Annotated in this window: 61 protein-coding genes (1 of these 61 running past the window's edge); 34 read left to right on the forward strand and 27 right to left on the reverse strand. The window is 73.6% G+C overall.

The window, feature by feature from the left end:
* Positions 1-175: 175 nt before the first annotated feature.
* The 6 genes from AB7F12_RS17115 to AB7F12_RS17140 form a co-directional block, all read right to left on the reverse strand.
* Positions 176-622: an OsmC family protein gene (locus AB7F12_RS17115; RefSeq protein WP_428501677.1), complete on the reverse strand. Its 447-nt coding sequence runs from the start codon at positions 620-622 to the stop codon at positions 176-178.
* A 74-nt stretch (positions 623-696) separates the two neighbouring features.
* Positions 697-1,326, reverse strand: coding sequence for a uracil-DNA glycosylase family protein (locus AB7F12_RS17120; RefSeq protein WP_428501676.1), 630 nt, complete (start codon positions 1,324-1,326; stop codon positions 697-699).
* A 10-nt stretch (positions 1,327-1,336) separates the two neighbouring features.
* A complete protein-coding gene (gene msrA / locus AB7F12_RS17125) occupies positions 1,337-1,876 on the reverse strand; it encodes a peptide-methionine (S)-S-oxide reductase MsrA (protein ID WP_428501675.1) in 540 nt (179 codons plus the stop codon).
* Between the two features lie 64 nt (positions 1,877-1,940).
* Complete coding sequence (locus AB7F12_RS17130) at positions 1,941-2,384, reverse strand: DUF5709 domain-containing protein (RefSeq protein ID WP_428501674.1); 444 nt, start codon at positions 2,382-2,384, stop codon at positions 1,941-1,943.
* A gap of 57 nt (positions 2,385-2,441) precedes the next feature.
* Positions 2,442-3,164 carry an FAD-binding oxidoreductase gene (locus AB7F12_RS17135; RefSeq protein WP_428501673.1) on the reverse strand — a complete coding sequence of 241 codons (723 nt, stop codon included), beginning with the start codon at positions 3,162-3,164 and terminating at the stop codon, positions 2,442-2,444.
* Positions 3,164-3,772: a sulfite oxidase-like oxidoreductase gene (locus AB7F12_RS17140; protein ID WP_428501672.1), complete on the reverse strand. Its 609-nt coding sequence runs from the start codon at positions 3,770-3,772 to the stop codon at positions 3,164-3,166. Before AB7F12_RS17140 ends, AB7F12_RS17135 begins: the two co-directional genes overlap by 1 nt.
* Before the next feature lie 332 nt (positions 3,773-4,104).
* Between AB7F12_RS17140 and AB7F12_RS17145 the strand changes: the two genes are divergently transcribed.
* The 6 genes from AB7F12_RS17145 (at position 4,105) to ligD (ending at position 10,800) form a co-directional block, all read left to right on the forward strand.
* Positions 4,105-5,022: an NADP-dependent oxidoreductase gene (locus tag AB7F12_RS17145; protein WP_428501671.1), complete on the forward strand. Its 918-nt coding sequence runs from the start codon at positions 4,105-4,107 to the stop codon at positions 5,020-5,022.
* A 73-nt stretch (positions 5,023-5,095) separates the two neighbouring features.
* Positions 5,096-6,040: an NADP-dependent oxidoreductase gene (locus AB7F12_RS17150; protein ID WP_428501670.1), complete on the forward strand. Its 945-nt coding sequence runs from the start codon at positions 5,096-5,098 to the stop codon at positions 6,038-6,040.
* Between the two features lie 144 nt (positions 6,041-6,184).
* Positions 6,185-7,870, forward strand: coding sequence for a SulP family inorganic anion transporter (locus AB7F12_RS17155; protein ID WP_428501669.1), 1,686 nt, complete (start codon positions 6,185-6,187; stop codon positions 7,868-7,870).
* Between the two features lie 132 nt (positions 7,871-8,002).
* Positions 8,003-8,188: a hypothetical protein gene (locus AB7F12_RS17160; protein WP_428501668.1), complete on the forward strand. Its 186-nt coding sequence runs from the start codon at positions 8,003-8,005 to the stop codon at positions 8,186-8,188.
* Between the two features lie 91 nt (positions 8,189-8,279).
* Entirely contained in the window at positions 8,280-8,663 is a 384-nt protein-coding gene (locus tag AB7F12_RS17165) for an ATP-binding protein (RefSeq protein ID WP_428501667.1), read from the forward strand.
* A 79-nt stretch (positions 8,664-8,742) separates the two neighbouring features.
* Complete coding sequence (gene ligD, locus AB7F12_RS17170) at positions 8,743-10,800, forward strand: DNA ligase D (protein WP_428501666.1); 2,058 nt, start codon at positions 8,743-8,745, stop codon at positions 10,798-10,800.
* On the opposite strand, the gene AB7F12_RS17175 is transcribed toward ligD, so the two are convergent.
* Positions 10,797-11,279: a nuclear transport factor 2 family protein gene (locus AB7F12_RS17175; protein WP_428501665.1), complete on the reverse strand. Its 483-nt coding sequence runs from the start codon at positions 11,277-11,279 to the stop codon at positions 10,797-10,799. The genes ligD and AB7F12_RS17175 overlap by 4 nt on opposite strands.
* 198 nt (positions 11,280-11,477) lie before the next feature.
* Here AB7F12_RS17175 and AB7F12_RS17180 point away from each other — a divergent pair, with 198 nt between their 5' ends.
* Both AB7F12_RS17180 and mgrA read left to right on the forward strand, forming a co-directional pair.
* Positions 11,478-11,759: a hypothetical protein gene (locus tag AB7F12_RS17180; RefSeq protein WP_428501664.1), complete on the forward strand. Its 282-nt coding sequence runs from the start codon at positions 11,478-11,480 to the stop codon at positions 11,757-11,759.
* An 82-nt stretch (positions 11,760-11,841) separates the two neighbouring features.
* Positions 11,842-12,885: an L-glyceraldehyde 3-phosphate reductase gene (mgrA, locus tag AB7F12_RS17185; RefSeq protein ID WP_428501663.1), complete on the forward strand. Its 1,044-nt coding sequence runs from the start codon at positions 11,842-11,844 to the stop codon at positions 12,883-12,885.
* A gap of 145 nt (positions 12,886-13,030) precedes the next feature.
* On the opposite strand, the gene AB7F12_RS17190 is transcribed toward mgrA, so the two are convergent.
* A complete protein-coding gene (locus AB7F12_RS17190; protein ID WP_428501662.1) occupies positions 13,031-13,426 on the reverse strand; it encodes a TOBE domain-containing protein in 396 nt (131 codons plus the stop codon).
* 39 nt (positions 13,427-13,465) lie between these two features.
* On the opposite strand from AB7F12_RS17190, the gene AB7F12_RS17195 reads away from it, so the two are divergent.
* Both AB7F12_RS17195 and AB7F12_RS17200 read left to right on the forward strand, forming a co-directional pair.
* Positions 13,466-14,236, forward strand: coding sequence for an enoyl-CoA hydratase/isomerase family protein (locus AB7F12_RS17195; protein ID WP_428501661.1), 771 nt, complete (start codon positions 13,466-13,468; stop codon positions 14,234-14,236).
* A 63-nt stretch (positions 14,237-14,299) separates the two neighbouring features.
* Entirely contained in the window at positions 14,300-14,818 is a 519-nt protein-coding gene (locus AB7F12_RS17200; protein ID WP_428501660.1) for a DoxX family protein, read from the forward strand.
* Between the two features lie 42 nt (positions 14,819-14,860).
* On the opposite strand, the gene AB7F12_RS17205 is transcribed toward AB7F12_RS17200, so the two are convergent.
* Positions 14,861-15,598, reverse strand: a complete 738-nt coding sequence (locus AB7F12_RS17205) for an SDR family oxidoreductase (protein WP_428501659.1) — start codon at positions 15,596-15,598, stop codon at positions 14,861-14,863.
* A gap of 90 nt (positions 15,599-15,688) precedes the next feature.
* On the opposite strand from AB7F12_RS17205, the gene AB7F12_RS17210 reads away from it, so the two are divergent.
* The 5 genes from AB7F12_RS17210 to AB7F12_RS17230 all read left to right on the forward strand — a co-directional run bounded on the left by AB7F12_RS17210 (position 15,689) and on the right by AB7F12_RS17230 (position 19,249).
* Positions 15,689-16,162: an RrF2 family transcriptional regulator gene (locus AB7F12_RS17210; protein WP_428501678.1), complete on the forward strand. Its 474-nt coding sequence runs from the start codon at positions 15,689-15,691 to the stop codon at positions 16,160-16,162.
* A 307-nt stretch (positions 16,163-16,469) separates the two neighbouring features.
* Positions 16,470-17,474 carry a thiamine pyrophosphate-dependent dehydrogenase E1 component subunit alpha gene (locus AB7F12_RS17215; protein WP_428501658.1) on the forward strand — a complete coding sequence of 335 codons (1,005 nt, stop codon included), beginning with the start codon at positions 16,470-16,472 and terminating at the stop codon, positions 17,472-17,474.
* A gap of 11 nt (positions 17,475-17,485) precedes the next feature.
* Positions 17,486-18,466 carry an alpha-ketoacid dehydrogenase subunit beta gene (locus tag AB7F12_RS17220; protein WP_428516658.1) on the forward strand — a complete coding sequence of 327 codons (981 nt, stop codon included), beginning with the start codon at positions 17,486-17,488 and terminating at the stop codon, positions 18,464-18,466.
* Entirely contained in the window at positions 18,463-18,705 is a 243-nt protein-coding gene (locus AB7F12_RS17225; protein WP_428502629.1) for a lipoyl domain-containing protein, read from the forward strand. The genes AB7F12_RS17220 and AB7F12_RS17225 overlap by 4 nt, the downstream gene beginning before the upstream one ends.
* Positions 18,706-18,715: 10 nt before the next feature.
* Complete coding sequence (locus tag AB7F12_RS17230) at positions 18,716-19,249, forward strand: VOC family protein (protein WP_428502630.1); 534 nt, start codon at positions 18,716-18,718, stop codon at positions 19,247-19,249.
* A 3-nt stretch (positions 19,250-19,252) separates the two neighbouring features.
* Here AB7F12_RS17230 and AB7F12_RS17235 read toward each other — a convergent pair whose 3' ends face one another.
* Positions 19,253-19,432: a hypothetical protein gene (locus AB7F12_RS17235; RefSeq protein ID WP_428502631.1), complete on the reverse strand. Its 180-nt coding sequence runs from the start codon at positions 19,430-19,432 to the stop codon at positions 19,253-19,255.
* Positions 19,433-19,647: 215 nt separating this feature from the next.
* Here AB7F12_RS17235 and AB7F12_RS17240 point away from each other — a divergent pair, with 215 nt between their 5' ends.
* From AB7F12_RS17240 to AB7F12_RS17295, 12 genes are all read left to right on the forward strand, one after another.
* Entirely contained in the window at positions 19,648-19,920 is a 273-nt protein-coding gene (locus AB7F12_RS17240) for a hypothetical protein (RefSeq protein ID WP_428502632.1), read from the forward strand.
* A gap of 99 nt (positions 19,921-20,019) precedes the next feature.
* The gene (locus tag AB7F12_RS17245) at positions 20,020-20,841 is read left to right on the forward strand and encodes a class I SAM-dependent methyltransferase (protein ID WP_428502633.1); all 822 of its coding nucleotides are present in this window, start codon (positions 20,020-20,022) and stop codon (positions 20,839-20,841) included.
* A 171-nt stretch (positions 20,842-21,012) separates the two neighbouring features.
* Positions 21,013-21,813, forward strand: coding sequence for a citryl-CoA lyase (locus AB7F12_RS17250; protein WP_428502634.1), 801 nt, complete (start codon positions 21,013-21,015; stop codon positions 21,811-21,813).
* Between the two features lie 45 nt (positions 21,814-21,858).
* Positions 21,859-22,725: a dioxygenase gene (locus AB7F12_RS17255; RefSeq protein WP_428502635.1), complete on the forward strand. Its 867-nt coding sequence runs from the start codon at positions 21,859-21,861 to the stop codon at positions 22,723-22,725.
* A gap of 81 nt (positions 22,726-22,806) precedes the next feature.
* Positions 22,807-24,000 carry an alpha/beta hydrolase gene (locus tag AB7F12_RS17260; protein ID WP_428502636.1) on the forward strand — a complete coding sequence of 398 codons (1,194 nt, stop codon included), beginning with the start codon at positions 22,807-22,809 and terminating at the stop codon, positions 23,998-24,000.
* 64 nt (positions 24,001-24,064) lie between these two features.
* Positions 24,065-26,005, forward strand: a complete 1,941-nt coding sequence (locus AB7F12_RS17265) for an ABC1 kinase family protein (protein ID WP_428502560.1) — start codon at positions 24,065-24,067, stop codon at positions 26,003-26,005.
* A gap of 470 nt (positions 26,006-26,475) precedes the next feature.
* Positions 26,476-27,357 carry an NAD(P)-dependent oxidoreductase gene (locus AB7F12_RS17270; protein ID WP_428502561.1) on the forward strand — a complete coding sequence of 294 codons (882 nt, stop codon included), beginning with the start codon at positions 26,476-26,478 and terminating at the stop codon, positions 27,355-27,357.
* Between the two features lie 152 nt (positions 27,358-27,509).
* Entirely contained in the window at positions 27,510-27,644 is a 135-nt protein-coding gene (locus tag AB7F12_RS17275; RefSeq protein WP_428502562.1) for a hypothetical protein, read from the forward strand.
* A 40-nt stretch (positions 27,645-27,684) separates the two neighbouring features.
* Complete coding sequence (locus AB7F12_RS17280) at positions 27,685-28,332, forward strand: HemK2/MTQ2 family protein methyltransferase (RefSeq protein ID WP_428502563.1); 648 nt, start codon at positions 27,685-27,687, stop codon at positions 28,330-28,332.
* Positions 28,325-28,528 (forward strand): CDGSH iron-sulfur domain-containing protein, encoded by a 204-nt coding sequence (locus AB7F12_RS17285; RefSeq protein WP_428502564.1) that lies wholly within the window; start codon positions 28,325-28,327, stop codon positions 28,526-28,528. The genes AB7F12_RS17280 and AB7F12_RS17285 overlap by 8 nt, the downstream gene beginning before the upstream one ends.
* Positions 28,525-29,514 carry an iron-containing redox enzyme family protein gene (locus AB7F12_RS17290; RefSeq protein WP_428502566.1) on the forward strand — a complete coding sequence of 330 codons (990 nt, stop codon included), beginning with the start codon at positions 28,525-28,527 and terminating at the stop codon, positions 29,512-29,514. The genes AB7F12_RS17285 and AB7F12_RS17290 overlap by 4 nt, the downstream gene beginning before the upstream one ends.
* Before the next feature lie 60 nt (positions 29,515-29,574).
* Positions 29,575-30,306 carry a sulfite exporter TauE/SafE family protein gene (locus tag AB7F12_RS17295; protein ID WP_428502567.1) on the forward strand — a complete coding sequence of 244 codons (732 nt, stop codon included), beginning with the start codon at positions 29,575-29,577 and terminating at the stop codon, positions 30,304-30,306.
* A 58-nt stretch (positions 30,307-30,364) separates the two neighbouring features.
* Here the strand turns inward: AB7F12_RS17295 and AB7F12_RS17300 are convergent, their stop codons facing one another.
* From AB7F12_RS17300 to AB7F12_RS17370, 15 genes are all read right to left on the reverse strand, one after another.
* A complete protein-coding gene (locus tag AB7F12_RS17300) occupies positions 30,365-31,588 on the reverse strand; it encodes an NAD(P)/FAD-dependent oxidoreductase (RefSeq protein WP_428516656.1) in 1,224 nt (407 codons plus the stop codon).
* A 55-nt stretch (positions 31,589-31,643) separates the two neighbouring features.
* The gene (locus AB7F12_RS17305; protein ID WP_428499480.1) at positions 31,644-32,132 is read right to left on the reverse strand and encodes an RrF2 family transcriptional regulator; all 489 of its coding nucleotides are present in this window, start codon (positions 32,130-32,132) and stop codon (positions 31,644-31,646) included.
* 62 nt (positions 32,133-32,194) lie between these two features.
* Complete coding sequence (locus AB7F12_RS17310) at positions 32,195-33,166, reverse strand: nucleoside hydrolase (RefSeq protein ID WP_428499481.1); 972 nt, start codon at positions 33,164-33,166, stop codon at positions 32,195-32,197.
* Positions 33,163-33,753 carry a TIGR00730 family Rossman fold protein gene (locus tag AB7F12_RS17315; RefSeq protein ID WP_428499482.1) on the reverse strand — a complete coding sequence of 197 codons (591 nt, stop codon included), beginning with the start codon at positions 33,751-33,753 and terminating at the stop codon, positions 33,163-33,165. The genes AB7F12_RS17310 and AB7F12_RS17315 overlap by 4 nt, the downstream gene beginning before the upstream one ends.
* Before the next feature lie 25 nt (positions 33,754-33,778).
* Positions 33,779-34,948, reverse strand: coding sequence for an acyl-CoA dehydrogenase family protein (locus AB7F12_RS17320; RefSeq protein ID WP_428516654.1), 1,170 nt, complete (start codon positions 34,946-34,948; stop codon positions 33,779-33,781).
* A 25-nt stretch (positions 34,949-34,973) separates the two neighbouring features.
* Entirely contained in the window at positions 34,974-36,440 is a 1,467-nt protein-coding gene (locus AB7F12_RS17325) for an aldehyde dehydrogenase family protein (RefSeq protein WP_428516652.1), read from the reverse strand.
* Entirely contained in the window at positions 36,437-37,477 is a 1,041-nt protein-coding gene (gene fgd / locus AB7F12_RS17330) for a glucose-6-phosphate dehydrogenase (coenzyme-F420) (protein WP_428499485.1), read from the reverse strand. The genes AB7F12_RS17325 and fgd overlap by 4 nt, the downstream gene beginning before the upstream one ends.
* 27 nt (positions 37,478-37,504) lie before the next feature.
* Positions 37,505-38,521, reverse strand: a complete 1,017-nt coding sequence (locus AB7F12_RS17335) for a ribose-phosphate diphosphokinase (RefSeq protein WP_428499486.1) — start codon at positions 38,519-38,521, stop codon at positions 37,505-37,507.
* Entirely contained in the window at positions 38,518-39,156 is a 639-nt protein-coding gene (locus tag AB7F12_RS17340; RefSeq protein WP_428499487.1) for an HAD family hydrolase, read from the reverse strand. The genes AB7F12_RS17335 and AB7F12_RS17340 overlap by 4 nt, the downstream gene beginning before the upstream one ends.
* Positions 39,157-39,277: 121 nt before the next feature.
* Complete coding sequence (locus tag AB7F12_RS17345) at positions 39,278-40,738, reverse strand: nicotinate phosphoribosyltransferase (protein WP_428499488.1); 1,461 nt, start codon at positions 40,736-40,738, stop codon at positions 39,278-39,280.
* 445 nt (positions 40,739-41,183) lie between these two features.
* On the reverse strand, positions 41,184-42,146 hold the full coding sequence (locus AB7F12_RS17350; RefSeq protein WP_428499489.1) for a PfkB family carbohydrate kinase: 963 nt from the start codon (positions 42,144-42,146) through the stop codon (positions 41,184-41,186).
* Positions 42,146-43,171, reverse strand: a complete 1,026-nt coding sequence (locus AB7F12_RS17355) for a LacI family DNA-binding transcriptional regulator (protein WP_428499490.1) — start codon at positions 43,169-43,171, stop codon at positions 42,146-42,148. Before AB7F12_RS17355 ends, AB7F12_RS17350 begins: the two co-directional genes overlap by 1 nt.
* Positions 43,172-43,182: 11 nt before the next feature.
* Positions 43,183-43,938, reverse strand: a complete 756-nt coding sequence (locus AB7F12_RS17360; RefSeq protein WP_428499491.1) for a glutamine amidotransferase — start codon at positions 43,936-43,938, stop codon at positions 43,183-43,185.
* Positions 43,935-44,450 carry a pyridoxamine 5'-phosphate oxidase family protein gene (locus AB7F12_RS17365; protein WP_428499492.1) on the reverse strand — a complete coding sequence of 172 codons (516 nt, stop codon included), beginning with the start codon at positions 44,448-44,450 and terminating at the stop codon, positions 43,935-43,937. Before AB7F12_RS17365 ends, AB7F12_RS17360 begins: the two co-directional genes overlap by 4 nt.
* A 2-nt stretch (positions 44,451-44,452) precedes the next feature.
* A complete protein-coding gene (locus tag AB7F12_RS17370) occupies positions 44,453-44,920 on the reverse strand; it encodes a hypothetical protein (RefSeq protein WP_428499493.1) in 468 nt (155 codons plus the stop codon).
* A gap of 307 nt (positions 44,921-45,227) precedes the next feature.
* On the opposite strand from AB7F12_RS17370, the gene AB7F12_RS17375 reads away from it, so the two are divergent.
* The gene (locus tag AB7F12_RS17375) at positions 45,228-46,388 is read left to right on the forward strand and encodes a CaiB/BaiF CoA transferase family protein (RefSeq protein WP_428499494.1); all 1,161 of its coding nucleotides are present in this window, start codon (positions 45,228-45,230) and stop codon (positions 46,386-46,388) included.
* A 100-nt stretch (positions 46,389-46,488) separates the two neighbouring features.
* Here the strand turns inward: AB7F12_RS17375 and AB7F12_RS17380 are convergent, their stop codons facing one another.
* Entirely contained in the window at positions 46,489-47,916 is a 1,428-nt protein-coding gene (locus tag AB7F12_RS17380) for an aldehyde dehydrogenase family protein (RefSeq protein WP_428499495.1), read from the reverse strand.
* A gap of 161 nt (positions 47,917-48,077) precedes the next feature.
* On the opposite strand from AB7F12_RS17380, the gene AB7F12_RS17385 reads away from it, so the two are divergent.
* Positions 48,078-48,740, forward strand: a complete 663-nt coding sequence (locus AB7F12_RS17385; protein WP_428499496.1) for a pyridoxamine 5'-phosphate oxidase family protein — start codon at positions 48,078-48,080, stop codon at positions 48,738-48,740.
* Between the two features lie 389 nt (positions 48,741-49,129).
* Positions 49,130-49,537, forward strand: a complete 408-nt coding sequence (locus AB7F12_RS17390) for a pyridoxamine 5'-phosphate oxidase family protein (RefSeq protein ID WP_428499497.1) — start codon at positions 49,130-49,132, stop codon at positions 49,535-49,537.
* A gap of 350 nt (positions 49,538-49,887) precedes the next feature.
* On the opposite strand, the gene AB7F12_RS17395 is transcribed toward AB7F12_RS17390, so the two are convergent.
* On the reverse strand, positions 49,888-50,862 hold the full coding sequence (locus AB7F12_RS17395; RefSeq protein ID WP_428499498.1) for an Acg family FMN-binding oxidoreductase: 975 nt from the start codon (positions 50,860-50,862) through the stop codon (positions 49,888-49,890).
* 209 nt (positions 50,863-51,071) lie between these two features.
* Here AB7F12_RS17395 and AB7F12_RS17400 point away from each other — a divergent pair, with 209 nt between their 5' ends.
* From AB7F12_RS17400 to AB7F12_RS17415, 4 genes are all read left to right on the forward strand, one after another.
* Positions 51,072-52,565: a helix-turn-helix domain-containing protein gene (locus tag AB7F12_RS17400; protein ID WP_428499499.1), complete on the forward strand. Its 1,494-nt coding sequence runs from the start codon at positions 51,072-51,074 to the stop codon at positions 52,563-52,565.
* A gap of 75 nt (positions 52,566-52,640) precedes the next feature.
* A complete protein-coding gene (locus tag AB7F12_RS17405) occupies positions 52,641-53,078 on the forward strand; it encodes a hypothetical protein (protein ID WP_428499500.1) in 438 nt (145 codons plus the stop codon).
* Positions 53,075-54,655, forward strand: a complete 1,581-nt coding sequence (locus tag AB7F12_RS17410; protein WP_428499501.1) for a GMC family oxidoreductase — start codon at positions 53,075-53,077, stop codon at positions 54,653-54,655. The genes AB7F12_RS17405 and AB7F12_RS17410 overlap by 4 nt, the downstream gene beginning before the upstream one ends.
* 86 nt (positions 54,656-54,741) lie before the next feature.
* Positions 54,742-54,902: the 5' portion of an FAD-binding and (Fe-S)-binding domain-containing protein gene (locus tag AB7F12_RS17415; protein WP_428499502.1), read on the forward strand. The gene runs 2,668 nt beyond the window's last position; only the first 161 of its 2,829 coding nucleotides appear in the window; it begins with the start codon at positions 54,742-54,744; its stop codon lies beyond the right edge, outside the window.

The following is a 54,902-nucleotide window of genomic DNA, read 5'->3' on the forward strand; positions in this document are numbered from 1 at the left end:
AGCGGTCGTTGGCGCCCGCCGGCCACGGTGACAACACCCCCCAGATCATCGACAACAGGGGCAACGAGTCATGCCGTGGCCGGTGGCCTGCAAGCCCTCACCGGGCTTGATCAAGAAGGTAACGGGGCCGAGGGGCCGGTCCGGCCGCCGCCGACGCGGACCGCGGCGCGTCCGCTCAGGCGGTCGCCGTGTCGCCCGGCCCGTTCGCGATGTCGGTCCGCACACTCCACGCGAACTGGAGCAGCAGTGTGACCGGTGAGTTCTCGACGATGTTGACCATCGACCGGAAGTCCTCCTCGGGGACCTCCTCCGACAACCGGATGGTGCGCCGGAGATGGCGTGCGGCCCCGACCGTCGTCGGCTCGTGATAGGCGACGTGCACGGTGATGTCGCCGGCGTAGTCGTACTTGCGGTCCGCGTAGCTGCGCAGCGTGATGGCCGTGCACGAGGCGAGCGCCATCATCAGGTACTCGGTCGGGGTGGGCCCCGCCCCCGGCTTCCCGGCGGCCGGGTCGTCGGCCGTCCCGACGAAGTCCCCGGCCCGGATCTCGGTCTCGAGCCGGCTCGTGGCCAGCAGTGTCGCCTGTGCCGTCGCGACGATCCGCTCGTCGTGAATGCTCATGTTCCGCTCCGTCGTGTCGTTGCGCCGGACATCCGTGCGCACATCGGGCCCGGACCGTCGTGGTCCGTCCGCATTCACCGGTCGCCCGCGCCGGCGCCGGTACCGAGGACCGCGCGAACCCGGGCGCGCAGCGCCGGGAGGGCCTCCTCGGCGAACCACGGGTTGCGGGCCTGCCAGCGGAAGTTCAGCGGCGAGGGATGCACGAGCGGCATCCGCTCGGGGAGGTGGTCGCGGAAGGAGCGCACCGTGTCGGTGAGGGTCGCGGCGCCGCCCGCGGGCAGGTAGTGCTGCTGGGCGTACCTGCCGATCAGGACGGTGAGCTGCACGTGGGGGAGTTCCGCGAGGAGCCGCGGATGCCACCGGGCCGCGACACCGGGGCGCGGTGGCAGGTCACCGTGGGTGCCCTTCCCCGGGTAGTAGAAGTCCATCGGCAGGATCGCGAACGACGTCGGGTCGTGGAACCGGTCGTCGTCGACGTCGAGCCAGCGGCGCAACGTCACCCCGCTCGGGTCACTCCACGGGACCCCGCTGCGCTGCGCGCGCGCACCCGGGGCCTGCCCGATCAGGACGATCCGGGCGTCGGGGTGCACGGTGTAGAGGGGCTGCAGGCCCGCAGCGGTCGCATCCCTGTTCGCCGGGTCCGCGATGATCTCCTCGCGGATCCGGCGCAGCGCGGGGCTCGGCCCCGCTGCAGGTCCGTGCATCGTCGCGATGTCAGGCAGTCCGGGGCGGGGTCGCCGACGTCGCCTCGTGGCGGCGCGGCAGCACCCAGTCCGGCCGCGGGAAGTGACAGGTGTACCCGCGGGGGCGGCGCAGCAGGTAGTCCTGGTGTTCGGGCTCGGCCTCCCAGAACGGACCGGCCGGCACGACCTCGGTGACGACCTCGCCGGGCCACAGCCCGGAGGCGTCGACGTCGGCGATCGTGTCCTCGGCGACCCGGCGCTGTTCGTCGTCGAGGTAGAAGATCGCCGACCGGTAGGACGTCCCGATGTCGTTGCCCTGCCGGTTCCGCGTCGTCGGGTCGTGGATCTGGAAGAAGAACTCCAGCAACTCGCGGTACGTGGTGGCGGACGGATCGAAGACGATCTCGATGGCCTCGGCGTGCGTGCCGTGGTTGCGGTAGGTGGCGTTGGGGGTGTCGCCGCCGGTGTAGCCCACACGGGTGGCGGACACGCCGGGGCGGGAGCGGATCAGCTCCTGCATCCCCCAGAAGCAGCCTCCCGCGAGGACCGCCCGTTGCTGCTCGGTCGCCATGGAACTCCTTTCTCGGTCCGGCCGGCGTTCGCCGGCCGTGGTCGGGTGCGTGTGCGGGGCGCGCTCAGACGTCCCCGGGATCGCGCACGATGTGGACGGCGGCCTCCTCCGCGCTGGCCGCTCCGCCGTCCCGGCCGACGTCGACGGCCTGGAGGTAGGCGAAGTCGTCCCACGCGCCGGCGGCCTCGACGTCGACCAGCCGTCCCGACCGGGCGACGCCGACCTCGGCGTCGTACAGCTCGCCGTCGGCGCCGGGGACGTCACCGAGGCCGTCGCCGTCGTCGGCGTCACGGACGTCGGGCAGCTCCCTGGCCAGGCGACCGGCGAGGCTCTCGTGCTCGTGCGCCTCCCGAGCCGTGACCCCGTAGTGCTCGCGCTCCCACGGTCGTTCGGGCACCGTGTACCCCTCGTCGAGGACGTCGACCCCGCGCCCGTCGAGGGTGTCGTCCTCGTCGAGCAGGCCGTTGTCGATGTCGACGCCGTCCACGCCGTCGCTGTCGTCACCCATGTCGACCTCCTGTCTCCACACCGGCTCGGCGGTCCGGCCGGGCCCGGCCCCTGCCGGTCATCCCGAGAACCCGAAACGTTCGACCCTGATCCGCTCAGCGGGCACCCCGGCCGCCACGGCGAGCCCGGTGACGGCGTCACAGAAGCCCGTGGATCCGCACACGTAGAGATCGCGGTCCGTGTCCAGTGCCGGGGCGAGGTCCTGAGCGGACAGGCGGCCCGGGGGCCGGTGGTGTCCCTCGGGGGCGGCCCGGGTGAAGACGACCGACGTGCCGGGGCCCTGGGCCTCGGCGGCGTAGTACAGGTCCTGGGGGCTGCGCGCCGAGACGACGAGCTGGAACAGGTCCGGCCGGCCGAGGGCGCGGGCGTGGCGCAGCATCGACATGAGCGGCACGATCCCGGACCCGCCGGCCACGCCGAGTGCGGGCCGCAGGTCCCACGCGAAGTGCCCGCCGATGGGGCCCCGCACCTCGAGCGCGTCGCCCACCTCGACGCCGTCGTGCAGGAAGCGTGACACCTCGCCGTCCGCCAGGAGCTCCACCGTCAGGTCGATCTCGGCCGCGTCCGAGGGTGCGCTCGCGATCGAGTAGGAGCGCTGGGCGCGGTACCCGTCGGGTGCGGTCAACCGCACGACGACGTGCTGGCCCGCCCAGAACGGGCGGGGCTGCGGCAGGGTCACCGTGAAGGTCTTCGCCGTGGGGGTCTCGCGGTGGATGCGGGCGACCCGGGCGGTCTGCCACGGCCCCGGGTGGGGCGCCCGCGCGTGCGTCGCGGTCGGCATCAGTCGCCCTGGTAGCGCTGCTCGAGCCACGGATCGCCACGGTCGTGGTAGCCGTTGCGCTCCCAGAACCCCGGCTGGTCCTCGGCGAGCAGGGTGAGCCCCGACACCCACTTCGCGCTCTTCCAGAAGTACAGGTGCGGGACGAGCAGGCGGGCCGGCCCGCCGTGGATGGTCGGGAGCGGTCGCCCGTCGACGTCCCACACCACCCAAGCCTTGCCGCCGGTGAGGTCCTCGAGCGGGAGGTTCGTGGTGTAGCCGGTGTGCGATCTCGCGAGGACGAACGCGGCGCCCGGACCGACTCCCGCGATGTCGAGGAGGGTGTCGACGGACACCCCGTCGAACCGCATGCCGAACTTCGACCAGGTGGTCACGCAGTGGATGGCGCCCTCGTACCGGGAGCCGGGCAACGCCCGGATCTCCTCCCAGCTCCAGGTGGCCGGTGTGTCGACCAGGCCGTCCACCACGAAGCTCCACCGAGCGGTGTCGATGTCGGGAGTCGACTCTGCGTGCAGGACCGGCCAGTCCATACCGGCGTCGTACTGGCCCGGAGGTAGTCGGGCGTCACGCACACCGCGGTCACGTCCGGTGAATCCCCTTGTCAGAGCCATGTTCTGGTGTCACTTTCCGATGTCGGCGATCGCGTCGATATTCACCCCGGTTGCCGGTGGAAGGCGATGGGGCGGTCTATGACGGCGAATATGGACATCTAAATCCGAACTGTCAAGTCCAGTTCAGTGCCGGGTCGGGCGGCCAGGAACGTCCGAGGGCGCCTCCGACCGGGCGCGTCATCGTCGGGTGGGCGGCGCCGCCGAGCTGGTGTTCCGCCTGATCATGGACGGTCACACCTCGGCCCCGTGGGGTGCTGGACACGATGCTAGTGGACGGTATCGTCCATTGGTCCGTGGCACAGGCGGGCGCAGGCTGACCGAGAGGTGCGGGGATGAAGGCGATCGTGGTGACGGACCAGGCCGCGGGTACCGCGGGAATGACGCTGGTGGAGCGGCCGCAACCGTTGCCGGCCGGCAACGACGTCCTGGTGCAGGTACGTGCGTCGGGGTTCACCCCGGGCGAGCTCACGTGGCCCTCGAACTGGACCGACCGGCTCGGCCGGGACCGGACGCCGTCGATCCCCGGCCACGAGCTGGCAGGGGTCGTCAGCGCCCTCGGCTACGGCACGAGAGGCCTCTCGGTGGGCCAGCGGGTGTTCGGCCTCACCGACTGGACCCGCGACGGAACCCTCGCCGAGTACACCGCCGTGGAGGCACGCAACCTCGCGCCGCTGCCGGGCGACGTCGACTTCACCGTCGGCGCGAGCCTGCCGATCTCGGGGCTGACCGCGTGGCAGGGTCTGTTCGACCACGGGCGCCTGCAGGCCGGGCAGAGCGTCCTCGTCCACGGCGCGGCAGGCGGCGTCGGCTCGATGGTCACGCAGCTCGCGCGCGAGGCCGGCGCGTACGTCATCGGCACCGGACGCGCCGCCGACCGGCGCGCGGCCCTCGACCTCGGCGCGCAGGAGTTCGTCGACCTCGACGGCGAGACCCTCGAGGACGTCGGCCGGGTCGACATGGTCTTCGACGTCATCGGGGGCGACGTCCAGAAGCGGTCCGCGGCCATGGTCCGGGCGGGTGGCGTCCTGGTGACCATCGCGGGCCCGCCCGAGGCGCGCCCGGCCGACGGGCTCGCGATCGACTTCGTCGTCGAAGCCGACCGCGACCAGCTGGGCGAGATCGTCCGACGGGTCCGCGACGGACGGCTGCGGACGAACATCGGTGTCGTCGCGACCCTCGACGACGCCGTCGCGGCCTACAACCCGGCCGGCCGGACGGTGGGCAAGACGATCATCCGGATCGGCGGGTAGGAACCGCGCCGCGCCCGCCGACGGCGGACCGGCACCGCATGTGACGACGCGACGACGAGAGGGAGAGGATCGGATGAAGGCGATCGTGGTGACCGACCGGTCCGCCGGGACGGCCGGGATGAGGCTGGTGGAGCGCCCCGACCCGGATGCGGCGAGGCTCGCCTCGCTCGAGGGTGCCAACTACGGCGACGTCGTCGTCGAGGTCCATGCGTCGGGATTCACCGGCAACGAGCTGGAGTGGCCCTCGACCTGGGTCGACCGTCTCGGCCGGGACCGGACACCGTCGATCCCCGGCCACGAGCTGGCCGGGGTCGTCACCGGCCTCGGCTACGGGACGGCCGGCCTGTCGGTGGGCCAGCGGGTGTTCGGCCTGACCGACTGGACCCGCGACGGCACGCTCGCCGAGTACGCGGTCGTCGAGGCACGCAACCTCGCGCCGCTACCGGGTGACGTCGACGTCGTCGCCGGGGCCGGGGTCGCGATGACGGGGCTGACCGCCTGGCAGGGGCTGTTCGACCACGGGCGCCTGCGAGCCGGGCAGAGCGTCCTCGTCCACGGTGCGGCGGGCGCGGTCGGTTCCATGGCCGCCCAGCTCGCGCGCGCGGCGGGCGCCCACGTCATCGGCACCGGACGCGCCACCGGCCGGCAGGCCGCACTCGACTTCGGCGCGCACGAGTTCGTCGACCTCGACCACGACACCCTCGAGGACGTCGGCCGCGTCGATCTGGTCCTCGACGTCCTCGGCGGGGAGATCCAGAAACGGTCCGCCGCCCTGGTGCGGGCCGGCGGAACGCTGGTGAGCGTCACCGGGCCGCCCGAGGTCCGGCCCGCCGCCGGCCTGGCGGTCGACTTCGTGGTCGTGTCCGACCGCGCCCAGCTCGGCGAGATCGCCCAGCGGGTCAGGGACGGGCGACTGCGGACACACCTCGGCAGGGTCGCGAGCCTCGACGACGCCGTCGACGCCCTCGGCTCGCCCGAACGGGTCCCGGGCAAGACGGTCATCCGCGTCCGTCCGTGATCGTCCGGACGGTTCGGCCGCGGGCGCCGGGAGGGGTGTCGCGGCGGGCCGCGCCGTCGTTGCGGTGGGCGGTGGGCGTCCGTCAGGCTCCTCACCCTGCGCCGAGTGGGATCGACGCCGGGGTGCACGGGAAGGACGACGCCGATGGCCGAGGGGGGTCGGGCGCGCCGGCGGCCGGGATGGCTCGCGCCCGCGGTCGCGCTGCGCCGTGACGGCGTCGTCCCCGACGTCGTCGCCGGGCTGACGCTCGCCGCCCTCGCGATCCCCGAGGTGCTGGGCTACGCGCGGATCGCGGGGATGCCCGTCGAGACCGGGCTGTACACGATGCTGCTGCCGATGGTCGTGTTCGCGCTGCTCGGGGCGTCGCGACAGCTGGTCGTCGGCGCCGACTCGGCGACCGCGGCGATGCTCGGCGCGGGGCTCGGTGCGCTGGGCCTCGCGGCCGCGTCGCCGGAGTACGTCCGGCTGGCGGGGACGACGGCGCTGGTCGTCGCGGTGCTGCTGGTGCTCGCCCGGCTGGTGCGGCTCGGGGTGCTGGCCAACTTCCTGTCCCGCACCGTCCTCGTCGGGTTCCTCACCGGCGTCGGCATCCAGGTCGCGGTCGGGCAGCTGCCGGAGGCGCTGGGCCTCCGGCCGGCGGGCGGCTCGACGCCGGAGCGGGCCTGGGCCGTCGTCGTGAACCTCCCCGACGTCGTCCCAATCGCGGCGCTCACCGCGGCGGCGGTGGTCGGCGTCGTGCTCGTGGCGAGGCGGATCTCGCGACGCATCCCCGGCGCGCTGGTCGCCGTCGTCGCGGCGGTCGCCGTGACCGCGGCGGCCGGCCTGGACGCGCACGGGCTCGCGGTGCTGGGCGACGTCCCCGCCGGGCTTCCCGGGTTCGTCCTGCCCGCGCTGGGCCTCGCCGACGTGCGCGCGGTGCTGCCCGTCGCGCTGTCGATGCTCGTCGTCATCCTCGCCCAGAGCGCCGCGACGTCGCGGGCCTACGCCGCCCGCCACCGCGAGGTCGCCGACACCGACCGCGACGTCGTCGGGCTGGCCGGGGCGAACCTCGCCGCCGCGGTGACCGGCGCGTTCGTCGTCAACGGCAGTCCGACGAAGACCCAGATGGTCGACTCGGCGGGCGGGCGCAGCCAGCTCGCGCACCTCGCGGCCGCCGCGGCGGCCGTGGTCGCCGTCCTGACGCTCGCGCCGTACCTGTCGCGGCTGCCGCTCGCCGCGCTGGCCGCGGTGGTGCTGCTCATCGGCGTCGAGCTCGTCGACGTCGCGGGGATGCGCCGGATCTGGGAGGTGCGCAGGCTGGAGTTCGCGGTCGCCGCGCTGACGACGGTCGCGGTCGTGGTGCTCGGCGTCGAGACCGGCATCGTCGTCGCGGTGGTCGCCTCGATCGCCGACCACCTGCGGCACAGCTACGCCCCGCGCAGCAGCGTGCTGGCGAAGTCGGCGCAGGGGCACTGGCGGTCGCTGCCGGTGGCGGCGGGGGCGCGGACCGTCGACGGGCTCGTCGTGCACCGGTTCGGCAGCGGCCTCTACTTCGCGAACGCCTCGCGGCTGGCCGACGACGTCGCCCTGCTCGTCGGGAACGGTCCGCCCGTGCGGTGGTACTGCCTCGACGCCGCCGCGATCGGCGACGTCGACTACACGGCCGGGGCCGTGCTCGGGGCGCTGCTGGACCGGTTGGAGGCGGCACGGGTGCGGTTCGTCGTGTCGAACCTCGTCGATCCCGTGCGCGCGCAGTTCGACCAGTACGGCCTGACCGCGCGGATCGGCACCGACGCCTGTTTCGACACCTCCGGGGAGGTGCTCGAGGAGTTCCTGCGGACGCCGCCGTGACCCGGGGCGGGGCAGCACGCCGCCGGAGCCCGCGGGCGGCTCGGCGGCCACCGGCCCGCGCGGTGTCGGCACGACCCGGCGCCCGGCGAGGGTCCCGGACGCCCGCGACGGCGGTGTGCGACGATCCGGGCCGTGGCCGACGAGACCATCGCCCAGCCCCGCCCGTGCACGCGCTGCTCCCGGGACGCGTTGCTCAACGTCCACGGGTGCTGTCCCGACTGCATCGGCGACATGGGTCTGCACCACCCCGACCAGCACGGCACGTGGCGCACCGAGCTCGCCGAGCTGGTGCGCTCGGGGGAGATCACCGGCGGCTGACCCGGTGCGGGGGGCCGGTGCCGACGGCCGCGGCGGCTAGGCTACCTGCGGCCGACGTCGCCGGGACCGGCGACGGGCCTCGGGAGGCGACGTGCTCACGATCCACCAGCCGCGGCCCGACGAGCTCGCCGACGTGCGCGAGCAGGTGCGGAACGCGTTGCGCGGCATGGGTATCGCGGTGGACGGCGAGGTCGGTGCGGCCGTCGTCATCGTGGCCGACGAGCTCGCCGTGAACGCGGTGACGCACGCGCGGACGCCCTTCGCGGTCTCCGTCGAGCCGCGCCGCGACGACGTGGGCCGCGACGTCGTGCACATCGCGGTGACCGACGGCGCCTGGTCGGTCCAGGGCGGCCCCGAGACGGTGACCGACGGTCGTCCCCGGCTGGGCCTGCCGATGGTGCGGGCGCTGTGTGTGAAGTGGGGCATCGAGACCTGCGACGAGGGCAAGACCGTCTGGGCGGACGTGCGCCGCTGACCGTGGCCGGGGCCGGCCGCGCACCGGCCGACCCCGTCGGGTGACGCGCGTCGCAGCGCAGCAGGGCAGGCTGGGGGCCATGCCCGCGCGCCGGCCCGACGCCGTCCTGCGGCCGATGCTGGCCACCCCCGGCCGCCCCCCCGCTGGGCCCGGCTGGGCGGTGGAGTTCAAGTGGGACGGCGTGCGCGCCCTGCTCGACGTCGACGGTGCCGGTGCCGTGCACCTGACCAGCCGCAACGGCAACGACGTCACCCTGGGCTATCCCGACCTGGTCGCCGGCGCCGACACCGGCCGGCCCCTGGTCCTCGACGGTGAGATCGTCGCGCTCGACGAGGCGGGCCGTCCCGACTTCGGGCTGCTGCAGAACCGGATGCACGTCCGGCACCCGCCGGGCCCGCTGCTCGCGGAGGTGCCGGTCCGCTTCTACGCGTTCGACGTGCTGCGCCTCGGTGACCGCCCGCTGCTGCGCGAGACCTACGACGACCGGCGCGGGGTGCTCGCCGACCTCGGTGTCGACGGCTGGGCGCGGTTCGCGGTGCCACCGTCGACGGCCGAGGTGCCGCCCGCGCAGATGCTCGACGTCGCCCGCGACCACGGGCTGGAGGGGATCGTCGCCAAACGGCGCACGTCGCGCTACGAGCCGGGGCGGCGCGCGGCGTCCTGGGTCAAGACGGCCCTGTTCACGACACGCGAGGTCGTCATCGGCGGGTGGACCCCCGGGCAGGGTCGCCGGGGCGCCCTCGGGTCCCTGCTGCTCGGCGCCTACGACGACGAGGGCAGGCTCCACTACCTGGGCAACGTGGGCAGCGGGTTCAGCGAAGCCGCCCTGCGGACCCTGCGGGGCGAGCTCGAGCAGCTGCGCGACGACGACGACCCGTTCGCCTCCGGTGTGCCCCGCGAGCACGCCCGCGGGGTGCGGTGGGTCCGGCCGCGGTTGGTGGGGGAGGTCGAGTACCGGACGCTCACCCACGACGCGCGGCTGCGGCATTCGGTGTGGCGGGGGCTGCGGCCCGACCGGGACCCGCACGAGGTGCGTCTCGGCGGCGCGTCGGCGCGGGCGCCGCTGGCCTCCTACGGGGCGGCGCCGGCCGGCCGGGACACGGCACCCGGCCCGGACCCGGCTGCCGCCGGTGGCGCCACGGTCGCCCGGGATCGCGGCGCTGTCGGCGCCGGCGCACCGGGGCGGGACCGGGCCGCCACCGACGACGAGCTCGCGGCCCTCGACGCGCTGCGCCGCAAGGGCATCTGGCAGGTGGCGGGGGAGGAGGTCGCGCTGACCAACCTCGACAAGGTGCTGTTCCCGGGCCGGGCCGGCGGGTCGCCGGTCACCAAGCGGGACTTCGTGCGCTACCACGCCCGCGTCGCGCCGCACCTGCTGCCGTACCTGCGGGGCCGCCCGGTGAACCTGCAGCGCTTCCCCGACGGCGTGCAGCGACAGGGCTTCTGGCAGAAGGAGATCCCGGTCCACGCGCCGGACTGGGTGACGCGCTGGCGGTACCCCGACGCCGACCCCGGCGACGTGCAGGACTACGTCGTCGTCGACAGCACCGCGACCCTGGTGTGGCTGGCCAATCTCGCCGCGGTCGAGCTGCACCCGTGGACCTCGCGGCTGCCCGAGGTCCACCGGCCCACCTGGGCGTTGATCGACATCGATCCCGGCCCACGCACGTCGTTCGACGACGTGCTCGCCGTCGCCAGGCTCTACCGCGCGGCGCTGGAACACCTGGGCGTCGCCGCGGCGCCCAAGGTCACCGGCAAGCGCGGGGTGCAGATCTGGGTACCGGTGACGCCCGGCCCGACGTTCGCCGACACCCGCGAGTGGGTCGAGAAGGTGTCGCGGGCCGTGGGGCGCATGGTCCCGGAGCTGATCTCGTGGGAATGGCACACCGACCGCCGGGGCGGGCGGATGCGGCTGGACTACACGCAGAACGTCATCAACAAGACGCTCGTCGCGCCGTTCAGCGCCCGCCCCGCGCCCGGCGCGCCGGTGTCGATGACCCTGACCTGGGACGAGCTCGACGACCCCGGCCTGCGCCCGGACCGCTGGACGATCGCGACCGCGCTCGACCGGTTGGGTGCGGTGGGCGACCCGATGCTCGCGCTGGTCGGCCGCGCGCAGGTACTCCCGTCGCTCTAGACCGGCGGGGCGCGGTGGTGCACGGCGCCGGGATGCACGTCGCTCGCCTCCCGGCCGGCCGTCGCGTAGCCGCGCTCGGCGTAGGGGAAGCCGTCGAGCCCGGTCGTCGACGGCCGCTGCTGGTAGTACGAGCGGATCTCCGCGATCAGCCCGTCGCGCAGCACGAACCATTCCGCACCGCGCGTCGCGACCCGCTCCGCCGCCCCCTGCGGCCGCCAGAACATCGTCCACTCGATGACGGCTTCCGCGCCGTCGGTGACGACGTGGTCGACCACCCACCGGGCGTCGATCATCCGGGTCACCTGGCGCCAGTAGCGGGCCAGGTGGTCGCGGCCCCGCACGGGCGCCGAGCCGACGTTGGGCGCGAGGAACCAGTGCACGACGTCGGGGTGCAGCGTCGCCGTCAGCTCGTCGAGGTCGCCGTCGGTGCAGCCGTCGTAGTACCGGCGGATCAGCGCGGCGGTGGTCGGGTCGGTCACTGGTCCTCCCGGCGGTCGGCCCCGGTGGTCACGGTCGGGGTGCACACGGCGTCGGCGGACCTGTTACGGTCGTCGCGTGCGCGTGCTCGTCATTATCGAGCGCGCCGGCTGAGCCAGGTCGCCGGCGCGCCGCTGTCGTGCGCCCGACCCCGGAGCCTGGTCCGGATCCCCCGATCAGCGCCACCGAGGAGATCCGTCATGACCGCACTGCTGTCCGACCGCCCCGTCACCCTCGACGCGGTCCATCCCACGCACCGCCGCGTCACCGCCTACGTCACCGGTGGGCTCGACGGCGTGCTGCGCGTCGTCACGATGCTGCGGGGCCGTGGCTACAAGGTGCGCGACCTGTCCGTCGAGGTCTGCGACGGCGTCGTCGAGAGCGCCGTGTCGTGCACCGTCGCCCTCACTGCCGCCGAGGCCGCGCTGCTGGTGGAGCGTCTGCGCCGGATGCCCGCCGTGGTCTCCGCCGACGAGGCCTGACCCGTCCCGGGACCCCGCAGCGGTGGGGCCGCGGCTGTGCCACGGTGGTCGGGGAACCGACCGGATCGAGGAGCCGTACCCGATGGCACACACGCCCGACCCTGCCCGCTACGACGGCACCATGCGCTACCGGCGCAGCGGCCGGTCCGGGCTGGACCTGCCCCTGCTCTCGCTCGGGTTCTGGCACAACTTCGGCGACGACCGTCCGATGCAGACACAGCGGGCGATCGCACTCCGTGCCTTCGACCTGGGCATCACCCACTTCGACCTCGCGAACAACTACGGCCCGCCCTACGGCTCCGCCGAGATCAATGCGGGCCGCATCCTGCGCGAGGACCTGGCGGCGCACCGCGACGAGCTCGTCGTGTCCACCAAGGCGGGCTGGGACATGTGGGCCGGCCCGTACGGCCAGGGCGGGGGCTCCCGGAAGTATCTGCTGTCCTCACTGGACCAGTCGCTGCGCCGCCTCGACCTCGACCACGTCGACATCTTCTACTCGCACCGCTTCGACCCGACGACCCCGCTGGAGGAGACCGCCGGCGCCCTCGACGCGGCCGTGCGCGCGGGGAAGGCGCTCTACGTGGGCATCTCGTCCTACACCGCCGCCGACTCGCGCCGCATGGCGGGCCTCCTGCGCGAGCTGGGCACGCCGCTGCTGATCCACCAGCCGTCGTACTCGATGCTCAACCGCTGGATCGAGACCGAGGGCCTGCTCGACGCCGCCGCCGACGAGGGCTTCGGCGTCATCGGCTTCACCGCGCTCGCCCAGGGCCTGCTCACCTCGCGCTACCTCGACGGCATCCCCGCCGACTCGCGCGCCGCGCGCGGCTCCACGCTGTCGGCCGACTGGCTGACCGACGACATGGTCGCCCGGCTGCGCTCGCTCGACGCGGTCGCGCAGCGGCGCGGGCAGACTCTCGCCCAGCTGGCGCTGGCCTGGGCGCTGCGCGACGAGCGGGTCACGTCGCTGGTCATCGGGGCGTCGCGGGTGGAGCAGCTGGAGCAGAACGTCGCGACCCTGGACGACCTCGCGCTGTCGGGCGCCGAGCTGGCCGAGATCGACGACCTGGTCGCCGGTGACGCCGACGTCGACCTCTGGCAGGCCGCCCGCCGCGGCGAGCTCTGACCCGCCGTCGGCGGCGCGGACACGACGTGAGCGGGTGCGCGGGCCGCGAGGGTGCCGCCGCGGCGGGAGGTCGAGCCCGGCCCGGCCGCGGCGATCGGGCGCACCAGCGCCCTCGCCGCGCTCGCGCCCGTCGCGGGCCGCGACGTCAGTTCGGCACCTCGACCGTGACGTTCGTCGACTTCACCACGGCCACCGCGAGCGAACCCGGCTCGAGCCCCAGGTCACGGGCCGCCTCGGAGCTCATCAGCGACACGATGCGGTTCGCCCCGCACTGCATCTCCACCTGCGCCATGACCGTGTCCATCGTGACGGCCGTGACCAGCCCGACCATGCGGTTGCGGGCCGAGGACCGGACGTCGAGCGGGTTGTCCGGCGCCGGGTTGTGGGTGCGGATGAACTCGACGAGATCGACGCCGTCGATGACCTTGCGGTTGGACTCGTCGAGCGACGACCGCAGCCGTCCGGTGTCGATGTGGCGGCGGACCGTGTCGTCGCTGACCCCGATCAGGTCCGCGGCCTGGGAGATGCGGAAGCGCGCCATGGCCGCGAATCCTAGGACCGACACCGTGAGGAGACGCCAGTGACCGGGTCCGCCATCTCGGTGAGCCGCGCCGACGGCGTGCTCACCGTGACCTTCGACCGCCCCGACAAGGCCAACAGCCTGCTCCCCGACGATCTCGTCCGCGCCCGCGAGGTGCTCGCCGGCCTCGGCGGGGTGCGGGCCGTCGTGTTCCGCGGTGCGGGGCCGCGGGGGTTCTCGGCGGGGATGGACGTGGGGGCGTTCGCGTCGTTCACGCCGGAGAGCGGCGAGGCGTTCATCCGCACCGGCCGGGACCTGCTCGCCGCGGTGCGCACGGCACCGGTGGTGACGGTCGCGGTCGTCGACGGCTACTGCCTGGGCATCGCGTTCGAGCTGGCGCTGGCCTGCGACCTGCGGATCGCGACGCCGCGGTCGACGTTCGGGCTGCCGGAGATCAAGGTGGGCGTGCCCTCGGTGATCGATGCGGCGCTGCTGCACCATCACGTCGGGCTCGCCTTCGCGAAGGAGATCATCCTGACCGGCGACGCCTACCCGGTGGCGGAGTTCGCGTCGTCGCGGCTGGTCAACGGGGTCGTCGAGGCCGACATGCTGGACGCCGAGCTCGACCGCTGGCTGGAGCGGACGTCGCGGCACACACCGGTCGTCACCGCGGCGCAGAAGCGCCTGTTCGAGACGTGGCTCAACACCTCGCTGGCCGACGGGATCGACGAGAGCACCGTCGAGTTCGGACAGGTGTTCGCCGATCCGGTGACGGCGCAGGCGCTGGCCGGCTACCGGGCCGGGCTGGGCGGTGGCGGCGGCCGGGGCTGAGCGTGTTCGGCGGGGCGGTACCCCGGATAGGGTCCGGGTAGGCGAACGGAAGGATCGGACTTGATGGGGCGTCGACGGGGCACGGCTGGTACCGAGGTCGCACGGTTGCTGCTGCGGGGGGTGATCGGCGCGACGATGATCGCGCACGGGGTGCGCCACGGTCGCACCCTCGACGGCACGGCCCGCTGGTTCGGCTCGATCGGTTTCCGGCAGCCGGAGCTGCAGGCCCGGGTCAGCGCCGCGGTCGAGATCGGGGCCGGTGCCGCGCTGGTCGTCGGGGCGGGGACGCCGTTCGCGGCGGCCGCGGTGGTCGGGACGATGGGCGTCGCGGCCCGGTCGGTCCACGCGCCCAACGGGTTCTTCATCACCGCCGAGGGCTGGGAGTACGTCGCGAACCTGGCCGCGGCGTCGGTCGCGCTGGCCGGGATCGGCCCCGGCAGGTTCAGTGTCGACCGCGCGATCGGCGCCGACCGCAGGCTCCGCGGGCCCGCCGCCGCGGGCGTCGCCGCCGGGCTCGGCCTGGTCGGTGCCGCGGCGCAGCTGGCGACGTTCTGGCGCGAGCCGGAGCCCACCGGCTCGTGAGTGGCGATGGTCGCTGCGGCGGCCATCGCCACGCACGGGAGATCAGGCTTCGAGCCACTCCTCGAACCCCGTCGGCAGCAGGCGCGCCTCGCCGGCGGGGACGAGTGAGCCCCGCTGGAGGCGGGTGCCGAAGTACTCGGCGTCGGGGGCGCTGGTGACGGTGCGGGTGTCGCCGCGGGCGGTGAGGGCCGCACGGACGAACTCCGCGAACGGGCGCCGGTCGGGCCCGGCGATGTCGAACACGCCCGCGGGCTCGCCGACGACGACGTCGGCGAGCAGCGCGGAGATGTCGGCCGCGGCGACGGGCTGGAAGTCGGCCTCGGGCAGGGTGACGACGCCGTCGACGGTCGCGCTGTCGGCGATCGGGTCGATGAACTCGTAGAACTGTGTCGCCCGGACGATCGTGAACGGCAGCCCGGACGCGGTGATCAGCTCCTCCTGCGCGGTCTTGGCGCGCAGGTAGCCCGAGTCGGGCAGGGTGTCGGTCCCGACGATCGAGAGTGCGACGTAGTGCTCCACGCCGGCGGCACGGGCGGCGTCGAGCAGTGTGCGCGTGGACGTCGTGAAGAACTCCATGACGTCGGCGTCGGCGAACGACGGCGAGTTGCTGACGTCGACCACCACCTGCGCGCCGGCGACCGCCGCGGCCACGCCGGCGCCGGTGAGGGTGTCGACCCCGGTGGACGGGGAGGCGGGGACCGCCTCGTGCCCGGCGGCCCGCAGGTGCGCCACGAGCGCCGATCCGATCCGGCCACTGCCACCGACGACGACGATCCGCATGACGACTCCTTCGGACTAACTCGGATAATTTCTGTCCGAGAACATACCCGGACACCAGGTGTCCGAGTCAAGTACGCTGTCGGGGTGAAGATGTCCGGCGGAGTGGAGTGGGCGCTGCACTGCTGCGTCGTGCTCACCGGGATGACCGAGCCCGTCCCCGCGGCGCGGCTCGCCGAGTTCCACGACGTCTCGCCGACCTACCTCGCCAAGCAGCTGCAGGCCCTGTCGCGGGCCGGGCTCGTCCGCTCGGTGCAGGGCCAGGCCGGCGGATACGTCCTCACCCGGGCGGCGACCGAGATCACCGTGCTCGACGTCGTCGAGGCGGTCGACGGCCGCGAGGCGGCGTTCACGTGCACCGAGATCCGGCAGCGCGGGCCGTTCGCCGCCACTCCCGAAGCCTGCACGACGCCCTGTCCCGTCGCCCGCGTCATGATCGAGGGGGACCGGGCGTGGCGGGAGTCGCTGCGGGCCACCAGCATCGCCGAGCTCGCCGGCTCCGTCGCCCGCAACGTCGGAGTCGATGCGCTGCCGCGGGCCCAGGCGTGGATCGCCCAGCGGGCCTGACGGCGGCCGCCGGGGCTCGGGCGCGTCCGGCTCCCGGCTGCCGACGACGATCCCGTGCCGCGCGTTCCGGTCCGGGCCGACGGTGGTGGTCGAGCCGCGGACGGCGGTGATCCCGACGGTGCGGTGGTCCTCGCCCGGCTCGGCACCCGGGTAGGCGCCCCGCATCCACCGGAGCGCGGCCGGGGTCGTCGGGCCGCGCGCAGGGTCAGGTTCTGCTGCGCCCGCGGTCCTAGACCGGACGCCGCGGTTCGACGAGCCTCGGGGCGTGGGCCGGTGCACCGTCGCGACCGGCCGGAGGGAGGCGGCGATGGCGACGCCGGGCACCGACGTCCGCGGGCGGGAGAGCGTGACCGACCTCGACCTCCACGAGCGGATGCTGCTGATCCGCCGCGCCGAGGAGCGCCTGATCGTCGCCTGCACCGACGGCAGCCTGCCCGGCGGCGTGCACCTCTACATCGGCGAGGAGGCCGTCGCGGTCGGTGCGTGCGCGGTGCTGACCGACGACGACGTCGTGACGAGCACGCACCGCGGCCACGGGCACTTCCTCGCCAAGGGCGGCGACCTCGACGCGATGTTCGCCGAGATCTGGGGCCGCGCCACCGGCATCTGCAAGGGCATGGGCGGATCGATGCACGTCGCCGACGTGTCCAAGGGCATCCTGGGCGCCAACGGGATCGTCGGCGCCGGGTTCGCGATCGCCACCGGCGCCGCGTGGGGTGCGAAGCTCGCGGGGCAGGGACGCGTCGCCACCTGCTTCTTCGGCGACGGGGCGGCCAACCAGGGCTCGTTCATGGAGAGCATGAACGTGAGTGCCGCGTGGGGGCTGCCCGCGGTGTTCGTCTGCGAGAACAACGGCGTCTCCGAGTTCACCGTTACCGCGACCGTCACCGGCGGGCCGCTGGTCGAGCGGGCGCGGGCGTTCATGCCGGCGACGGTCGTCGACGGCAACGACGTGCACGCCGTCCGCGACGCCGTCGGGGCAGCCGTGGAGCGGGCGCGGGCAGGGCACGGCCCGTCCTATGTGGAGGCGACGACGTACCGCATCCGCGGGCACCTGGAGGCGGAGCAGCACATGCTCGGCGGCGGCACCTACCGCACCGACGACGAGGTCGCCGCCTGGCAGGCGCCGGACAAGGACCCGATCGCCCGGCTCGCCGGCCGGCTGCTCGCCGACGGCACCTGCTCCCGCGACGACCTCGACGCCCTCGACGCCGCGGTCCGCGCCCGGGTCGAGGCCGCGGTCGCGTTCGCCGAGGCGTCTCCGCCCGCCGACCCCGACCTCGCCCCGACGATCATGTTCGGCCCGGCCTGAGTGAGGACCCGATGGTGCGCAAGAGGCTGATCACCGCCGTCAACGACGCTCTCGTCGCGGAGATGGAACGCGACGAGAAGCTGATCGTCTTCGGCGAGGACGTCGAGCTGGCGATCATGGGCGACACCCGCGGGCTGGTCGGGCGCTTCGGGCGCGACCGCGTCCGCAACACCCCCATCTGCGAGCAGACCCTCACCGGGATGGCCGTCGGCCTCGCCTGCACCGGGTATCGCGTCGTGCTGCACCTGATGTTCAACAACTTCATCTACACCGGCATGGACGCCATCGCGAACCAGATGGCCAAGCTGCGGCTCATGACCGGCGGCCAGCTGCAGCTGCCCGTCACCGTCATCGCGGGCTACGGCGGCGGCAACGGCAACGCCGCCCAGCACTCCGACACCGCCTACCCGGCACTGATGAACCTCGGCGGCATCCGCGTCGCCGTCCCCACCACCGCCGCCGACGCAAAGGGCCTGTTCACGACGGCCGTCCGCGGCCACACCCCCACGTTCTTCCTGGAGGCGGCCGGGCGCGGCGGCGAGCTGGGGGAGGTGCCCGACGGCGAGCACCTCGTCGCGTTCGGGCAGGCCGCCACCCTGCGCGAGGGCCGCGACGTCACGGTCGTCGCCATCGGCACCATGGTCAGGCCGACGCTGCGCGCCGCCGAGGCCCTCGCCGGCGACGGCATCTCCGCCGAGGTCATCGACCCGCGCACGCTCGTCCCGCTCGACGAGGACGCGATCCTCGCCTCCGTCGCCCGCACGGGCAGGCTGGTCGTCGTCGACGAGGCCCGCGACCGCTGCAGCGCCGCCAGCCAGATCGCCGCAGTCGTCGCCGACCGTGGCTTCACCTCACTGCGCGCCCCGGTCCGCCGCGTCACCGTCCCCGACGTCGCGCTCCCGTACGCGCGCAACGCCGAATCCGCGCTCATCCCGAGCCCCGAACGGATCGCCGACGCCGTCCGGCACGTCACGGCGAGGCAGTACGCGTGAAGACCACCCTGACGCTGGTCCGCGTCGGCATGATTATGACCGAGGGCACGATCGTCGCCTGGCACAAGGAGCCCGGCGACCGGTTCCGCACCGGCGACGTGCTCTACACCGTCGAGACCGAGAAGGTCTCCCACGACGTCGAGGCCACCGCCGACGGCACCCTCCTCGAGATCCTCGTCCCCGCCGACGAGGACGCCGAGGTCGGCCGGCCGGTGTGCGTCGTCGACGTCTCCCGATAAGGGGGAAGCGTTGCCCGACTTCGGATTCGGCCAGCCACGCGGCGGGGTCATCCAGACCGCGTTCGTCGTCACCGACATCGACGAGGCCGTCGCCTGGTGGACCTCCGCGCTGCGCGCCGGCCCCTTCTTCCTGCTGCCCGACTGGACCGGCCGCGATCCCGTCCACCGCGGCGCGCCCGGTACCGCCGTCGTGCGCATCGCCATGGGCTTCGCCGGGCACATGCAGATCGAGCTCATCCAGGCCCTCGACGACGAGCCGTCCGTGTACAAGGAGCTCCTCGACCGTTCCGGTCCCGGGCTGCACCATTTCGGGGTCGCCAGCGCGGACCTCGACGGCGACATCGCGCGCATGGAGGCCGACGGCTACGCGCTCGCGTTCCGCGCGGGCGTCGGCAGCGGGGAGGTCGCGTACATGGACGGCGGCCCCTCGCGACCGGCGATGATCGAGCTGATCGAGGCCTCGCCGGGGATGGACGCGAACTTCACCGCCATGTGGGAGGAGTCCGTGGGCTGGGACGGCCGGGACCCGCTGCGCCGTCGCTGACCGTCAGCCGGCGGGCCGGCGTTCCGCGGACGCACCCGCGGACACGCCCGCCGACGCCGCGGTGTCGGGCATCGATGCCACCGCGGCCGCGGAGAAGGCCAGCACGAGCAGCATCGCGATGGCCGCGGCGATCCTGCGGGCGCGCCCCGGCCGCCAGGGCGCAGGAACGGTCGTGGGGTTCATGGCAGGTCCTCACACGGGTCGGATGTCGACGTCGACCGTGCCGTGCCCACCCGCCCCACGACCATGGGGTTCACCCCCGCCCGGGCTCGGGGGAAAGGTCCCCGCAGGAGTGGGGAGCAACCGATCCCGCATTCGTCGTGAAACGGGCAGAGTTCTTCTCATCGGACGGAGCGCCCGCTCCGCACAAAGAGAAACAACCGAGAAGGAGCCTCCAAATGTTCAAGAGCACCTGCCCCTCCAAGTCCGGCGGCTACGGCGGCAAGAACGACAAGTACGACGACTGCGACGACAAGTGGGGCGGCTACGGCGGCGGCAAGAAGTACGAGGAGTGCGACGACAAGTACTCGAAGTACGACGACTGCGACGACAAGTACTCGAAGTACGACGACTGCTGGGACGACAAGTACGGCAAGTGCGACGACTACGACAAGGGCGACTACGACAAGTACGGCTGCCACGAGAACAAGTGGGACCACGCCTACAGCTGAGCGCCCCACGCAACGAGCCCATCGGCCCGGCCCCCCGAATCCCGGGGTGCCGGGCCGAGCGCGTGTACCCGGCACCGTATTCCTCGTACCGTGTGCACGGTGACCGACCCGACGCTGGGCCAGCTCGCCGTGGGTGTGGAGGGGCTGGCGCTGCTGCGCCGGCTCTACGCCGCCGACGGGGCCGGGGCGGCCCGGCTGGCCGAGATCCGGAGGCTGCTCGACCGTCGTGATCTCGACGCCCCGCTCGGCACGGAGACCGACGTCGACACCGGCTACGTGCAGTGGTCGCGCTCCTACGACGCCCCGCTGCGGCTGTTCGCCGTCGAGGGCGCCGCGGTCCGCTCGCGCGTCGACGCCTGGGCCCCCGGCACCGTCCTCGACGCGGCGTGCGGGACGGGCCGCTGGTCGCAGTACCTCGCCGCGCGCGGGCACACCGTGGTCGGGGTGGACCGCTCGCCCGCGATGCTCGACCTCGCCCGGCCCAAGATCCCGGGCGCGCGGTTCGAGGAGGGCCGCCTCGACGCGCTCCCGCTCGGCGACGCGTGCGTCGACAACGCGGTGTGCGCGTTGGCGATGGTGCACGTCGCCGACCTCGGACCGGGGCTGGCCGAGCTGGCCCGGGTCGTCCGGCCGGGCGGGCGGGTCGTCGTGAGCGACGTGCACCCGTTCCTGGTGACGCTCGGCTGGCAGGCGCAGTTCCCCGGCGAGCAGGGGCGGACGTTCATCCGGCTGCACCCGCACCTGGTGTCGGACTACGCGACCGCGGCGCTGGCCGCCGGGTTCGCGGTGCGTGGGGTCGAGGAGCCGCGGCTCACCCCCGAGGCCGCCGCCACCCCGACCGCGACGCTGGTGCCGGAGGCGAACGCCGCGGCCTACGTCGGGCTGCCCGCCGTCGTCGTGTGGGAGTTCGAACGGACGTGACGCCCACCCCGCGGAGGCCGCCCGGAGACCGCTCGGGGCCATGATCGGACCAGGCCGGTGCCGGGTTCGGCGCACGGTCCGGAACGCCGACGTTGCCGGGACGGCTCCCGACGGCACACCATCGTGGGGGACCCCGCCCCACGGAACCGAGACATGACAGACCGGAGAGACGTGACAGAACAGAAGAGCTACCCGACGGCGCTGGGCGCGGCGAGCCGCGAGTCGATCACGCTGCTGGGCACCGACCTGGCCACCGACGTCATGGGCGAGGTCGGGTTCGGTGAGCTGGCGTTCTGGCTGGCCACACAACGGCGCCCCGACCGCGGCGAGGTGCGGGTCTTCGAGGCCGTCCTCGCCGCGCTCGCCGACCACGGCTACACCCCGACCGCGATCGTCACCCGGCTCACCTACCTGTCGGCGCCGGACTCGGTGCAGGGTGCGATCGCGGCGGGTCTGCTCGGCGGGGGCTCGCGGTTCCTGGGCGTCACCGAGGACGTCGGCACGTTCCTGCACGAGGTGCTGGCCGAGGCGGGCGGTGTCCCCGCCGACGACGCGGGCTTCGACGAGCTCGCCGTGGCGACGGTCACCGCGCAGCGGGCCGAGGGCCGGTTCGTGCCGGGCCTGGGCCACCACGTCCACAAGGACGGCGACCCCCGCACCCCGCGGCTCATGCAGATCGCGCGGGAGGAGGGGAAGTTCGGGCCGCACCTCGCGCTGTTCGAGGCCATCGGCCGCGTGCACCCCCAGATCCTGGGAAAGACGTTGCCGCTCAACGGTGCCGGCGTGTGCGGCGCCGCGCTCGCCGACCTCGGGCTGCCGCTGGCACTGCTGCGCGGCTTCGCCCTGCTCGCCCGCACCGCCGGGCTGATCGGGCAGCTCGCCGAGGAGATGCGCCACCCCGTCGGCAACGACATCTTCCTGTCGGTCGACCTCAACAACCGCTCGGTACCGCCGGACCCGATCACCCCCTGAACTCCCACCACGACACCGACGTCAACTCCCGGAAGGGGAACGGGCATGGAGCTCGTCACCGAGGACAACATCACCGATCTCGCCGCGTCCCGGTGGGGGACGGCGCACGACCCGCGCACGGCGCAGCTCCTGGAGGCGCTGGTCCGGCACCTGCACGCGTTCGCCCGCGAGGTGCGGCTCACCGAGGCCGAGTGGATGGCCGCGATCCAGTGGCTCAACGCGACCGGCCGGATCAGCGACGACCGGCGCGAGGAGTTCATCCTCGCCTCGGACGTGCTGGGGCTGTCGATGCTCGTCGTCCAGATGAACAACCGGCTCGACCCGGAGGCGACCCCGGCGACGGTGCTGGGCCCGTTCCACATCGAGGACTCGCCCGAGCGCGGGTACGGCGGTGACATGTCCGACGGACTGCCCGGCACCCCGCTGTACGTGCACGGCACGGTCCGCGACCTCGACGGCAAAGCCGTCGGCGGGGCGCTGCTCGACGTGTGGCAGGCCGACACCGACGGCATGTACGAGGCGCAGGTCGTCACCGACGAGGCGCGGCTGCGCGCGAAGTACCACTCCCGTGAGGACGGCGGCTACTGCGTGCGGACGGTCGCACCGCTCGGGTACGCCATCCCGATGGACGGGCCCGTCGGCGAGCTGATCCACCGCACCGACATCAGCCACTTCCGGCCCGCGCACGTGCACTTCCTGATCACCGCCGACGGGTACGAGCCGCTGATCACGCACCTGTTCCGGGAAGGCACGGACCACCTCGACAGCGACGTCGTGTTCGGGGTCAAGGAGCAGCTCGTCGTGGCCTTCCAGGAGCGGGAGCCGGGCCCGACGCCCGACGGCGGGACGTCGGACGTGCCGTTCGTCGTCGCCGAGTACGACTTCGTCCTGCAGCCGGCCGAGCGCGGGTAGCGGCCCGAGCACGGTGGGGGGACCGTCCGTCGCCGGCAGGGCCTCGGGTGGCGACGATCGCTGCGGACGGAAGAGGGCGGCATGCGCAGGTCGACGACGGCGGTGTTGCTCGTCCTCGGCTGCCTGCTGCTCGCGGGCTGCGGGAGCAGCCTGGAGCGGCGGGCGGTCGACGGGCTGGTCGACTCCTGGACGGCCGGGCCCTTCTACACGCTGCCCGACCCCCTCCCGCCCGGCGCGCCGGGCACCGTCGTGCGCAGCGAACGGCTCGGCAGCGCCCCGGACGGCGCGACGGCGTGGCGGGTGCTCTACCACTCCCGCGACGTCACCGGCGCCGACCTGCTCACGTCAGGGGTGGTGGTCGCGCCCGACGGGCCGGTGCCCGCGGGCGGGCGGACCGTCGTGTCCTGGGCGCACCCGACGACGGGCACGGCGCAGCGCTGCGCCCCGTCGGTCGGCGCGGACCCGTTCGACCTCATGGAGGGCCTGTCCGACCTGCTCGCGGCCGGCTACGTCGTCGCCGCGGCCGACTACCCCGGCATGGGCGCGCCCGGCCCGCCCTCGTACCTGATCGGGGTGACGACGGGCAACGCCGTCCTCGACGCCGCCCGCGCCGCGCGGGCGATCCCCGAGGCCGGCGCGTCGCCACGGCTGCTGCTGTGGGGACACTCCCAGGGTGGGCACGCGGCGCTGTTCGCCGGGCAGCTCGCCCCCACCCACGCCCCGGAGCTCCAGCTCGCCGGGGTCGCCGTGGCCGCGCCCGCCACCGACCTCGGGGACCTGCTCACCGCCGACATCGTCGACGTCTCGGGCGTGACCATCGGCTCCTACGCGTTCCAGGCCTACGCGAGGGCCTACGGCGCCCCGCTCGCCTCGATCCTCACCCCCGCAGGCGTCACCGCGACGCCGGCGATGGCGCAGCTGTGCCTGCTGGGCCAGAACGCGCAGCTCCACGACATCGCGGCCCCGCTCGTCGGGCACTACCTCGCCGCCGATCCCACGACGACCCGGCCGTGGGCGGACCTGTTGGCCGCCAACACCCCCGACGCGGCGACGCTGCGGGTCCCGCTCTACGTCGCCCAGGGTGAGGCGGACACCCTGGTGCGCCCGCAGATCACGGCCGCGTTCGTCGCGGCGGCGTGCACGTCGGGTGTGCGCGTGACGTCGCGGACCTTCCCGGGGGTCGACCACGGCGGCATCGCCTTCGACGCGCTGCCGTCGCTGATCCCGTGGCTGGCGGCCGCCGGACAGGGCACCCCGCAGGCGTCGACCTGCTGACCGTGCGCAGCGCCGGAGTGACGTGCGGGTTCCGCGAGATCCCTTCCGGGTGGATGCTGTCGCCGTGACGCTGATCCTCGACCTGTCGTTCTGGGACACGGTCCTGCTCATCGTGTTCGTGATCGTCGTCAGCTTCGGTGCCGGTCGCGTCCTCGGCGTGCGGCGCGGGTTCTGGCGTTCCGCCGCCGCGGGGATCATCGGCACGCTCGCCGGGCTGGCGGTCGCGGCCACCCTGCTGCGCGGCGACACCGAGGCGACCGGCGAGGACGTCCTGCTCGTCGCGTTCGGGTTCGCGGTGCTCGCGACGATGATCGTCAGCGTCACGTTCGAAGCCGTGCTGCGGCCCCATCGCACCGGGCGCCGCGCATCGCTGCGGACGAGGGTGCGGAGCTTCCTGACCGTCGGCGGCCGGCTGTGGGAGGTCGCGCGGATCGCCCGTCGGCACGGCCTCGCCGGGCCCCGCCTCGCGTCGCGTGCGGCGCTGTCGAGCGCCGACGGCGGGCTGCGGCTGCGGCGGTTCCTCGAGGACTGCGGCGGCATGTTCGTGAAGTTCGGGCAGATCGCCTCGACCCGGTCGGACCTGCTGCCGGCACCCGTCGTCGCCGAGCTCGCCGACCTGCAGGCCAACGTGAAGCCCGTCCCCACCCCGCTGATCGTGGAACGGGTCGAGCACGAGCTCGGCGCCCCCCTCGACGAGGTGTTCGCCGAGTTCGACGACGAGCCGCTCGCCGCCGCGTCCATCGGCCAGACCCACCTCGCGCGGCTGCGCGACGGCGAACCCGTCGTCGTCAAGGTGCGGCGGCCCGGGATCGAGGTCGGCGTCGCCCGGGACTCGGCGGTGCTGCGCTGGGCCAGCCGGACGGCGGCCCGCCGGTCCGCGGCCGTGCGCGCGCTCGGGCTCGCACCGCTGGCCGAGGAGCTCGTCCGGTCCATCGACGGCGAGCTCAGCTACCTCGCCGAGGCGGCCGGCGCCCGCGCACTCGAGAGCGCCACGACCGAACCCGGGGTGCGCATCCCGCACGTCGTCACCGACCTGAGCACCGACGCCGTCCTGGTCCTGCAACGGATCCACGGCCGGCCGGTGTCCGACGTCGCGGCCGTCGACGCCACCGGCGTCCCGCGCGCCGAACTGGCGGGCCGGCTGCTCGCCACGTTCATGACCCAGGTCATGGCGGCCGGGGTGTTCCACGCCGACCCGCATCCCGGCAACGTCCTCGTCGATGCCGACGGCACGCTGTGGCTCATCGATTTCGGTGCCGTCGGCATCATCGACCCGGTCACGATGGAAGCGCTGCAGCTCATGGCGGCCGGGATGGCGACGGGCCAGCCCGGGCTGATCGTCCGCGCGCTGCGGCCCCTCGCCGGCGCGGCGGGCGACGCGATCCGCCCGCAGGTGCTGGAGGCCGAGATCAGCCGGGTGCTGTCGGCCCAGATGCACGCGGGCGGGTTCGACCCGCGCAGCATGCAGGACGTCATCGCGATCATGCAGCACCACGGCATCCCGGTCCCCCCGACGCTCACCCTGCTCGGCCGCGCCCTCGTCACCCTCGAGGGCACCCTGCGGGCCCTCGACCCGCAGGTCGACCTCGCCACCGCCGCCACGGCGCAGCTCGGCTCCACACTGGACCTCAGCCCCGAGGGGACGCAGGACGTCGTCCGCAAGGAGCTGGTGCGCAACCTCCCGTCGCTGCGCGCGCTGCCCGGGCTCGTCGAGGACCTCGCGCTGCAGCTGCGCTCCGGACAGGCCCGGGTGCAGGTCGACGCGTTCTCCGGCCCCGGGAGCCGCACCGTCGCCCGCTGGGTCGACCGGACGATGTTCGCGGCCGTCGCGGCGGTCGGGCTGCTCGCGTCGGCCCTCATGCTCGTCGGTGCTGCGCTCGCCCCCGACACCGGCGCGGCCGGGACGCTCACGGCCGTCGGCTACATCGGACTGGTCGTGACGTCGGCGATGCTGATGCGCGTCGTCGCCCAGATCCTGCGTCGTGAGGCCGACCCGGACGCCTGACCGCCGGCCGACGTCACCTCGTCCGCCGGCCCGGCGCACACGCGGCCGGGCGGGCGCCCCTGCGGGTGGTGTGCGCGGGGGGAGACCCGGGCCGGAACGCTCCCGCCGGTACCGAACGAGAAGGGCGATGCTCGACCCGGGCCTACCCACTCAGCGGGTTCGTCACCGTTGGCCCCCTGGTCCGGCGACGCCCCTACCCGGTCAACGCACCACGCCGCCGCGAGTTGCTTCGCCCACCCGTTCGTGTGATCCACGCGATGTCGCCGGTTCGTCCCCGGCTGTCGCGCGCGGGCGGATCGTGCCTGGTCGAGACGATGCGGCGGTGCCGGCAGGGGTTCCGGACGGAACCGTCGTCGGGCGCGGGCGATGCACGCGCCTCGTCGCGGTCGCGGCCGCCGACGCACCGCGCGCGCCGACCCGGGCCCGGGTCTGGAAGAGTCGCGGCACCGCACGGACGGAGGGGGACACCCATGACCAGGATCGGCTTCATCGGCCTCGGCGTGATGGGCGGGCACATGGCGGCCAACCTGGTCGCCGCGGGTCACGACGTCGTCGGCTACAACCGGTCGCCCGCGAAGGTCGACACCCTGGTCGAGAGGGGCGGGCGCGGGGCCGCCGGGGTGGCGGAGGCGGTGCGGGACGCCGAGGTCGTGATCACGGTGCTGCCCGACTCGGGCGACGTGCGCGACGTCGTGGCGGGCGACGGCGGCGTCCTCGACCACGCGCCCGACGGGCTGCTGCTCGTCGAGATGAGCACGATCCGCCCCGACGTCAGCCGGGAGATCGCCGGGGCCGCGGCGGCGCGGGGCGTCGCGATGCTCGACGCACCCGTCAGCGGTGGCGAGGCCGGAGCCCGGGAGGGGACGCTCTCGATCATGGTCGGCGGTGCGGCGGGCGACGTGGAGCGGGCGCGCCCGGTGCTGTCGGCGATGGGGACGACGGTCGTGCACGTCGGTCCGGCCGGGGCCGGGCAGACGGTGAAGGCCGCCAACCAGCTGATCGTCGCCGGGAACCTGCAGCTGCTGGCCGAGGCGATCGTCTTCCTGGAGGCGCACGGCGTCGAGACCGGGCCCGCGATCGAGGTGCTGGCGGGAGGTCTGGCCGGGAGCACGGTGATCGACCGGAAGGCGTCGTCGATGCTGGCCCGCGAGTTCGCGCCCGGGTTCCGGCTCGCCCTGCACCACAAGGACCTCGGCATCGTCGCCGACGCGGCGCGCGAGGCCGGGGTGGTCACCCCGCTCGGGGCGGTCGTCACCCAGCTCGTGGCGTCGATGGTCGCCCGCGGCGACGGGTCGCTGGACCACTCGGGCCTGCTGCGGCTCGTCGAGGAGCTGTCGGGCCGGACCAGCTGACCCGGCCGGACGCGAGCCGGGACGCGCGGGGCCCGGCACGGCCGCCCGGACGGATACCCCATCGGTGGCGCAAAGCCAGGTTTTGATCGCCGCCGTCACGGCTATCCGCCGGAATCCCCCCGTTCCGGGGTGGGCCATCGGAGGGAGAAGTCGTGACGGAACCGCAGCACGAGCCGCACTTCGGCGAGGGTGAGCCCGACCAGGAGCCGCATTTCGGCGAGCAGACCGAGCCGACCGACGAGCCGGCAGGCGGCGACGGTGGCGACGAGTCGGAGTCCCCGAGTTGACGCGTCCGCAGCACCAGGCCGGGTGGAGGAGGTTCCTCCGGTGATCCTCCTCTGCCCGCCCGGGGTGTACCGCGCGCAGTCCGACACCCAGTTGCTCGCCGGCCACCTCGACCGGCACGTCGGGGGACGTGACGTCCTCGACCTCGGAACCGGGACCGGTGCGCTCGCCCTGACCGCCGCCCGCGCCGGGGCCGCGTCCGTGACGGCCGTCGACCTGTCGTGGCGCTGCGTCGCCGCGACCCGGCTCAACTCGCTCCTGCACCGGACCGCGGCCACGGTCCACCGGGGCGACCTGTTCGAGCCGTTGGGCGGCAGACGGTTCGGCGTGATCGTCGCCAACCCGCCATACGTCCCGTCGACGGGCCCGGTGCTGCCTCGCCACACCGCCGCCCGGAGCTGGGACGGCGGCCCCGACGGCCGTGCCGTCCTGGACCGGATCTGCGACGGCGCGGCCGACCATCTGGGGCCCGACGGGGTGCTGCTGCTGGTCCACTCGGAGGTCTGCGGCCCGCAGACCACCGTCGACCGGCTCGCCGCGGCGGGCATGGTCGCCGAGGTGGTCGACAGCGCGCGGATCCCGTTCGGACCGGTGATGCGGTCGCGCGCCGGTCTGCTCGAACGTCGTGGGCTCATCGCGGCGGGCGACAGGCTGGAGGAGCTGGTCGTCGTGGAGGCGCGCCGTGCCTGACCCGACCCGCATCGTCCTCACCGACGACGGGCCCGCCCTGGTCAGGGGTCCTGTCGAGGTGGAGCTGCCCGACGGGACACGGCTGCGCTCCGACCGCGCGGTCACCGCCGTGTGCCTGTGCCGGCGCAGCAAGCGTTACCCGATCTGCGACACCGCGCACCGGCGCAAGGTCCGGCGGACGGAGGACGGCGGATGACCGGCCCACCGCTCCCGGCGCCCCGCGGTCCGGTGTCCGCAGCGGTCGTCGGCGCGCTGCGGGGCTCACCGTTGCCCGCCGTCGGCAACGCGGGCGCCGATCCCTACGGTGACGACCTCCAGCTCGCCCTGCACTGCTGCTACGAGCTGCACTACCGCGGTTTCGACGGGGTCGACCCCGACCTGGAGTGGGACCCCGACCTGCTGCGCCTGCGTGTCGACCTCGAACGCGTGTTCCTCGCCGCGCTGCGCGCCGACGTCGCGCACTCCGACGACGTCGACGCCGAGATCGCGGCGCTGCTCGTCGAACCCGTCGGACCGGACGTGCGTGGGCTGTCGCATCACCTCGCCCGCGACGGCACCCTCGACCAGCTGCGCGAGTACGTCACGCACCGGTCGGTCTACCACCTCAAGGAGGCCGATCCGCAGGCCTGGGCCATTCCCCGCATCGGTGGGGCGGCCAAGGCCGGGCTGGTCACCGTCGAGCACGACGAGTACGGCTCCGGGCACCCGGAGCGCATGCATTCGGTGCTGTTCGCCGAGATGATGACCGAGCTCGGGCTCGACGCCGCATACGGCGCCCACGTCGACCGGGTGCCGGGGGCGACCCTCGCCGAGGTGAACCTGATGTCGTTGTGCGGCTTGCGTCGCAGCCTGCGCGGTGCGTCGGTCGGCCAGTTCGCGATGGTGGAGCTGACGTCGTCCCCGGGTTCGGAGCGGTTGGTGCGGGCGATGCGCCGGCTGGGCTGCGGTCCGGCCGCGGTCCGGTTCTACGACGAGCACGTCGAGGCCGATGCCGTGCACGAGCAGGTGGTCCGCCGTGACGTCCTCACGCCCCTGCTCGCGGCCGAACCCGACCTCGCCGCCGACGTGGTGTTCGGCATCCGCGCGGCCCTGTTCCTGGGGGAGCGGATGCAGGACCTGCTGCTCGACGCCTGGGAGCGGGGCGGGTCGAGCCTGCGCGAGCCGGAGGCGGTCGCGGCCTGAGCGCGCCCGCCGGGCCGGGCGCGGGCTGCCCCGCCGGACCGGCCGACGTAGGGTCGGCGGGTGTCGCTGACGATGCTGCTGGTCGGCGTCGCGACGATGCTGCTGGCGTCGGTCGTCGGGGGCATGGCGGGGTTCGCGATGTCGCTGCTCTCGGCGCCGCCGCTGTTGCTCGCGGGCTTCGGCTTCGCCGAGGTCGTCGTGATCAACCTGACGGCGACGCTGGTCAGCCGCGTCGCCGTGCTGTGGACGTTCCGCGACGTCGTCGACCGCCGCCGCGTCGGCCTGCTGGTGGCGGGCAGCGCCCCGGGGGCCGTCGCCGGGGCCCTGACCGTCGGGCACCTCGACCAGCACGTCCTCACCGTCGCGACGGGCATCGTCGTGACGGTGCTGGGTGTGCTGCTGCTGGTGGCGGGTAGGCGGACCGGGCCGGTGCCGCACGCGCCGGAGTTCGTCGGGACGGGCGTGGTCGGCGGGTTCCTGTCGACGTCGATCTCGCTCAACGGCCCACCCGTCGCGATCCTGTTGCACCGCGCGCGGCTGGAGCCCGTGCAGTTCGTCGCCGACTTCGCCGGCTACTTCGTCGTCACCAACACGCTGTCGCTGGCGATCCTCGGGGTGCACGGCGCGATCCCGGGGCCGATCCTGTGGCCGGCCCTGCCCGTGCTCGTCGTCGCGGCGCTGGTGGGCAACCGGCTCGGCACCCGGCTGACGCGGGTGATCCCGCAGGCCACCTTCCGGACGGTGGTGAGCGGGCTGATCGTGGTGTCGGGGGTCGTGGTCATCGTGAGCTGACCTCGCACCGGGCGGGCCGGTGGTGCCGGTCGCGGACGGCGGTCACGACCCCCGGCGCTCAGGCGCGCGGGTCCACGACCGGGGCTTCGGTCGGCCACGTGATGCGGTGGTCCGCGAGCGCGAGGATCGCGGCGGCGTCGTCGACGGGTGGGTAGATCCAGTCGGCGTTGATTGACTGCTTGAGCTGCTTGGCCTCGGCGCCGGTCTGTGCGATCTCGCGGTCCCAGCCGAGGGTGAGGACCGCCCCGTACGGACCGAGGTCGAGGCAGGTCACGTACGGGTTCGGGGAGAACGATGCCAATGGCAGGCCGAGTACGTCGGCGCCGACGTTCGCACCGGCGAGCTTGCCCTGCGGAACCGCGTGCTGGCAGCTCTGCATGACGACGTGCCCGTTCTCCGCGACCGCCGCGGCGGTGTCCCCGGCCGCGTAGACCCCGTCGACGCCCACGACGCGCATGTACTCGTCGACGGCGAGTCTGCCCAGCTCGTCGCGGGTTCCCGGGATCTGTGCGGTGAGGCCGCTGGCGCGCATGCCCGCGGTCCAGACCGCGGTCCGGGTGGGGATGACGGTGCCGTCGGACAGGGTCGCCCGATCACGGTCGAGCGAGGCGAGGCGGACCCCCAGCCGGACCTCGACCCCGGCGTGCGCCAGTGCGGCGAGGATCTCCGGGCGCGGTCCCGGCCCGAGCTCCGGGCCGACGACGTCGGCCTGCTCGACCAGTACGACCCGTACCTCGGCGCCGCCGGCGGCGGCGCGCAGCCGGCCGGGCAGCTCGGTCGCGACCTCGATCCCGGTGAACCCGCCGCCGACGACGACGGCGGTGAACCGGCCGTCGCCGGGGAGTGTCGGGAGCCGGCCGATGTGGGAGTCGAGCGCGGCCGCCGCGGGCATGGTGTCGACGTCGAACAGGTGCTCGGCACCGTCGAGGGGCGGTGCGACGACGCGGCTGCCGGTGGCGAGGACGAGCCGGTCGTAGCCGAGTTCGAGGGGCAGTCCGTCGCGGCCCAGGGCGCTGACGTGCCGGGTGGCGGTGTCGATGCCCGTGACGGTGGCGGCGACGCGGCGGACGCCGATCGGGCCGAGCACCCGGTCGAGCGCGACCCGCATGCGCCCGGGGTCGGGCTCGTAGAGGCGGGGGCGGATCACCATGTCGTCGGCGGCGTCGACGAGCGTGACGCGCACGGCGTCGTCGGGCAGGCCCGCCTCGTGGCGGGCGCGGACGGCGCCCGCGGCCGCCCACACGCCGGCGAAGCCGCCGCCGATTACCAGGACATCAGACATCCAGAATCTCCATCCTCATCGGCGCCGGAGTGGCGCCTCCACGACTGCGAAGAAGTCAGAGCCCGTAGGCGCGCCGGGTCACGCGCTTCGCCTCGGGGGAGTAGACGTCGACCTCTGCCCGGATGTCGGCGATGGTCTGCGACGCCAGCTCACGGCGCCAGGCCAGCTCGGCACGGCGCATCGACGCGCTGATCGCGCAGGGCGCGTCGAAGGTGCGGCGTGGTAGGTCGGCGCCCACGCCCTGCTGCCGGATCTCGGTGCAGCGGAACGCGTCCTGCGTGCCCTCGATCGCGGCGACGACGTCCATCAGCGTGATGGACGACGCCGGCCGGCTGAGGCGGAAGCCGCCCCGGGCCCCGGGCGTCGACTCGACGATCCCGGCCCGGGCCAGCGCCTGGAGCTGCTTGTTGAGGTACGCGGACGGGAGGTCGTGCCCCGCCGCGAGCTTGGCGACGGTGACGGGTTCGTCGTCACCGAGCCAGGCCAGGGTGAGCAGGACGTGCAGTGCCCACTCGACGCCCTGACCCATCCGCACGGCCGTCACGCTACAACCTGGACACCGAATGTCAAGAATCGCCGGGCGTCCCGCGGACCGGTCGATCGCGCTCAGCCGAGTGCGCGGACCCGGCGGCCCACCTCCGCGGTCACGGCCGCGACGTCGGCATCGAAGGCGACGGCGACGGGTGCGCCCCCCGCCTCGTCGCGCCGGTCGATCACCGTCACCCCGCGCTCGGCACCCTGCGAGCAGGCCACCGCCAGCGGGAACGGGGTGGTGCGCAGGCTGCCGGGGACGACGGCCTCCAGCACCGCGAGAGTGTCGTGCAGCGCGACGGAGTCGTGGCCGTGCCGCTCGACGAAGGTGTCGCGGTAGAGCCGCGTCGTGCGCACGAGCACCTCGACCCGGGGCCCGGCGGCGGCCAGGTCGTCGAGCCACGCGCCGTCGACGCGGGCAGCCATCGTCACGTCCAGCGGGACCAGTGTGACGGGCACGTCGCGCTGGGTCAGGACGCGGTGCGCCGCCTCGGGATCGGCGTAGACGTTGAACTCGCCCGCGCCGCGCGTGTTGCCCGCCCCGAACGACCCGCCCATCGCGACGATCCGGCCGAGCCGCGGCACGAGGTCCGGCCGGGTCGCGAGCAGCAGGGCGGCGTCGGTGAACGGGCCCAGGCACACCAGCGTGACCGGCGCCTCCGCGGCGAGCAGCGTGTCGGCCATCAGCTCCACGCCCTGGCGCGGGTCGGCGGGGCCGGGTTCGGGGAACTCGTCGGCGTGCAGGCCGAGGCCGTCGATGCCGTGCCAGTCGGGGGCCGTCTCGGCCTGCGGGTGCACCAGCGGCCGGATCGCGCCCGCCGCGGCAGGAATGTCGGTGCGGCCCGCGAGCGCGAGGATGCGTCGCAGGTTCACGAACGTCTGCTCCCGCCCGACGTTGCCGTAGGTCGCGACGACGGCGCGTACGTCGACCTCGGGGCTGCACAGGGCGGTGACGATCGCGAAGGCGTCGTCCACCCCCGGGTCGGTGTCGATGATCATCGGGACGGGCAACGACGGCCTCCTCGCGAGCGTGTCCGGTGCGGTCACGGGCTCTCGACGGGTTCCCAGCGTTGGTCCTGTGCCGGTTCCCACGCCCGCATCCGTTCCAGCAGTGTCGCCGGATCCGTCCCGGACAGCACGATCCCGCGGTCGGCGGGGCGCACGAACCCCTCGTCGACGGCGTGGTCGAGGAACCGCAGGAAGTGCCCGTAGTAGCCGGCGGTGTCGAGCAGGCCCGTGGGTTTGGCGTGCAGGCCCAGCTGCGACCACGTCAGCACCTCGGCGAACTCCTCCAGGGTCCCGAGCCCGCCGGGCAGCGCGACGAACCCGTCGGCCAGCTCACCCATGAGCGCCTTGCGCTCGTGCATCGACTCGACGACGTGCAGCTCGGTCAGGCCCTCGTGGGCGATCTCGTCACCGAGGTGCTGACGGGGGATGACGCCGTGCACCCGACCGCCCGCCGCCAGCGTGGCGTCGGCGAGGGCCCCCATCGTCCCGACGCTCGCGCCGCCGTAGACGAGGGTGATGCCCTCGCCGCCCAGCAACGTGCCGAGCCGCTGGGCGCCCGCGAGGAAGGCAGGGTCGCGCCCGGTGTTGGCGCCGCAGAACACGCACAGGCTCCGGATGTCGGTCATCGCGGGCTCCTCCGCTCGGGGGTGGTCACCGGTACGCGGCCCGGCCGGTCAGGGTCTCGCCGATCACGAGGGTGTGCACCTCGTCGGTGCCCTCGTAGGTCCGCACGGACTCCAGGTTCGACGCGTGCCGCAGCGGCGGGTACTCCCCGGAGATCCCGTTGCCGCCCAGGATCGTGCGGCACTCGCGGGCGATCGCGATCGCCTCCCGCACGTTGTTGAGCTTGCCGACGCTGACCTGCTCGGGCCGCAGCTCGTGGCGGTCCTTGAGCCGGCCCAGGTGCAGCGCCAGCAGCGCCGCGGTGTTGAGCGAGACCGCCATGTCGGCGAACTTCTTCTGGGTCAGCTGGAACGCACCGATCGGCCGTCCGAACTGGACGCGGGTGTCGGCGTAGTCGAGCGCGGTCGCGAGACAGTCGCGGGCTGCGCCCACCGCGCCGAACAGGATGCCGAAGCGCGCCTCGTTCAGACACGACAGCGGGCCGCGCAGCCCGCGCGCGCCCGGCAGCATCGCCGACGCCGGGAGCCGGACGCCGTCGAGGCTCAGCGCCGAGGTCACCGACGCGCGCAGCGACAGCTTGTGGCCGACGTCGGTGGTGGTGAAGCCGGGCGTCCCGCGGGGGACGAGGAAGCCGCGGACACCCTCGTCGGTCCGCGCCCAGACGGTCGCGACGTCGGCCAGCCCGCCGTTGGTGATCCACATCTTCGACCCGTCGAGCACCCAGTCGCCGCCGTCGCGGACCGCCCGCGTGCGCATCGACCCGGGGTCGGACCCGGCGTCGGGCTCGGTGAGACCGAAGCAGCCGATCGCCTCACCCGCCGCGAGCCGGGGCAGCCACTCCTGCTTCTGCTCCTCCGAACCCCAGCGGTGGATCGAGTACATCGACAGCGACCCCTGCACCGACACGAAGCTGCGCAGCCCCGAGTCGACCGCCTCCAGCTCCAGACAGGCCAGCCCGTAGGACACGGCGGTCGTCCCCGCACAGCCGTAGCCGTCGAGGTGCATCCCGAGCAGGCCGAGCTTGCCCAGCTCGGGCACCAGCTCGCGGGGGAAGGTCCCCGCGTCGAACCAGCCGGCGACATGGGGGCGGGCACGGTCGTCGAGGAAGTCGCGGACCGTGCGCTGGATGTCGCGCTCCTCCTCGGTGAGCAGCGCGGCCACCGACAGCAGGTCGAGCGGGTCGGTCATGACGGGCATCGGCGGATCTCCAGTGCGGGTGCGGTCAGGGGGCGAGCGGGCGGGCCGGCCGGAGGTAGACGGTGGTCGTCGTCGTGAAGAACTCGCGGGCGGCGACGCCCTGCTCCTTCGGTCCGAAGCCGCTGTCCCGGGCCCCGCCGAAGGGGACGTGCGGGTCGGCACCGGCGGTCTCGGAGTTGATGTGGAGCACCCCGACGTCGAGCGTCGCGATCGCCGCGGTGACGGCGTCGAGACCGTTGGTGAACACCGCCGCGGACAGGCCGAACACGCTGTCGTTCACGAGCTGCAGGGCCTCCCGGTCCGTGGCGGCCCGCCGGACGGTGAGGACCGGACCGAACAGCTCGTCACGCCAGAGGGCGTCGTCGCCGTCGAGCTCCACGACGGTCGGGGGCAGGAAGGCCCCGTCGGCGCGCTCGTCGGTGTAGGGGGTGCCGCCGCACAGGAGGCGGACGCCCTCGCGCCCGCCCGCGGCGTCGACGGCGGCCTGGACGTCGTCGCGGGCGGCGGCGGAGACGAGCGGTCCCATGTCGGTCCCGTCGTCACCCGGGTCGCCGACCCGGATCGTCGAGACCTGCCGGACGAGCCGGTCCAGGAACTCCTCGGCGACCGGCTCGGTGACGATGACGCGCGAGGTCGCCGTGCACTTCTGCCCGGTCGACCGGAACGCGCCGGCGACGATCTGGTCGACGGCCAGGTCGAGGTCGGCGTCGGTGAGGACGGCAGCGGCGTTCTTGCCACCCATCTCGGTCTGCACCGGACGGGCCAGCTCACCGCAGCGGGCGATGATCCGCCGCCCGACCGAGGTCGAACCGGTGAACGTGACCCGGCGAATCCCCGGGTGCTCCAGCAGCGCCGGCGCGTCGGTGTTGCCGATGAGCAACATCGACAGCACGCCGGGCGGCAGCCCGCCCTCGACGAGGGCCTGCGCGAGCCGCATCGCGAGCAGCGGCACGGCGCTCGCCGGCTTCCAGACGACGGGGTTGCCGTAGGCCAGGGCGGGCGCGATCTTCCAGGCGGGGATGGCGATGGGGAAGTTGAACGGTGTCACGACGGCGACCGGACCGACCGGGCGGCGTACGACCTGGATCTGCTCGTCGGGTCGTGGGGAGGCGTAGACGTCGCCGACCGGGCGCAGGCCCGCCGACCCGTGGAACCGGAGGATCTCCGCGGCGCGGCGGACCTCGCCGACGCCCTCGGCGCGGGTCTTGCCCTCCTCGCGGCACAGCTCGGTGCCCCACTCGTCGGCGTGGGTGTCGAGGACGGTCGCGGCGCGGGCGAGGATCTCCCCGCGGACGGGGAAGGGCGTCGCCGCCCAGGACGCGGCGGCGTCGCACGCGGCCCGGACCGCCTCGTCGATCTCGGCGGTCCCGGCGAGGCGGCCCCGCGCGACGACCGTGCCGGGACGCGCGGGGTCGAGGTCGACGAGGTCGGTGCCGTCCGGGTCGACCCACTTCCCGCCGACGAGGCTGCGCAGGGCGACGGGGCCGGTCACGACGTCGCCCCCGTCTTCGCCCGCTCACGCAGCCCGGGGAGCACGTCGACGGCGAACTGTTCGAGGAACCGGTGCTGGTCCCCACCCGGACCGTGCAGCACCAGGTCGGTGAAGCCGAGGTCGAGATATGCGCCGATGCGCTCCACGACGTCCTCCGGGTCGTCGGACACGATGAACCGGGTGTGGGCCTGGTCGGTGTTGGCGTCGGCGAGGCGTTCCATCTCGACGGCGTCCTCGACCCCGGTCTTCTGCTCCGAGCTCAGTGCGAGCGCCGCCCACCAGTGGCAGTTGTCGTACGCGGTGTCGAGGTCGCGGTCGTAGGACACCTTGATCTCGATCATCCGGCGCAGGTCGTCCGGGGAGCGGCCGGCCTGCGCGGCGCCCTCGGCCACGTTGGCGAGCAACGTCCGGTAGAGCTGCGGGTCCTTGCCCGACGTGCAGATGAACCCGTCGCCGACGCGGCCCGCCAGCTTCGCCGCGAGCGGCCCCGACGCCGCCACGTAGATGGGGACGGGCCGCTCGGGACGGTCGTAGACCGTCGCCTTCGCGGTGCGGTAGTAGGTGCCTTCGAAGTCGACGCGGTCCTCGGTCCACAGCCGCCGCATCAGGGTGATCGCCTCGGCCATCCGCATCCGGCGCTCCTTCGGCCCGGGGAACTCCGCACCGGTCGCGGGCGTCTCGTTCATCGCCTCACCCGACCCGATGCCGAGCACCACCCGGCCGGGGTTCAGGACCGCGAGGGTGGCGAAGGCCTGCGCGACGATCGACGGGTGGTAGCGCAGCGTCGGGGTGAGCACGCTGGTGGCCAGCACCGCGCGCGACGTCGACGCGCCGACCGCTCCGAGCCAGGCCAGAGCGTTGGGGGCGTGCCCGCCACGGTGCCGCCAGGGCTGGAAGTGGTCTGACACCGCGACGATGTCGAGGCCGCGGTCCTCGGCCTCGACCGAGAACTCGATGAGCTCGCGCGGACCGAACTGTTCCGCGGACGCCTTGTAGCCGATTCGGACGTCGCCGGTGGTGACCGGACCGGAGGGCATGGTGCGGGTCCTTCCTGGGGGTGCGGGTCAGAAGAGGTGGTTCTTGCCGCCGAAGACCTCGCTCACCGACTCGTCGGTGAAGATGCGGCGGATCGTCGCCGCGAGCAGCGGCGCGCACGACACGACGTGGACGTTGTCGGGGACGCCGGGCCGCAACGGGATCGTGTCGGTGACGACGATCCGCTCGAACGGGGCCGCGGCCAGGTTCTCGGCGGCGCGGCCCGACAGCACGGCGTGGGTGGCCGCGGCGAACACCCGGCGGGCACCGGCACGTTCGACGGCCTCGCCGGCGGCACGCAGCGTGCCGGCGGTGTCGATGATGTCGTCGACGATGATGGCGGTCTTCCCGCGGACGTCGCCGATGACGTGCCCGATCTCCGCGACCTGCTGGGCGGGGCGCTCCTTGTCGAGGATGGCCAGGCCCGCGCCCATGCGCGTCGCGAACTGCTTGTTGAGCTTGACCCGGCCCGCGTCGGGTGCGACCACGACGAGGTCGTCGTCGAGGCCGGCGAAGTGGTCGGCCAGCATCATCAACGCGGTCATGTGGTCGAGCGGGCGGGAGAAGAACCCCTGCAGCTGGCCGGCGTGCAGGTCCATGGCGAGGACCCGGTCGACGCCCGCCGACTCCAGCATCCGGGCCACCAGCCGCGCCGAGATCGGCTCACGCGCCTCGGACTTCTTGTCCTGGCGCGAGTAGCCGAACCAGGGGGTGACGGCGATGACCCGGTGGGCGCTGGCGCCGACGGCCGCGTCGATCATCACGAGCAGCTCGAGCAGCGCGTCGTTGGTGTTGACGCCCGTCTCCGGGTTGCCGCACATGGGCTGCACGATGAAGACGTCGGCGCCGCGGATCGACTCGGTGAAGCGGCAGTACACCTCGTCGTTGGAGAACGTCTTGAGGGTGACCGAGCCCAGCCCGACGCCGAGCTCGTGGCCGATGGCGGCGGCCAGCGGCGGGTTGGCGCGCCCGGAGAACAGCATGAGGCGCTTGCGGTAGCCGAGGTGCATGCAGGTGGCCCCAGGGGTCTCGACGACGCTGCTCATGTCACCCGCTCCTGTTCCAGCAGTCGTCGGCCCAGCGCGTACGCGCCGCGGATGTCGTCGCCCTCGAAGCAGACGGCGGCGTGGCGGCGCAGCACCTCCGTGCAGTTGACACCGACGGTGTGGGTGAGGCGCGCGAACAGCAGGGTGTCGGAGGTGGAGTCGCCGTAGGCGACGGCGTCGGTCTCGTCGAGGCCGAGCTCGTCGAGCAGCGACAGGGTGATGTCGACCTTGTGCTGCAGGGTGAGCAGGTGCTCCTTGCGTGCCTCGCGCAGCGGTACGACGTCGGAGCCGAAGGTGCGGTGCGCACCCCACGCCTCCAGCCTGCGGACGAAGAAGTGTGGCGACTGCGAGATCACCGCGACGTGCTCGCCGCGCTCGGTGATGTCGGCGAAGACCTCCCGGACACCGTCGATCCAGGCCGACGCCGCGAACGCCGCGTCGATCTCCTCCTCGGTGACGTCGGCCCAGAGCGGCAGCATCCGCTCCCAGAACTGGACGTCGGTGATCTCGCCGCGGCCCCACGCCCGCTCGATCCGGTCGGCGGCCTCGAACGTGCCCAGGTGCCGGGCGAGCTCCACGGACCCGGCGCCGCGCAGGAGGGTCCCGTCCATGTCGAAGACGTGCAGGTGGGTCATCGGCAGCTGTCTCTCCGGTGGTCGGGTCCCGGTGGTCGGTGGGAGCACCGCCGCGGCACGGAGGGGAGCGTGCCGCGGCGGTGTCCCGGGTCGGTCCGACTGTCCTCGGCCGGACGCCGGCTCAGGCCGGTGCGGTGACCGCCCTCTCGTCCTGCACCGTCCGCATCTGTCCCACGTGGTCGATGTAGTACGACTCGGGGACCTCCCGTTCGGCGTTGGCGATGAGCTCGGTGAAGTCCCACTTCTTGAGCAGCTTGCCGTTGCGGAACACGGGCACGAGGACGTTCTCGGACTCGGGGATCGAGCCCTTCGGCACCGTGGTGTAGGTGCCGTTCTCGTACTTCAGCGCGAGCCGGCCCTTCTTCGAGGTCTTGAACGCGGCGCCGGTCGGGTTCTTGGAGATGTCGCGCCACTCCCCGTTGACGCAGACCGCCGAGGCCTTCTGGCCGAAGTTCATGGTGTCGCGGTTCCAGTGCTGCAGCAGGCCGCCGCCCATGCCGAACACGGCGTTGTCGGCGGCGAGGCCGCGACGCTCCAGCTCCATGTAGACCTGCGGGAGGCTGTAGAAGTTCACGCCGTCGCCCTGCACGACGCGGATGAACGGCGGCAGGATCTTGAAGCCCTTCGAGTTCACCTCGTAGCCGAAGGCGTCCATCAGCCACTCGGTGGTGTCGGCGGTGACCTGCACGATGTCGCCGGAGTCGGGCCGCACGCCGACCAGGCCGGGGAAGTTGCGGATCTGCTCCTTGAGCTCCCCGCCGATGATCTTCTTGACGCAGTTCTCGTGGTCGTAGGTGTCCGACAGCAGCAGCGCGCAGCCCTCGGCGGCGTAGATGTCGAGCATGTTGCGCAGGGCGGCGGTCTCGTTCTCCTGGCCCCAGGCGCAGAAGCCGGCGTGCTCGGAGTTCGGGCCCGAGTTGGAGACCTTGCCCGCGTTGTAGAAGTGCTTCGCCGCGAGGATGCCGGGGACGGTGTCGGACTGGTCGAAGTTGACCAGGTGCGCCAGGCCGCCGAGCGCCGCCGACTGCTGCGAGCTGACGCCGCGGGCGCCGTAGTCGTGCAAGGTGTTGCGGACCAGGTGCGGGTTGTCCGACGTCCGGGCCAGCGCCTCCTTGATGACCATCTTCGACAGCCAGCTGACGGTGCCGATGGTCGTCGGGTACCAGACCGCGCGCAGCAGGGCCGTCTCGAAGAAGCTCGTGGCCCAGAAGTACTTCGGGTCGGTGTTGATGAGCTGGACGAGCACGTTGCGTGCCGGGAGCACGGTGCCCTCGGGGACGGCCTCGATCTCGACGGGCAGGAACCCGTCGTGGTCGTTGAGGATGCCGAGCCAGTTGTCGCGGTTGAAGTGCATGCCCTGTTCGCGGACGACGAACTCGGCCTCGTCGATGTCCTCGAGGGTGATGGGCCGCATCAGGTACTCGCGCAGGTAGGCCTGCAGTCCGACGAACTGGGTGACCGGCCATTCGCCGCCGCGGGACTCGATGTAGCTGGAGACGTACTCGGTGCCGGGCGGGTACAGCGGGTAGTGGCAGTGCTTGTAGTTGTCGGTGTTGATGATCAGGTTGTCGAGGTAGCCCATCGGCACTTCACCTTCCGCGAGAGTCGTTTCTACCGACCGACCGTGCCGATTCTCGATGGCGCGGTGCGGGTGGAGCAGGTGTGGACCTGGTTGCGAAGAACCACGGTTCTACGCGAACGGACAGCCTTGCGTATCCGCCGGAAGGACCACCAGATTTCCGGGACTGCAGCAACACGATGTTAACGTTTCTACTGTGACCGTCAACTCACCTCATCCGACTATTTCCGGAGTAGGTCCCGCACCGTCGGTCCGCGAACGGCGGGCCGACCGAACCGAGGCGGGTGAAGGCGCAGATCATGACGGGTGAGCCGGGCTGCTTCGGATGATTGCCGCGGCCTCCGGGAGGGCAGGCGGCAATGGCGCGGCGGGTCGGCCCGTCGCCAGGGCAGAATCGTTTCCATACGAACCGATCACTCCTCCCGGCGGTCCGGCCCTGGCATCCGGTCTAGTGGTCCCTCAGCGCGACGGACAGCGCCGCCGCCGTCGGCATCCCGCCACGGGCGCCGACCTTCGTCACCGACAGGCCCGCGGCCACCGTCGCCGCCCGGGCCGCCCCGTCGACATCGCGGCCCGCGGCGAGCCCCGCGGCCAGGACACCGTTGAAGGTGTCGCCCGCCCCGGTCGTGTCGCGGACCTCGACCCGCAACGGCTCGATGTGGCGCGTCGCGCCGTCGCTGCCGACGACGAGCACGCCGTCGCCGCCCAGGGTCACCAGAACCGGCGCACCCGTCCGCCCCACCAGGGCCTGCGCGCAGGCCAGGATCTCCTTGCAGCTCGGGGACGCCCGCGACGGCGCACCGCCGCCGCGGACACCCGCAGCCGCGGCGAGCGCGAACAGCTCCCCGGTGTTGGGCGTCAGCAGCGGGCCCAGGTCGAGCAACGCCACGACCGCCGGGATCACCGGCGCCGGGTTGAGCACGCAGCGCACCCCCGCCGCCGCGGCCGTCCGCACCGCGGCCTCGACCGCGGCGCCGGGCACCTCCGTGCTGACCAGGACACAGCCGGCCGCGGGAAGCCGTCGCCGCAGCGCGTCCGCGACCGCATCGGCCGCGAGCCGGCCGTTGGCGCCCGCACCGACCGCGATCTGGTTCTCCCCGGCCTCGTCGACGACGATCAGCGCCACCCCGGTGCTCTCGCCCGCCACCACCGTGACGTCGTCGGTGCCGACGCCGTCGGCGGCGAGCTCACGCAGCGCGGTCGCACCCAGATCGTCGTCGCCGACCGCGCCGACGTAGTGCACCGACGCGCCCGCGCGCGCCGCGGCGACGGCCGCGTTGGCACCCTTCCCGCCGCCGTGACGGCGCATCCCGGGGCCGACGACGGTCTCGCCCGGCCCGGGCAGCTGCGGCGCGGTCACCACCATGTCGACGTTGACCGCGCCGACGACCACGATGTCGTCGGTGGCCATCACCGCTCCCCGGGTGGACCGACGCTGTCGCGGATGCGGACCTCGGCCGGCAGCGGACCGCTCGTGTCCGCCTCCCTGCCCTCGAGCAGGTCGAACAGGACCTTGGCGGCCCGGTGGCCCATGTCGTACGCCGGCTGGCGCACGCTGGTCAGGGCGGGCGTGAGCATGCTCGAGATCGGCTGGTCGTCGAAGCCGACGACGCTCATGTCGCCGGGAACGCTCAACCCGTTGTCGCGCAGGCACTGCATCGCGCCGATGGCCATCAGGTCATTGGCGCACAACAACGCCGTCGGCCGTTCGGGCACCGGCCGCGTCAGGATCTCCGCGGCCGCCGCGTACCCGGACTCCTGGCGGTAGTCGCCGGCGAACACCGGTACGGAGTCGGGGTCGATCCCCGCACCCGCGAACGCCTCGCGGTAGCCGGCGAGCCGCTGCTGCGCCGTCCACAGCGCGGGCGGACCGCCGATGACGGCGAGCCGGCGGTGGTCGTGGGCGAGCACGTGCGCGGCGACCTCACGGCCGCCGCGGCGGGAGTCGCACACCACGGCGGGCAGGTCGCGGCCCGGGATCTGCTCGTCGACCAGCACGACCGGACCCGACCGGGCCAGGTCGTAGATGGCCGCCGGCATCGACCCGGTGCCCGACAGGTAGATCACGCCGTCGACACGCTGGCTGCGCAGCAGCTTCGCCTGGCTCTCCTCGGGCAGCTGCGCGGCGTCGGGCAGCACGAGCACGACGAGCACGTCGACCGCGGACGCCGCCCGGTGCACCCCCTCGGCGACCATCGCGAAGAACTGGTTGGTCAGGTCCGGCACGACCATCGCGATCGTCGAGGCCGACCGCCGCTTCAGGCTGCGGGCGGACTCGTTGGGGGAGTAGTCGAGCAGGCGGATCGCGTCGAGCACCCGGTTGCGACGCTCGGCCGCGACGGGCCCGCTGTCGTTCAGCACGTAGCTGACCGTGCTGATCGAGACGTTCGCGTGTTCCGCGACGTCCTTCATCGTGGGCCGACGGCGTGACACCACGGCAGACCTCCTCAGGCGCCGGCCGCCCAGCCGAGGATGGACGCCCACAGTCTCTGGTAGTGCGGCCATCCGACGAACTCCGGTGGCGCCCAGTGCGGCGCCAGGTCCGAGGCGAACGCGACGGAACGGCCCTCGCCCGCCGGCCCGACGACCAGCAGGGGATCATCCCCCGCGCGTGCCACGGTCGTCGCATCCGGCTTCGCGATCAGACGGTTGTACCCGAGCAGCGGCGGCCACTCCGCAGGGGTCCCACCCAGGACCGGGTGTGCGGGCTCGTCGAAGTCGGCCTTGAGGCCCGCGGGCTCCTCGATCCGGTCGTCGTGATCGAGCATCCGCACCGGCAGGACGTCGGCGAGCGGGGTCATCCCGAACCGGGCCTTGCCCTCGATCCCGGTGAACGACATGTAGCCGCCGATCATGACCAGCCCGCCGCCCGCGCGCGTCCAGTCGCGCAGCACCGCGAGGCGGTTCGCGCTGCGCTCGGAGCGCAGGAACGTCTCGTCGGGCAGCAGGAAGGAGTTGGAGCCGATGTCGGAGAGGACCACGACGTCGAACGCGTCGAGCTCGGCCGCCGAGCGGGGGAACCTGGCCGAGATCTCGTGCCCGCGGACGTAGGTGACCGCGAAGCCCTCACGGTCGAGCGCCGCGAGGAAGTCGCCGGCACCCTCCTCGTACTCGGTGTTGTGGAACTGGTCGAAGCCCTTCATGTGGATCGTGTGCTTGATCCAGGACTCGCCCGCGAACAGGACCCGCAGCGGCCCGCTCACAGGAGCCGGTCCCCGACGTGGTCCGGGAGCACCCTGGCCTCCGGCATCGCGATCACGTTGATCTCCCGCATGTCCCAGCCGATCATCCGATCGGGCACCAGCTCGTAGTAGGTGCGGCCGGCGACCTCGCCGAACTCCAGGTACTGCTCCGCGTAGGGGTGGCCGACGTGGAAGTACTTGTCGAACACCAGCTGGGCCAGCGTCTCGACGAGGGCGTCGTCCTCGATCGGGTGCATCGTCCCGGTGATCCGGACGCCGCTCACCGTCGCGTACTCCTCGCCCTGGTCGACCAGCGCCGACAGCGGGCGGCCCGCGGTGACGTTCACGCCGTGGCGCGACGCGGCGTCGATCGGGATGAAGATCCGCTTCTCGTGCACGACGTGCCAGAGCGGGGACAGGTAGATGCTGCCGTCCTCGTTCGCCGTCGCGACCCGGATCGACTTCGCCCGGGCCAGGTAGGCCCAACGCTTGTCGCCCCGCAACGGCTGCCAGGTACTGGCGGTCACGGCCATGATCAGCTCCCCTCGGAGGTGCGGAGCGCCTTGAGCTCGCGGCTGTACTCGGGTGCGTCGGCGACCCCGACCTTCGGCGACGGCCCCGAGGTCCAGAAGAACTTGTAGGACACCCCGGTGCACTCGAGCCGGTAGGTGTAGCCGGCGGGCAGGTAGATGTGCTCGCCGACGCCGGCCTCCAGCACGATGGTGCGGCCCGCGGCGTCCTCGACGACGACGTGGATGTGCCCCTCGAGGACGTAGTGCGTCTCGTCGAAGTCGCGCTGCTCCCACTGGTAGGGCAGGTGGTCGGCCTCGCCGTAGCAGTAGCCGTGCCGGAAGAAGCGGGCGTCGTCGCGCTCGCGGGACAGGAAGATGTTCGTCGTGATGCCCGTGTTGAACGTCAGCACCGGCATCTTGTCGATCTCGTCGGGCACGATCACCCGCGGGAACCGACGCGCGTTGGGGGCGGCGGGGTCGTAGTCCGTCACGGCGCGTCTCCTCTCTGAGGTCGCAACCTCGTCGGCGGGTACCCGGGAAGGGTTCGTGCCCGGCCCGTGCCGCGAAGGTCTCGCTGCGGAATGGCAAGCGGTTGATTCGTTTCTAGAATGCCGCCGACCTGCGACGTGGTCAAGCCCCCACTTCGCCGCGTTCCCCGGCGGCCGATCCCCGTACGGTCGTGGTGGTTCGTCGTCACGGGGCAGGTCAGGGCATCTCACTGCCGAGCGCACGGGCTGCGCGCTTGACGATGTTCGCGCGCCGCACCTACGGTCTGGAAACCATTCCATCGGAGGTGCGATGTCGACCCCGCCCACCGCGCTGGGCCCGCTGAACGTCCTGGACTTCTCACGCGTCCTCGCCGGGCCGTTCGCCACCATGATGCTCGCCGACCTCGGTGCCACCGTCGTCAAGGTCGAGCGCCCCACCACCGGCGACGACACCCGTGCCTGGGGCCCACCGCACGACGAGCGCGGCACCGCCACCTACTTCCAGTCCGTCAACCGCAACAAGAGCGCCGTCGCCTGGGACCTCGCCGACCCCACCGACCGGGCCACCGCCCGTGCCGCCGCCCGGGAGGCGGACGTGGTCGTCGAGAACTTCCGGCCCGGCGTCATGGACCGCCTCGGCCTCGGTGCCGACGAGCTGTGCGCAGCCAACCCCCGGCTGGTGTACTGCTCCATCACCGGGTTCGGGGCGGGTGCCGGTGCTGCGCTGCCCGGCTACGACCTGCTCGTCCAGGCGGTCGGTGGGCTCATGAGCATCACCGGGGAACCCGGCGGCGAACCGCAGAAGGCCGGTGTCGCACTCGTCGACGTCCTCGCCGGTCTCTTCGCGACCGTCGGCATCCTGGCTGCGCTACGCCACCGCGACACCACCGGCCAGGGACAGCGGGTCGAGGTGGACCTGCTGTCGAGCCTGCTCGCCGCGCTGGTCAACCAGGGGTCGGCGTTCACGGTCGCCGGTGTGGTCCCCGAGCGGCTCGGGAACCGCCATCCCAGCATCGCGCCCTACGAGCTCCTGCGCTGCGCCGACCGCGATCTCGCGCTCGCCGTCGGCAACGACCGCCAGTTCCGGTCGCTCTGCGCGGTGCTGGAGCTCGACCGGCTCGCCGACGACCCCCGGTTCGCCACCAACGGGGACCGGGTCGCCCACCGCGGCGAGCTCGCCTCGGCGCTGGGGGAGCGGCTGCGGCAGGCGCCCGCCGCCCGGTGGGCGGAGCGGCTGAGCGGCGCCGGGGTCCCCGCCGGAGTCGTCAACGACGTCGCGGGCGCCTTCCGGCTCGCCGAGGCGCTGGGCCTCGAACCGCTCGTGGCCCTGCCCCGTCCCGACGGGACGACGGTCGAGCTGACGCGCAACCCGATCGGCCTGTCGGCGACACCTGCCCGCTACGTCTGCGCCCCGCCCAGCCTGCCGGTACGGGCCGCTGCGCAGGGCCGCGTCGCCGACGTGCCCGGCTGAGCCCGCTGCGCGGGTGGGCGCAACCCCACCGTCGTCCGGACACCTCCGGACGACGGTGGGGTCGCACCCGTGGGGCGCCGCGGGCCGTCGCGGCCCCCGGTCAGGCCGAGTAGCCGAACACCGACTTGACCTCCAGGAACTCCCGCAGGCCGAAGTCGGCGTACTCGCGGCCGTTGCCCGACTGCTTGTAGCCGCCGAACGCGCCGGCGAAGTCGAGACCGGCCCCGTTGACGTGCACCATCCCGGTCCGCATGCGGCGGGCGACCGCCCGGGCCCGCTCGGGGTCGGCGGAGGACACGAAACCGGCGAGCCCGTACACGGTGTCGTTGGCCAGCCGGACGGCCTCGTCCTCGTCGCGGTAGGTCAGGATCGTGATGACCGGCCCGAAGATCTCCTCGCGGGCGATCTGCATGTCGTTGGTGACCCCGGCGAGCACGGTCGGCCGTACGTAGTACCCGGTGTCGAGCCCGTCGGGACGGCCGGGGCCGCCGGCGACGACGGTCGCGCCCTCCTCGAGTGCGCCGGTGATCAGCCGCTGGACCTTGTCGTACGCGGCCTGCGAGACGACCGGGCCGATCGCCACGCCGTCACGGGTGGGCGGACCGACGACGATCGCGTCGGCGGCGGCCTTGGCGAGCGCGACGACCTCGGAGAGCTTCGACTCGGGCACGAGCCACCTGCTGCCCGCGTTGCACGACTGCCCGGAGTTGGCGACGACGTCGCCCATGTCGCGGGGTACGACGGTCGCGAGGTCGGCGTCGTCGAGGATGATGTTGGCGGACTTGCCGCCCAGCTCCTGCGCGACGCGCTTGACCGTCGGCGCGGCGTTGCGGGCGACCTCGACGCCGGCCCGGGTGGACCCGGTGAAGGAGATCATGTCGACGTCCGGGTGCGCCGCGAGGGCGCCGCCGACGGTCGGGCCGTCGCCGTGGACGAGGTTGAACACACCGGCGGGTACCCCGGCCTCGTGCAGGACCTCGGCGATGACGGCGGCGTTGAGCGGCGCGAGCTCCGACGGTTTGAGCACCATCGTGCAGCCGGCGGCCAGGGCCGGTCCGACCTTGGCGGCGATCAGCAGCGGCGGCCAGTTCCACGGCGTGATCAGACCGCAGACACCGATCGGTTCGTGGCGGATGCGGGTGGTGCCCCGCGTCTCCTCGAACGTGAAGTTCTTCAGGGTGTCGAGGGCGGAGGCGAACTGGCCCAGCCCGGCTCCGATCTGCGCGGTGCGGGCGAGCCCGGCCGGGGCACCCATCTCGGCCATGAGGGCGTCGGCGATGTCGCCCGAGCGGGCCTGGTAGACCTCGATGATGCGCTCGAGCAGGGTGGCGCGCTCGGCCACGGTCGTCTCGGAGAAGGACTCGAAGGCGGTGCGGGCGGCGGCGACGGCGCGGTCGACGTCGGCGGTGCCGCCGAGGGCGACGCGGCCGATCTCCTGCTCGGTCGACGGGTCGACGATGGCCGTCGTCCCCGTCGTGGTGGGCGCCACCCACTCGCCTCCGATGTAGAAGCGGTCGGCGTTCGGCATCGTGGCTCCTCGGTTCGCGGACGGGAAACGGGATGACGGCGGAGGCCGCCAGGATATAAACGTTTCGGGCCGACCTTAGTGAGCACGCGGGAGACAGGTCAACCGACCTGGCCGCCCCGAGGTCTTCCGTTCCGGGCGCCGACCGGGCACGCTACGAGGTCATGACGCGAATCGATTCGACACCGCTGTCGTCGACGCCGCGGACGCAGCTGGGGCGGTACCCGGACCGGGCCCGGACCGACCGCCGCGACCTCCACGCCGTGCTCGACGCGGGGATCGTGTGCCATCTCGGCGTCACGGTCGACGGGGCGCCCCTCGTCCTGCCCACCGGGTACGGCCGCATCGGCGACGTCATGTACCTGCACGGCTCGTCGGCGGCCACCAGCCTCCGCGCCGCCGACGCGACACCGGTGTGCGTCACGGTGACCCTGGTCGACGGGATCGTCTACGCGCGTGCGGTGTTCAGCCACTCCGTCAACTACCGGTGCGCGGTGGTGCACGGCCTCGCCCGCCGCGTCGACGACGAGGCGGAGAAGCTCGCCGGGTTGCGCGCGCTGGCCGAGCACATGGCTCCCGGGTCGTGGGACCACGCCCGGGCGCCGACGCGCAAGGAGCTCGCCGCCACCCTGCTGCTCGCCGTCGACACGACGGAGGCCAGCGTCAAGGTGCGGACCGGGCCACCCGGCGACGAGGCCGACGACGTCGCCGCCGCACACTGCTGGGCAGGCGTCCTGCCCGTGGTGACGACCTGGGGTGAGCCGCGGCCGTGCCCGCAGCAGCCGGACGGTGTCCAGGTCCCGGGTTACGTCGCGAACCGGTCCTGACCGGTACGCGACCGCCCTGCCGGACCGGGCTCCCGCGGACCGGGCCCTCGCCCGGCCGGGCCGCGAGCGGGAACGTGGCCGCGAGCGGGGACTCGGCCGGCGGGACTCGGCCGGCGGGGACGTGGCCCGCTGCGACGATGCCGGAGGTCACGACCGGACCTCGTCGCCGACGACGGTCGTGGGCCGGGCGGGGCGGCCGGCGCAGCGGGCCGGCGAACCTGCGCCGCCGCGCCGAACGCCGCGGCGGCACGTTCGCACTCGTGCCCGGCGCGGCCGGCGGCAGTCGGCTGACCCGGTCGGCGCGGACGGGCTGACGACGGGACCCTCGCCGGTCCGGATACGGACCTTCGGCCCTGCGCCCGGCAGGACCGGGCGGGGACGCTGGCGGGATGAGCGCACCGACCCCGTGCCCGGCCGACATCGACGCCGTCGACTGCCGCGCGCTGCTCGCGACGGGGCACGTCGGGCGGATCGTGTACACCCGCTGGGCGCTGCCGGAGAGCAGGCCCGTCGGCTACGCATGGGACCGCGGACGCATCCTGTTCACCGTCGACGACCCGGCCGTCGCGCGGGCGATCGTCGGCAACGCGGTGGCGGCGTTCGAGACCGACGGGTTCGACGACGCGTCTGCCCGGGCATGGACGGTGCTGGCCGTCGGGGAGACGTTCGAGCTGGCCGCGGCCGAGGCGGTGCAGCTGCGGCCCCGGTTGCGCGGACCGTGGACCGGTGGCCCGTCGGCCACGGCGCTCGCCCTGCTCCCGGCGCGGCTGACCGGGCTGCGGACCCGCCACCCCTGAGCCGGCCGGGCCGCCGTTCAGGCCGGACGGTCCGCCGGCCCCGGCCCGGGAACCGCGGCGACCGCGTTGTCGCAGCGGCGATCCCGGTGGGACCGGGAGGAGCCCCGGCACCGCGTCCGGCGGCCGCGTTCCTGGCGCGGCCCTGCGGCGCGGCCCTGCGGCGCGGCCCTGCGGGTGGTCGCGGCCCTCGGGTGGGAGGGTGGCGCAGCGGCTCTGTCGCGGGTGCCGTGCCGGGAGGCCGAGGTCCGCGGGTCGGTCGGGTGCCGGCACGGTCCGGCGTCGGCGGGCCCGGTCGACGGTCGGTCCGACGTGCACCGTCGGCGGCGCCGAACGCGGGGCGGCCCGCGCGCTCAGAACAGGACGTTCGACACCGCGCGACGGGGTGTCTCCGGGACCGGGCCGCTGTACTCGGCGGGCCGGCCGATGCGGATCAGCAGCTGCGGGTGGCCGATGGCGCCGGCCGCGACCTGCACCCGCGCGCGGGTCGCCTCCAGCTCGAGGGCCTGGCTGAGCGGGCACGTCGCGTAACCGGCCGCGGTGGCCGCGAGCAGCACCGCCGCGGCGGCCTCGCCCGCGCGGAGCCGGTCGGTCCGGTCGTCGGCCGCGGTCGTGAGGACGCAGAGCGTCCCCGCGTCCGGCTCGAGTGCCGTGCGGTGCGCCAGGGTGCCCGCCGGGAAGCGGTTCAGGTGCCCCGCGTCGTGGTCGGGACCCGCCTTCGGGACGGCGGTGCAGGGCACGCCGTCCCGGGCACCGGCGTAGCGGTGGGTCCAGACCAGCAGCTCGGCGAGGTAGCCGGGCCGGTAGGGCTGTCCCGTGGCGGCGTCGTCGAGGGCGCGCACGAGCGCCTCGCGGGCCCGCCCGTCGACGGCGACGAGCTCGGCGCCGAACGTGCGTGCGCGCCGGGCGAGGGTCCGGACCAGCTGTGCGGGGATCCCGGCGTCGTAGGGCCTGCGGTCGGAGTGGCGGCGGTCGAGCTGGGCGTACAGGTTCGCGTCGTCGAGCGCGGCGTGCCCGGCGCGGACCGTGACCGTCGCGAGGTGGTACCGGTCGTCGGCGTCGGGGAAGCGCGTCGTCCTGCTGCCCGCTCCGACGCCGGCGAGCGCGACGCGCAGGTACTCCAGGGCCGCGCCGCAGCTGACCAGCAGGTCGCGGCCGTCGGGGTCGGTCGCGACGAGGCGGCGGTCGGGGTCGGCGTGCAGGTCGATCCGGCCCGGCGCCACCCGCCACCGCCAGGGCTGGGTGTTGTGGACCGACGGTGCGCGGGTTGCGCGCCGGACCGCTCCTTCCAGGGTGTGGACGTCGACACCGCTGCTCGTGGCGCTCATCGTCGGCTCCTCTCTCCGGTGTCGAGCGTCCTCGCGCGGGACGGGCGCCGGGAGAGGCCGACGGCCGCGGGTGGGGGGACCAACGGCCTGTTCGGAACCGGAGTCGATCTTGTCTCAGGCTGAGACGTCCGGTCGGTGCGACAGTGCGGTCGCGTGTGTCACAGTCGACGGGCTGATGAGCGCATCGACGCCTCGGAGGTGAGGAAGGGATGAACGGATCAGCTCCGCTCTCGGAACGAGAGCAGATCGCACGGCCGGTCACCGCCGCCGGGTCGGTGGTGTCGGACCGTATCGCCGCGTCCTGGCGGCGCAGCACCGAGTTCGGCGCGTCGCTCGACGAGGTCGCACCGGTGTTCAGCGGTGCGGTCGACGAGGAGTCGCTGTTCTTCCGCTGCGGGCTGGACGTCGTCGAGGGCCTGCAGGCGACGCTGGCGAACGAGCCGATCAGCATGATGCTCACCGACGGCGACGGTGTGGTGCTGAACAGGGTGTGCCATGAGCGGACGCTGCTCTCGGCGCTCGACGCCGTGTACCTCGCGCCGGGGTTCGACTACGGGGAGCGGGAGGCGGGCACGACCGGGCTGGGGCTGGCGCTGGCCGACCGTGCCCCCGCCCTGGTGCGGGCCGACCAGCACTTCTGCAGCGAGCTGTGGGGCTACACGTGCGCGGCCGCGCCGGTGCTCGATCCGGTGTCGGGGGAGCTCGCGGGCACCATCAACCTGACGACGTGGGCGCAGCAGTCGGACAAGCTGCTGCTGGCGCTGGCGCAGAGCGCCGCGAGCAGTACCGCGGCGATGATGCTGGCCCGCCACCGCGGCCGGGTGCCGCGCGCGGCGTCGCACGGGCAGGTGTTCCGGGTGTTCCTGCGGCCGCCGGGGACGGCGGTGTCGCCGCGGTCGCGCAGCTGGCGCGCGGCGTCGGCGGACGTGGAGGCCGCGCTGGCGGCGGGCCGGGTGGTCGCCGTCGTCGGTGAGGACGGCGTCGGCAGGCGGTCGTTGCTGACCGATGCGCTGTCGCGGACCCATCCGTACGGCCGGGTGCTGGTGGCGCGCCCGCCCGCGGTGCAGGACACGGCGGCGTGGCTGGACCTGTGGGAGCCCGAGCTGGGCAAGGCCGCGACGAGCATCGTGGTGAGCCAGGTCGACGAGCTCCCGTCGTGGGTGGCGACGAAGCTGGGCGGCACGCTGCGCGCCACGATGCCCGGCGGGAGCGGCGACGGCGGCAGGCCGGGCATCGCGTTCACCGCCCGCAGCGTGGGCGCGCTGCCCGAGGCGTTGCGCCCGCTCGTCGACACCTGTGTGGAGCTGCCGCCGCTGCGCGAGCGCCGCGAGGACGTCGTCCCGCTGGCGCGGGCGTTCGCGACGAAGCAGCGCCGCCGCGAGGTCCGGTTCACCGACGCGGCCCAGCGCAGCCTGCTGGCCTACCGCTGGCCGGGCAACGTCGACCAGCTGCGCGGGGTCGTCGAGGCGGCCGTCGCGCGCACCGACCTCGTCGATGTCGAGCACCTGCCCGCGGAGCTGGCCGGCGGCGCGCCGCGACGGTCGCTGTCGCGAATCGAGACCGTCGAGCGCGACGAGATCGTGCGTTGCCTCGCCGAGCCGGGGATCACGATGACCGAGGCGGCCGTCCGGCTGGGGATCAGCCGGGCGACCCTCTACCGCCGCATCGAGGTCTACGGCATCCGGGACCCCGCCTCGTCGTAGGCGCCCCTGCACGACCGCACCCCGTCCCGGGCCCACCGGGCGGGGATCCCGTCACACCCCTGAACAGGAGTTCTGGTGAGCACCCTTCTGTCCGACCACCAGCGCGCGACGCTGGTCGACGTACTGCGGGCGGCGTTCCCGCACGCGACGTTCCCGACCGGGCCCTACGAGCGCACCGCCGACGCGGTGCTCGCTGCGGCCGGCACCGACCCACGGCTGCACGGTCTGCTCGTGCAGGGCCTGGCCGATCTCGACGAGCAGCGCGACGCCGCGTTCTCCTGCCTCGACGAGGAGACCGCCGCGCTCGTGCTGCGCGGTGTGGCAGGCACCCCGTTCTTCGCCGCGATCCTCGACGTGGCGATCGTGGCGCTCTACGACGACCACGAGGTCTGGGACCTGCTCGGCTACGAGGGTCCGTCCTACGACCGGGGCGGGTACGTCGACCGCGGTTTCGACGACCTGGACTGGTTGCCCGACCCGCGCATCGTGAGCCAGCAGGAGGCCTCGGCATGACCCGCTTCGAGTACGACGACACCGACGTGGTGGTGGTGGTCGGATCCGGTGCCGGCGGTGGGACGCTCGCGTACGAGCTGTGCCGGCGCGGGGTGAAGACCGTGGTGCTGGAGGCCGGTCCGCACCTGACCGGAGCCGACTACCACAACGACGAGTGGAAGGCCTTCGACCAGATGGCCTGGACCGACCCGCGCACCGCGTCGGGCAGCTGGGGGGTCGCGAAGGACTTCCCGAACCTGCCGGCCTGGATCGTCAAGGCGGTCGGCGGGACGTCGACGCACTGGGCGGGTGCGTGTCCCCGGTTCAAGCCGCACGAGCTGGCGGCGCGGTCGACCTACGGTGACATCGACGGGGCCAACCTGCTCGACTGGCCGGTCACGCCGGCGGAGCTGAACCCGTACTACGACCAGGCCGAGATCAAGATGGGGGTCACGCACCGGCACGGCCGGCCGCCGCTGCCGGCGAACAACAACTACAAGGTGTTCGCCAACGGTGCCGAGAAGGTCGGCTACCGCGACTACGCGACCGGGCCCTACGCCACGAACGCCGAGCCCTACGACGGTCGGCCGGCATCGGTCCAGGACGGATTCAACTTCCAGGGCGACAAGCACGGGTCGAAATGGTCGACGCTGGTGGCGGAACTGCCCAAGGCAGAGCAGACCGGGCTGCTGGACCTGCGTCCCGACAGCCACGTCGCGCAGATCCTGCACGACGCGGGCGGGCGGGCCACGGGCGTGCTCTACGTCGACGGCAGCGGCACCCTGCGCCGCCAGCGCGCCGCGGTCGTCTGCGTCGCCGGCAACTCGATCGAGTCGGCGCGGCTGCTGCTGCTCTCGGCGTCCACCCGGTTCCCTGACGGGTTGGCGAACTCGTCGGGCCAGGTCGGGCGCAACTACATGCGCCACACCACGGCGACGGTGTGGGGACAGTTCGACCGGCCGGTCCGGATGTACCGCGGCGAGACGATGGCCGGGGTGATCGGCGACGAGTCCCGGCTCGACACCGACCGCGGGTTCGTCGGCGGCTACTACATGGAGACGATCGCGCTCGGCCCGGCGTTCTTCGCCAAGTTCGTCGCCCCCGGCAGCTGGGGACCCTCGCTGACCGGCATCGTCGACGGCTACCTCAACACCGCGGGCATGTGGATCGTCGGTGAGGACATGCCGCAGGAGAGCAACCGCATCACGCTCTCCCGCGACACCGTCGACGCGCACGGGCTGCCCGTCGCGAACGTGCACTTCGACGACCACCCGAACGACGAGGCGATGCGCGACCACGCCCGCCGCCAGGGCGGCGCCGTCTACCGGGCGGTCGGGGCGAACCGCATCATCGAGACCCCGCCCTACCCCTCGACGCACAACCTGGGCACCTGCCGGATGAGTCGGCTCCCCGGCGACGGTGTGGTCGACCGGTTCGGCCGCGCCCATGACGTGCCCAACCTGTTCGTCTCCGACGGCAGCGTCTTCACGACGGGCGCGGCGGCCAACCCGACGTTGACGATCGTCGCGCTGGCCATCCGGCAGGCGGAGTACATCGCCACCGAGTACCGGGCGACCGGGTTCCGCACCGCCGCCTGAGGCGGCACGTCTCAGGTTGAGACGACGGGCAGGGGCCGCCTCGGGTGTGCCACAGTTCTCCGGACCCCACCACCACGGGAGACCATGTGATCACCGAGGCGGCCCTCACCGGCGCGTTGACCGCGGCCGTCGGGCCGGACGCCGTGCGGGCACGCGCGATCGACCGGCTCGGCATGGCCCACGACGCGTCGCACTTCGCCCGCACCCCGCGGGCCGTCGTCACCGCGGCGTCGGCGGCCGACGTCGC

The organism is Pseudonocardia sp. (assembly GCF_050250275.1).
Taxonomy (GTDB): domain Bacteria; phylum Actinomycetota; class Actinomycetes; order Mycobacteriales; family Pseudonocardiaceae; genus Pseudonocardia.

Excerpts from the sequence above, each read along its gene's own strand:
- AB7F12_RS17120 (WP_428501676.1), bottom strand. The coding sequence starts at position 1,326 with ATGCACGGACCTGCAGCGGGGCCGAGCCCCGCGCTGCGCCGGATCCGC.
- AB7F12_RS17345 (WP_428499488.1), bottom strand. The coding sequence starts at position 40,738 with ATGGGCTACCTCGACAACCTGATCATCAACACCGACAACTACAAGCAC.
- AB7F12_RS17380 (WP_428499495.1), bottom strand. The coding sequence starts at position 47,916 with ATGCCGAACGCCGACCGCTTCTACATCGGAGGCGAGTGGGTGGCGCCC.
- mgrA (WP_428501663.1), top strand. The coding sequence starts at position 11,842 with ATGGCACACACGCCCGACCCTGCCCGCTACGACGGCACCATGCGCTAC.
- AB7F12_RS17400 (WP_428499499.1), top strand. The coding sequence starts at position 51,072 with ATGAACGGATCAGCTCCGCTCTCGGAACGAGAGCAGATCGCACGGCCG.
- ligD (WP_428501666.1), top strand. The coding sequence starts at position 8,743 with ATGCCCGCGCGCCGGCCCGACGCCGTCCTGCGGCCGATGCTGGCCACC.
- AB7F12_RS17210 (WP_428501678.1), top strand. The coding sequence starts at position 15,689 with ATGTCCGGCGGAGTGGAGTGGGCGCTGCACTGCTGCGTCGTGCTCACC.
- AB7F12_RS17340 (WP_428499487.1), bottom strand. The coding sequence starts at position 39,156 with ATGACCCACCTGCACGTCTTCGACATGGACGGGACCCTCCTGCGCGGC.
- AB7F12_RS17255 (WP_428502635.1), top strand. The coding sequence starts at position 21,859 with ATGGAGCTCGTCACCGAGGACAACATCACCGATCTCGCCGCGTCCCGG.
- AB7F12_RS17130 (WP_428501674.1), bottom strand. The coding sequence starts at position 2,384 with ATGGGTGACGACAGCGACGGCGTGGACGGCGTCGACATCGACAACGGC.
- AB7F12_RS17290 (WP_428502566.1), top strand. The coding sequence starts at position 28,525 with ATGACCGGCCCACCGCTCCCGGCGCCCCGCGGTCCGGTGTCCGCAGCG.
- AB7F12_RS17365 (WP_428499492.1), bottom strand. The coding sequence starts at position 44,450 with ATGGCCGTGACCGCCAGTACCTGGCAGCCGTTGCGGGGCGACAAGCGT.
- AB7F12_RS17115 (WP_428501677.1), bottom strand. The coding sequence starts at position 622 with ATGAGCATTCACGACGAGCGGATCGTCGCGACGGCACAGGCGACACTG.
- fgd (WP_428499485.1), bottom strand. The coding sequence starts at position 37,477 with ATGCCCTCCGGTCCGGTCACCACCGGCGACGTCCGAATCGGCTACAAG.
- AB7F12_RS17145 (WP_428501671.1), top strand. The coding sequence starts at position 4,105 with ATGAAGGCGATCGTGGTGACGGACCAGGCCGCGGGTACCGCGGGAATG.
- AB7F12_RS17220 (WP_428516658.1), top strand. The coding sequence starts at position 17,486 with ATGGTGCGCAAGAGGCTGATCACCGCCGTCAACGACGCTCTCGTCGCG.
- AB7F12_RS17385 (WP_428499496.1), top strand. The coding sequence starts at position 48,078 with ATGACGCGAATCGATTCGACACCGCTGTCGTCGACGCCGCGGACGCAG.
- AB7F12_RS17190 (WP_428501662.1), bottom strand. The coding sequence starts at position 13,426 with ATGGCGCGCTTCCGCATCTCCCAGGCCGCGGACCTGATCGGGGTCAGC.
- AB7F12_RS17215 (WP_428501658.1), top strand. The coding sequence starts at position 16,470 with ATGGCGACGCCGGGCACCGACGTCCGCGGGCGGGAGAGCGTGACCGAC.
- AB7F12_RS17375 (WP_428499494.1), top strand. The coding sequence starts at position 45,228 with ATGTCGACCCCGCCCACCGCGCTGGGCCCGCTGAACGTCCTGGACTTC.
- AB7F12_RS17135 (WP_428501673.1), bottom strand. The coding sequence starts at position 3,164 with ATGCCGACCGCGACGCACGCGCGGGCGCCCCACCCGGGGCCGTGGCAG.
- msrA (WP_428501675.1), bottom strand. The coding sequence starts at position 1,876 with ATGGCGACCGAGCAGCAACGGGCGGTCCTCGCGGGAGGCTGCTTCTGG.
- AB7F12_RS17155 (WP_428501669.1), top strand. The coding sequence starts at position 6,185 with ATGGCCGAGGGGGGTCGGGCGCGCCGGCGGCCGGGATGGCTCGCGCCC.
- AB7F12_RS17140 (WP_428501672.1), bottom strand. The coding sequence starts at position 3,772 with ATGGCTCTGACAAGGGGATTCACCGGACGTGACCGCGGTGTGCGTGAC.
- AB7F12_RS17260 (WP_428502636.1), top strand. The coding sequence starts at position 22,807 with ATGCGCAGGTCGACGACGGCGGTGTTGCTCGTCCTCGGCTGCCTGCTG.
- AB7F12_RS17240 (WP_428502632.1), top strand. The coding sequence starts at position 19,648 with ATGTTCAAGAGCACCTGCCCCTCCAAGTCCGGCGGCTACGGCGGCAAG.
- AB7F12_RS17395 (WP_428499498.1), bottom strand. The coding sequence starts at position 50,862 with ATGAGCGCCACGAGCAGCGGTGTCGACGTCCACACCCTGGAAGGAGCG.
- AB7F12_RS17410 (WP_428499501.1), top strand. The coding sequence starts at position 53,075 with ATGACCCGCTTCGAGTACGACGACACCGACGTGGTGGTGGTGGTCGGA.
- AB7F12_RS17350 (WP_428499489.1), bottom strand. The coding sequence starts at position 42,146 with ATGGCCACCGACGACATCGTGGTCGTCGGCGCGGTCAACGTCGACATG.
- AB7F12_RS17320 (WP_428516654.1), bottom strand. The coding sequence starts at position 34,948 with ATGCCCGTCATGACCGACCCGCTCGACCTGCTGTCGGTGGCCGCGCTG.
- AB7F12_RS17200 (WP_428501660.1), top strand. The coding sequence starts at position 14,300 with ATGGGGCGTCGACGGGGCACGGCTGGTACCGAGGTCGCACGGTTGCTG.
- AB7F12_RS17150 (WP_428501670.1), top strand. The coding sequence starts at position 5,096 with ATGAAGGCGATCGTGGTGACCGACCGGTCCGCCGGGACGGCCGGGATG.
- AB7F12_RS17270 (WP_428502561.1), top strand. The coding sequence starts at position 26,476 with ATGACCAGGATCGGCTTCATCGGCCTCGGCGTGATGGGCGGGCACATG.
- AB7F12_RS17205 (WP_428501659.1), bottom strand. The coding sequence starts at position 15,598 with ATGCGGATCGTCGTCGTCGGTGGCAGTGGCCGGATCGGATCGGCGCTC.
- AB7F12_RS17390 (WP_428499497.1), top strand. The coding sequence starts at position 49,130 with ATGAGCGCACCGACCCCGTGCCCGGCCGACATCGACGCCGTCGACTGC.
- AB7F12_RS17315 (WP_428499482.1), bottom strand. The coding sequence starts at position 33,753 with ATGACCGACATCCGGAGCCTGTGCGTGTTCTGCGGCGCCAACACCGGG.
- AB7F12_RS17235 (WP_428502631.1), bottom strand. The coding sequence starts at position 19,432 with ATGAACCCCACGACCGTTCCTGCGCCCTGGCGGCCGGGGCGCGCCCGC.
- AB7F12_RS17300 (WP_428516656.1), bottom strand. The coding sequence starts at position 31,588 with ATGTCTGATGTCCTGGTAATCGGCGGCGGCTTCGCCGGCGTGTGGGCG.
- AB7F12_RS17335 (WP_428499486.1), bottom strand. The coding sequence starts at position 38,521 with ATGAGCAGCGTCGTCGAGACCCCTGGGGCCACCTGCATGCACCTCGGC.
- AB7F12_RS17180 (WP_428501664.1), top strand. The coding sequence starts at position 11,478 with ATGACCGCACTGCTGTCCGACCGCCCCGTCACCCTCGACGCGGTCCAT.